We start from the raw sequence: 56,511 nt of genomic DNA, 5'->3' as shown, positions 1-56,511 counted from the left end.
CTCCGCGCCTTTTTGTTGCCGCCGAGGGAATGTATTATACGACATCTGATGGTCAACAGGTTTTGGACGGAACTGCGGGTTTGTGGTGTTGTAACGCGGGTCATGCGCGGCCTAAAATAACTGAAGCGGTTCAAAAGCAAGTCGCCGAAATGGACTATGCTCCGGCTTTCCAGATGGGCCACCCGAAAGCGTTTGAATTGGCGAGTACTCTTCGGGATATGGCGCCTGACGGACTCAATCACGTCTTTTACACCAATTCCGGTTCGGAGTCGGTTGAGACTGCACTCAAAATTGCGCTGGCCTATCAGCGCACCATTGGGCAAGGCACACGTACACGGTTGGTGGGGCGCGAAAAAGGCTATCACGGGGTGAACTTCGGTGGGATATCCGTCGGCGGACTTGTGAACAATCGCCGGATGTTTGGCACCCTTTTGAATGGTGTTTTGCACCTTCCACATACTCATTTGCCCGAGAAGAATGCTTGGACCAAGGGCCAGCCAGAGCATGGCGTTGAGCTTGCGGATGACCTTGAACGGATGATCGCATTGCATGGTGCAGACACAATTGCAGCTGTCATTGTTGAGCCTATGTCAGGGTCGGCGGGTGTGTATATGCCGCCCAAGGGATACCTCGAGCGGCTGCGCGCACTTACAAAAAAACACGGTATCCTCCTGATTTTCGACGAAGTTATCACGGGATTTGGGCGCCTTGGCTCAAGTTTTGGCGCGGAGCATTTTGGTGTTACACCCGATTTGATTACCTGTGCTAAGGGATTGACGAATGGTGTGATTCCGATGGGCGCCGTTCTGGCTACTTCTGAAATTCACGACGCGTTCATGACCGGTCCCGAGCATGTGATTGAGCTTTTCCATGGCTATACCTATTCGGGAAATCCGGTGGCCTGTGCTGCGGGTTTGGCGACGCTTGAAACCTATCGCGAGGAAGAACTGTTCAAACGGGCTGCGGATATGGCTCCCTATTGGGAGGAAGCATTGCACAGTCTGAAGGGGTTGCCGCATGTGATTGATATTCGCAACATGGGCTTGATTGGCGCGGTGGAATTGGAGCCAATTCCGGGCGAGCCGACCAAGCGCGCGTTTGATGCTTTCTTGAAGGCTTATGATAAGGGAGTTCTCGTTCGGACCACGGGTGACATCATCGCTTTGAGCCCACCGCTGATTATTGAAAAAGAACATATTGATAAACTTATCGGGACGTTATCGGACGTTCTTAAGTCTTTGGATTAAGGAGCATCCCATGGCAGCACCAGGTGAAAACCTCAAAATTAACGGCGAACGTCTTTGGGAAAGTCTCATGGATATGGCAAAAATCGGACCGGGTATTGCTGGCGGAAATAATCGTCAGACCCTAACGGATGAGGACGGTGAAGGGCGCGCGTTGTTCCAGAAATGGTGCTTGGATGCTGGCTGTACGATGGGCCTTGATCAGATGGGAAATATGTTTGCGCAGCGGGACGGGACGGATCCCGATGCGCTGCCGGTTTATGTCGGCAGTCACTTGGATACGCAGCCGACAGGTGGAAAATACGATGGGGTTCTTGGCGTTCTTGGCGGGTTGGAACTCCTGCGCACGATGAATGATTTGGGGATCAAAACCAAACACCCAATCGTGGTTACCAACTGGACCAACGAAGAGGGCACGCGTTATGCGCCCGCCATGTTATCGAGCGGAGTTTTCGCGGGAATGCACACTCAAGAGTGGGCGTACGAGCGCGAAGATGCGGAGGGAAAAACGTTCGGCGACGAGTTGAAGCGGATCGGATGGCGCGGTGACGAAGACGTCGGCGCGCGGAAAATGCATGCGTTCTTTGAGTTGCACATTGAGCAGGGGCCAATCCTTGAGACCGAAGGAAAAACCATTGGCGTCGTGACCCACGGACAGGGACTCTCTTGGACAGAAGTTACCATCACGGGCAAAGATTCTCACACGGGATCGACTCCGATGCCGATGCGCCGCGATGCAGGGTTGGGTTTGGCGCATGTTCTTGAATTGGTGAACCAAATTGCGATGTCGCATGCCCCCCATGCGGTTGGCGCGGCGGGCCACATTGATGTCTATCCAAATTCGCGCAACGTGATTCCGGGAAAAGTGGTTTTCACCGTCGATTTCCGCTCGCCCGACCTCGCAGTCATCCAAGATATGGAAGCGCGTCTGCGCGAAGGGGCGCAAGCAATTTGTGACGAAATGGGCCTTGGGGTTTCGTTTGAAAAAACGGGTGGATTTGATCCTGTTACTTTTGATGAAACCTGCGTAACGGCCGTTCGCAATGCCGCCGAGCGCTTGGGGTATTCACATCGCGACCTGATCTCTGGTGCAGGGCATGACGCCTGTTGGATCAACAGAATGGCACCGACCGCGATGGTTATGTGCCCCTGTGTTGATGGCCTTTCTCACAATGAGGCCGAAGAAATATCTCAAGAATGGGCGACCGCAGGCACAGATGTTCTGCTGCACGCCGTTTTGGAAACAGCTGAGATTGTTGAGTAATCTGCTCGTCTCGCTGTCATTGGAAGGAAAAATGCTATGACCAAAGTCATCAAAAACGGAACCGTTTGCACTGCGGATCGCACGTGGAAGGCGGATGTTCTGATTGAGGGCGAGACCATCAAACAGATCGGCGAAAACCTCTCGGGCGACACATATATTGATGCGGAAGGGGCCTATGTGATCCCCGGCGGGATTGATCCGCATACCCATCTTGAGATGCCCTTTATGGGCACGACGGCGGCGGAGACTTTTGAGAGTGGAACATGGGCCGCGGCGGCCGGTGGCACCACGATGTTGGTTGATTTCTGCTTGCCCGGCCCTGATGGCTCGATAAAAAACGCGATCAACGAGTGGCACCGCAAATCCGCACCGCAAATTTGTTCCGACATCGGCTATCATATGGCGATCACGGGCTGGAATGAAGACATCCACCGCGAGATGAAAGACGCGGTCGATATGGGCGTTAACTCGTTCAAGCATTTCATGGCCTATAAGGGCGCATTGATGGTGGAGGACGACGAAATGTTCGCATCTTTCCAGCGCTGCAAGGAGCTTGGTGCGCTGCCGATGGTGCATGCCGAGAACGGTGACATCGTTGATATCCTTCAGAAAAAATACTTAGCCGAAGGCATCACAGGCCCAGAAGGGCACGCCTATTCGCGTCCGCCAGAACTTGAGGGCGAAGCGGCAAATCGTGCGATTACGATTGCCGATGCCGCGGGAACGCCGCTCTATATTGTCCATGTTTCTTGTGAGCAGGCGCATGAGGCCATTCGTCGGGCGCGTCAAAAAGGCATGCGGATTTACGGCGAGCCGTTGATTCAATTCCTGACATTGGACGAAAGCGAGTATTTCAAAGGCGATTGGATGCATTCGGCGCGGCGCGTAATGAGCCCGCCGTTCCGTAATAAAGAGCATCAAGCCAGCCTTTGGGCGGGTCTTCAGAGCGGGTCATTGCAAGTGGTCGCGACGGACCATGCCGCCTTTAATTCAGAGCAAAAACTGATGGGGAAAGATAACTTTTGCCTCATTCCGAACGGCTCAAATGGGGTGGAAGAACGGCTTGCTGTTCTCTGGACAGAGGGCGTTGAAACGGGCCGCTTGACCCCCAATGAATTTGTGGCCGTAACCTCAACAAACATTGCCAAAATCCTAAATATATATCCGAAAAAAGGGGCGATAATGGAAGGGGCCGATGCAGATATCGTTGTTTGGGACCCAAAAATTTCAAAAACAATCAGCCAAGCCAATCACCATTCTGTCTTGGATTACAACGTGTTTGAAGGGTTCGATGTTAAAGCTCAAAGTCGTTATACCTTGAGCCGTGGCGAAGTTATTTGGGCATGGGGGCAGAATAGCCAGCCTCAACCTGGGCGCGGGCGCTTTGTACCAAGGCCGGCCTTCTCGAGCGCTTCAAAAGCCTTGAGTAAGTGGAAAGAACTCAACTCTCCACGCACAATTAAAAGGGATCCAATGAACATTCCTGCGGGAATCTAAATCAACGTGCCGGCAGTGTCGGCACGTACAAAAATGACCGGAAAACCGGCAATCTCAAGGGGGACGGCGTGAGCCAAGCAACTGTAATAGAAGCTAAAAATCTGGACCTGACATTTCAAACAAACGATGGTCCAGTCCACGCGCTAAAGGATATTAGCCTTAAGATCAACCAAGGCGATTTTGTTAGCTTCATCGGACCGTCGGGGTGCGGAAAAACTACGTTTTTACGTACGATTGCTGCTCTTGAGACGCCGTCGGCTGGGGAATTGACCGTCAAAGGAATGAGTGCGGAGGAAGCACGTCAGAAGCGCGCCTACGGGTTTGTTTTTCAGGCGGCGGGCCTTTATCCGTGGCGCACGATTGCGGGGAATATCCGACTGCCCCTTGAAATCATGGGGTTTTCTAAGTCTGAGCAAAATGAGAAGGTCGAGAAAGTACTCGAACTTGTTGAGTTGGCGAATTTTGGCAATAAATTTCCGTGGCAGTTATCAGGTGGTATGCAACAGCGCGCGAGTATCGCGAGGGCCCTTGCGTTTGACGCCGATATTTTGCTGATGGATGAACCCTTTGGTGCTTTAGACGAGATCGTGCGAGATCATTTGAATGAACAGTTGCTAAAGCTCTGGGCGCGAACCAACAAAACAATTGGCTTTGTTACGCACTCGATTCCGGAAGCCGTGTATCTGAGCACCAAGATCGTCGTTATGAGTCCGCGGCCCGGACGCATTGCTGACGTCATTGAAAGTACGCTGCCCAAAGAACGGCCGCTGGACATTCGTGAAAGTCCCGAGTTTATCGAAATTGCACATCGGGTGCGGGAAGGCTTACGTGCAGGTCATAGCGATGATTGATGTGGGCTTGTTATTTTCGAACATCGACTGGCAAAACAGTGCGATATTGGAAGGGAAATTCTCTTATGCGTAGCATTTTTCCAATATTGACGGTTGTTACGGCAATCATTGTTGTTTGGTATTTTGGAACTTACCAAATGAACAAAACCTGGACGCAAGACCAAGCGCGGCGTGCAAATGTTGAGCTTACGCTGAACGAAATCGTCGCGGATACAATGGCCCAAGACCGGCCCAAGCTCCCGGCTCCCCATCAAGTGTCGCAAGAAATTTGGAAAACTACGGGCGCCATGGTGCTTGAGGGCAAGGGGCTGTCTAAACGGAGCTTGATTTATCACGGGTGGATTACCTTGAGTTCAACGTTGGTTGGTTTCGCCATCGGTACCATCGGTGGAATTCTATTGGCCGTGGGCATCGTCTACAACAAGGCGATGGATATGAGCGTTATGCCGTGGGCGATCGCTAGCCAAACTATTCCGATCCTTGCCATCGCGCCGATGATCGTGGTCGTTATGAACTCTATCGGAGTGCAGGGACTGTTGCCCAAGGCCATTATTGCAGCCTATTTGTCGTTTTTTCCGGTCGTTGTTGGCATGGTGAAGGGACTGCGTGCACCCAATAATATGCAACTCGATCTAATGAAAACCTACAATGCCAGTGGGGCTGAGACGTTTTGGAAATTGCGTCTCCCAAATTCGATGCCCTACTTTTTTACAAGTCTAAAAATCGGGATTGCTGCGGCGCTGATCGGTGCGATTGTAGCGGAACTTTCATCCAGCCCGTTGCGTGGTTTTGGCGGCCGAATGTTGACGGGGAGTTATTACGGGCAGACCATCCAAATTTGGAGCGCCCTGTTCTCCGCGGCGGTTATGGCGGCCTGTCTCGTTGGATTCATTGGGTTTTTACAACGCGTCACGTTGCGTAGAATGGGGATGACACAATGATTTGGATCGTTTCTGTACTGCTTTTTTGGGCTGCGGCCATGGGTGTGAATATTAAAATCGCCAATAGCGTTTTGGCGAAAACGCGTGCGGGAAAACTTTTTGTGCCGACACTGTTTGGCGTCACAATTCTGGTTGTTTGGGAAGGGCTTGTGCGGGGCATAGAAGTGCCTGCCGTAATTTTGCCGCCGCCAAGCGCCATCGCGGTACGGCTGAGTGAAAGTCTACCAATTCTTTGGACGGATTTTGTTCAAACCTTTGTAAAGGGCGCTTTGACGGGGTATATCATCGGTTGTGGGTCCGCGTTTCTGATCGCAATTGCGATTGATCGCTCTCCGTTTTTGCAACGCGGCTTGCTTCCTGTGGGTAATTTTGTCGCGGCCTTGCCGATAATTGGTACTGCGCCTATCCTCGTGATGTGGTTCGGGTTTGATTGGCATTCTAAAGCCGCCGTTGTTGTTGCGATGGTGTTTTTCCCGATGCTGGTTAATACGGTTCAAGGGCTAAAAGAAACAGATGCAATGCAACGCGATTTGATGCAAAGTTACGCAGCAAGTTATTGGCAAAGCTTGTTTAAACTGCGCCTTCCTGTTGCGATGCCGTTTGTTTTTAATGGGCTTAAAATTGCGACAACACTGGCGCTTATTGGGGCAATCGTTGCTGAATTCTTCGGTTCTCCGACGCGTGGGATGGGGTTTCGCATTTCAACGGAGGTCGGGCGTTTAGGGCTTGATATGGTGTGGGCAGAAATTACGATTGCGGCAATTTCGGGATCGTTGTTTTATGGAATTGTGGCGTTCGTTGAGAAAAAGGTAACCTTTTGGCATCCGTCTCAGCGGCGTCGGTGATAATTAAAAAAACTAATCAACATGGGAGACTACCAATGAAAAAACTACTGACAAGCGCTCTAGCTTTGGGCTTTGCTGCGGGTGCGGCGAATGCTGCTGATGATCTTACTTTGCAACTTAAATGGGTAACGCAGGCTCAATTCGCGGGCTATTACGTGGCTCTTGATCAAGGATTTTACGACGAAGAAGACCTGAACGTTACGATCAAACCCGGCGGCCCCGATGTGGCGCCAGCACAGGTTATCGCGGGTGGTGGTGCCGATGTTGTTGTGGATTGGATGCCTTCTGCTTTGGCCGCGCGCGAGGCGGGACTTCCGCTCGTGAACATTGCACAACCGTTCAAAAGCTCCGGCATGATGCTTACGTGTCTCAAGGAAAGCGGCATTGTTGCTCCCGCTACGGATTTCGCCGGAAAAACACTTGGTGTTTGGTTCTATGGCAACGAGTATCCTTTCCTGAGCTGGATGAGCACCCTTGGCTACACCACAGAGGGTGGCGACGGTGTAACTGTTCTAAAGCAAGGGTTTAACGTTGATCCATTGTTGCAGGGGCAGGCCGATTGTGTGTCGACAATGACCTATAACGAGTACTGGCAGGTGATTGACGCAGGGCTTACTCCTGATGATTTGGTGACGTTCAAGTATGAGGACGAAGGCGTTTCGACACTTGAAGATGGTCTTTACGTTCTAGAGGACAAGCTTGCTGATCCTGCGGAAGTCGACAAGCTTGAACGCTTTGTGCGTGCTTCAATGAAGGGCTGGAAATGGGCAGAAGAAAACCCAGACGAAGCTGCGTCAATTGTTTTGGACAATGACGAAACAGGTGCGCAAACAGAGAAGCACCAAGAGCGCATGATGCGCGAAATTGCTAAGCTTACAGCGGGATCAAACGGCGCGCTCGACATCGCGGATTATGATCGTACGGTTGCGACTCTCTTGGGCGGTGGCTCTGATCCTGTCATCTCCAAAATGCCTGAAGGGGCCTATACATTGGCCATCACAGACGCCGCATTGAAATAGGCGACTGATTTTACTTTCGAGGGCGTCTCCTTTGGGGGCGCCCTTTTTTGTCGCACGCTTGCCAGTCTTTGATACTTCCGAAGCACAACAAAAAAGGGCCACCCCGACAAGGAGTGGCCTTAACTCTCACGATTTTAGCTGAATTACTTTAGCTGAATTACTTTAGCTCGATACGGGTCGAGATAAGCTCATCTACAACACCTGGGTCCGCCAGAGTCGACGTATCGCCCAAGGAGCCATAGTCATCTTCGGCAATTTTGCGCAAAATACGGCGCATGATTTTTCCAGAACGCGTTTTTGGCAATCCCGGGGCCCATTGGATGATATCGGGTTTGGCAATCGGGCCAATTTCCGTACGGACCCATTTCTCAAGATCTTTGCGGAGTTCATCCGTTGGCTCAATACCGTTCATCAAGGTGACATAGGCGTAAATGCCTTGGCCTTTAATGGGGTGCGGGAAGCCAACAACCGCCGCTTCGGCGACATGGGCATGGGCCACCAATGCACTTTCGACTTCGGCAGTACCCATGCGGTGGCCAGAAACGTTGATCACATCATCCACGCGACCAGTGATCCAGTAATACCCATCCGCATCGCGGCGACAGCCATCGCCCGCAAAATAATACCCTTTGTAATCGGAAAAATAGGTCTTCTCGAACCGCTCGTGGTCGCCGAAAACGGTCCGCATTTGGCCGGGCCAGCTTGTTTTGAAACACAGAACACCTTCGGCCTCGGTCTCATGGATTTCTTCGCCCGAGGTCGCGTCAAGTACGACAGGAGCGATGCCAAAGAAAGGCAGGGTTGCGGAGCCAGGTTTCGTAGCAGTTGCGCCGGGGAGGGGGGTCAGAAGGTGACCGCCGGTTTCGGTTTGCCACCATGTGTCAACGATGGGGCATTTGCCTTTTCCGACCACGTCGTTGTACCAATTCCACGCTTCTGGATTGATGGGCTCGCCCACGGTTCCAAGTAGTTTGAGGCTGGAAAGGTCATGTTTTTCAACGGGTCCGTTTCCGTGCGCCATGAGGGCGCGAATGGCTGTTGGGGCTGTATAGAATTGGTTGACTTTGTGTTTCTCGCAAACCGCCCAGAAGCGCCCCGCGTCGGGGTATGTCGGCACACCCTCAAACATTATAGTCGTCGCGCCATTGGCGAGAGGGCCGTAGATAATATAGCTGTGACCCGTAACCCAACCCACATCGGCCGTACACCAAAAGACGTCGCCGTCATGGTAATCGAAGGTGTACTGGTGCGTCATCGCGGCGTAAACGAGATAGCCGCCGGAGGAGTGGACAACGCCCTTGGGTTGGCCAGTGGAGCCGGACGTGTAGAGCACAAACAGTGGATCTTCGGCATTCATTTCTTCGGGGGCGCAGTCGGTGCTAGCTGCGGCCATTTCCGCTTTGACGTCGATGTCGCGCCCTTCAGTCCAAGTGGTTTGGCCGCCCGTGTGTTTTACCACCAAGCATTTTACTTTGTCGTTACAGTGCAAAAGTGCCGCGTCTGCGTTTGATTTGAGGGCTGTATTGCGTCCGCCGCGCGGGGCTTCGTCGGCTGTAATGACGAGTTTCGCCGCGCTGCCGTTAATGCGATTGGCAAGCGCATCCGGTGAAAATCCAGCAAAAACAATAGAGTGCACCGCGCCGATGCGCGCGCAGGCCAACATCGCGTAGGCGGCCTCTGGGATCATGGGCATATAAAGGACAACGCGGTCGCCCTTGGTTACGCCTTGAGATTTAAAGACATTCGCAAGCCGACAGACGTTTTCATGCAGCTGTTTATAGGTGATGTGTTGCGCGGGGGTGTCGGGGCTATCAGGTTCAAAAATGATCGCCGTTTGGTCGCCGCGCGTTGCAAGATGGCGATCGATACAATTGGCAGCCACATTGAGGGTTCCGTCGGCGTACCAATTGATGTTCACACTTCCGAGTTCGAAATTCGAGTTTGAAACTTCGGTATAGGGCTTGATCCAGTCAATCCGCTTGCCGTGCTCGCCCCAAAACGCATCGGGGTCCGCGATCGACGCGGCATACATTTTTTCGTAAGTGGCTTTATCTGCGTGAGCCTCTGCAGAAAATGCGGCGCTGGGTGCGTAGGTTTTATCACTCATTTGAAGTCTCTCCTCCCGATGTGCGCAGCGTGAGGAGACTGGGCACAAATTCCTTGGTCGATGTTTACCACTTTTTGCGCAAAGCGCGAGGGGTGGTCCCGCATTTTTCTGCGGGGCCGTTTGAAACTGCGCCGTGCTTTAAATAGCGAGGTATTCCGCGCGCAATTTGTCGTCGTTAAGGACCTCGTCAGCAAGGCCGTCAAAAACGACGGTCCCGGTATCCAAAATGACCGCACGATCTGCAAGTTTTAGCGCACGAATGGCATTTTGCTCAACGATCACGGTGGTGATGCCTTGCGCTTTGATGATGTTGAGGGTTTTCTCAATCTCGTCAACGATGACAGGCGCAAGCCCTTCATAGGGCTCATCTAGCAACAAAACCCTAATATCGCGGGCAAGGGCGCGGGCGATGGCGAGCATTTGTTGCTCACCGCCCGAAAGCGTGACGCCTTCCTGCTTGCGACGTTCGCCAAGGCGCGGGAACAACTCATAGAGGCGCTCAAGCGACCAGCCAATAGGCTCGGCAATCTGCGCAAGTTGCAGGTTCTCTTCAACCGTAAGACCCTGAATAATTCGGCGATCCTCGGGAACTAGGGCCAAGCCTGCACGCGACGCTTCATGCGCCTTCATTTTATGCAAATTTTGATGATCGAGCCAGATTTCACCATGGGTAAGCATCGGATCATCGAGACGTGCCAGAGCCCGTAAGGTTGAGGTTTTACCCGCACCATTGCGGCCGAGAAGGGCAAGGATTTCGCCTTCATGCACGTTAAAACTCACCCCTTGGACGATGTAGCTCTCGCCATAGTAAGCATGTAAATCCCAGACGGAGAAAAAGGCCGGAGCCGTGGCGGCGTGGTTTGCGTTTTTCGCGAGAGCCATGTGGGCCTCCTATTCCTGAGTTTCGCCGAGGTAAGCTTCTTTTACCTTGGGGTGACCCTTGATGTTTTCGGGGGTGTCTTCGACCAATGGAGTGCCTTGGGCGAGAACGGTGATGCGTTCCGCGAGCGAGAAGACCACATGCATGTCGTGCTCAATGATGGCCATAGTAATGTCGCGGCTATCTTTGATTTCCTTGAGCAGGTCGATGGTATTATTGGTATCGGCGCGCGCCATGCCAGCCGTTGGTTCGTCTAACAGCAACAGGCGCGGTTCTTGGACCAAGCACATGGCCATCTCAAGGCGTCGCTTATCCCCGCGAGAGAGGGAGCTTGCTGTCATGTGCAGTTTGTCTTGCATATTCACATCGAGCAACATTTTTTCTGCTTGCTCGTTGATGTCCACTTCGTTTTCAACGGTTTCCAAGGCGTGCAAGCGGTAGGACCCGTCACGTTTTGCAAAGCAGGGGATCAGAACGTTTTCTAAAACCGTGAGATCGGCAAAAATCTCGGGTGTTTGAAACACACGGGAAATGCCCATCTGATTGATTTCATGCGGCTTACGCCCCAAAACAGATTGGCCGTCGAACATCACTGAACCCGTATCGGGAATGAGTTTGCCAACCAAAACGTTGAGGAGGGTGGATTTACCGGCCCCGTTTGGGCCGATAATTGCATGAACGGTGTTTTCAGCAATGCTGAGGTTGACGTCTCCGAGTGCCTGGAGCCCCCCAAACCGCTTGCCGACGTTTTTTACTTCTAGAATACCCATGTTCGTATCCTTTCTTATTCGGCCACGTGAGGAGTGGGTTTCGGGGCATGCGTTTTGTTAGAGTTTGGATCCCCCCCGCCACTGCGCTTGTTTTTAATCCATTTCGTGATGCGTTGTCCGCCTTCCATCAGCCCTCCTGGCAGGAAGATCACGACGAGCATAAAGAGCGCGCCAAGGGTCAGGTGCCAGCCTTTGCCAACGAAGGGGTGGATCAGCGTCACAAGGAGGTTTTCCAGACCATCAGGTAGGAAATTAAACCAACCGTGCAAAACCGTATCGTTGATTTTTGAGAAGATGTTCTCGAAATACTTGATGAAGCCAGCCCCAAGGACAGGGCCCATCAATGTACCTGCACCGCCGAGAATGGTCATGATGACAACCTCGCCAGAAGCGGTCCATTGCATTCGTTCGGCGCCCGCGAGGGGATCCATCGAGGCCAGTAAACCACCCGCCAAACCTGCGTACATACCCGAGATCACGAAAGCGGCCAAAGTGTAGGGACGCGCATTCAAACCAGTATAGCTCATGCGTGTTTGGTTGGTTTTAACCGCGCGCAACATCAGCCCAAAAGGGGAGCGGAAGATGCGCAGGCTGATGTAGAAGGCAATCACTGCAATCACGCCACAGAAGTAGTAGCCAACGTTGAAGGTGAATACGTGTCCAAGGACTTCCCATTTGGCGGAACTGTTCATCGAAAGGCCAAAGAGGTTGGTGTTTGGAAGCGAACCCGAAGTGTTTTTCGCCATAAGGATGCGCGGATCATCTAGGGCCAATTGCAAGCCGGTTTCCCCGTTTGTGATGGGGGTAAGTACCGAATAGGCGAGGTTGAAGCTCATCTGTGCCAAGGCAAGGGTGAGGATTGAGAAGTAGATCCCAGACCGGCGCAGAGACACATATCCGATCACAAGAGCAAAGAGGCCCGAAACAACAATCGCCAAGATAATTCCGGGAATGACGTTTACGGTGAGGAGTTTCATCATCCAGACCGCGGAGTAGGAGCCCACGCCCAGAAAGGCCGCGTGCCCAAAGGAGAGGTATCCCGTAAGACCAAAGAGGATGTTAAACCCGATCGCGAAAATACCATAGATCGCAAAGCGTTGCATGAGATCAGGGTAGCCCGCGTTGAATTGCGCCAAGCCGGAATTTTCGGCGAAAGGTTGCGTGAGAAACGGCGTCAACATGGTCAAAGCGATCACGAGCAGCAGAAATTTGGTGTCTTTTTTGTTGAGACCTAGCATGATTATTCCTCCATCACACCTTTGCGGCCCATAAGTCCGCGAGGACGGGTGAGCAGAATGATAATTGCAACCAGATAGATGATGATCTGGTCAATTCCAGGGATGATGTCTTTGATCCAATTCATGGAAGCAAAGCTCTCAAGTATCCCTAGCATGAAGCCCGCAAGCACGGCGCCCGGAAGGCTGCCCATACCGCCAACAACCACAACAACAAAGCTTAGTACGAGGAAGTCCATCCCCATATGGTAGTTGGGCGAGTTGATCGGCGTATACATCGCCCCAGCAACCCCCGCGACGGCGGCCGCAATCCCGAACATAAAGGTAAAGCGTTTGTCGATGTCGATGCCAAGGAGCCCGACGGTTTCGCGGTCGGCCATACCGGCACGCACAACCATCCCAAAGGTGGTGAATTGCAAAAAGCTAAAGACCGCACCAATCACCACGAGGGAGAAGCTAAAGTAAACCATGCGCCAGTAGGGGTAGATGATTTTATTTGCGTCCATACCAAAGGCGAGGCCAAAGTCAAACGAGCCTCTGAAGACATCCGGGGCCGGTGTAGGAATGGGGTTTGCGCCGTAGATCGCCTTGATGATTTCCTGAAGGACAATCGCCAACCCGAAGGTCACAAGGATTTGGTCCGCGTGGGGGCGTTTGTAGAAATGTTTGATTAACCCGCGCTCCATAACGAAGCCGACAAGGATCATGAAAGGTATAGCAAGGAGGAGGGAAAGTGGGACCGCCCAGTCGATGATGGCTGCACCCGTTTCGGGGCCAAACCATGCTTCAACATAGGGGGTCTTGATCTCAGCGGGATTGCCGAGGAAATCAACTTTCGTCTCGTCCAACTTGACGGATGACAAACTTAGGAGTCTGCTAAAGGTGACGGCACAAAATGAGCCAAGCATGAACAGCGCACCGTGGGCAAAATTGACCACCCCCAACGTGCCGAAAATTAGAGTTAGGCCCAAAGCGATCAGCGCATACGCAGACCCTTTGTCCAACCCATTCAGAATTTGAAGAAGGAGCGTGTCCATTATCCCCACCCGATTTTTTTATGATTTGGGGCGCCTACATTTGTAGGGCCAAGGGGGTTGGGCGCAACGCATGCGCCCAACCATTGTCGATCAAGCCTTAAGCGCCTGGGTTACATTGACCCAAAGCACCACCCGCAAACATGGGGTTGTCTGGGGCGTAAGTCACTTGGCTTACTGGGGTAACTTCAACGATTTCAAGAAGGTCAAACTCGTTTTCTGGGTTCTCTTTACCCTTCACAACAAGCACGTCTTTGAAGCACTGGTGATCTTCGGCACGGTAAAGTGTTGGACCGTTGCCAAGACCATCAAACTCAAAGCCTTCAAGCGCTTCAACGATACCACATGGGTTAAACGTACCCGCGCGTTGTGCCGCATCCGCATAAAGAAGTGTCTGACAGTAAACCGTGTGTGCGGCCTGACTTGGTGGGAAGCCATATTTCGCGCCAAAGGAGCGCACGAAGGCTTGCGACGCTTCGTCCTGAAGGGACCAGTGCCAGTTTGTCGATCCAAAGATACCTTTAACGTTTTCGCCCGCACCACGCGCCATGAGGCGGGAGTAAAGAGGCACAACAATTTCAAAGTTCTTGCCGTTGACTTGCTTTTCACGCAGGCCAAACTGAACCGCGTTGGTTAGCGAGTTCACCATGTTTCCGCCGTAGTGGTTCAGAACCAAAACATCTGCGCCGGAGTTCAACACAGGTGCGATATACGAGCTGAAGTCTGTAGAGGCGAGCGGTGTGCGCACCTTGTTCACAGTGGTCCAGCCCATGGCTTCTGTGGCTGCGGCGATGGACTCTTCTTGTGTCCAGCCCCATGAGTAATCCGCCGTCAAGTGATAGGCGACGCGGTCGTTACCATAGAGTTTCTCAAGCACAGGCGCCAAAGCAGCGGCAGACATGTAAGCGTTGAAGAAGTGACGGAAACCATTGGCTTTTTTGTCTTTACCAGTGGTGTCGTTGGAGTGTGTCAGGCCGGCCATGAAGATCACGCCTGCTTCTTGACAGAGACCTTGAACCGCAATCGCAACACCCGAAGATGAGCCGCCTGTGATCATCACAGCGCCGTCTTTTTCGATCATGGATTTAGCAGAAGCCCGCGCTGCATCGGATTTAGTTTGTGTATCGCCGGTTACGAATTTGACTTCGTTACCCAGAATACCCGTGCCATCCAATGTCTTGGAGCTAAAGGTGTTCATCATGCCGCCGTCGCCGCCACCGTTCAGGTGCTCAACTGCGAGTTGGTAGGCACGAAGTTCGTCAGCACCCTCGTCGGCATAAGCGCCAGTTTGGGGTACGTTAAAACCAAGCGTTACGCCACTGCCGTCAGGGGCATTGGTATAGGCCGCTGCGGACGACGCTGTGAAAATCGTGGGAACAGCAAGACCAGCGCCAGCGATGGCACTGGTTTTAAGTAAACCACGACGAGTGAGTAAATTGGACATTCATATCCTCCCGATTGAATTAAGTAACATATGCCTCCTCCGCATATGCCACTCGCCCTTTACAGAACATGAACAGTATTCGTCCGGGTTCGAAAATTTCGCAACAATAGCTTTTAAACAAAGATTATTTTTGTAAAGATATAGACATTAAAAGTGATTGATGTGTAAAGTTATTAACGCGCACGCGCAGAAAATGCTGCATTTGTTGAGGTTTCCGCGGGAGGAAGCATGACGTCACACCAATTGACAGGCCATAGAATACGAGATCGAAGGGTCGCAGTCGGGCGAAGACAGGGGGAATTGGCCAGGCAGGTCGGAATTTCACCGTCCTACCTCAACTTGATCGAACACAATCGCCGCAGAATCGGCGGGAAACTGTTGATGGACATCGCACGGGCCTTGGCGGTTGACGCGTCGGCCCTTTCTGAGGGCACAGAAGCCACCCTTTTGGCCCGCCTTCTTTCGGCCGCGGCCAGCCAAATGGCGAGTGCCGCCGAGATCGACCAAATAGAGGGGTTTGCCGCGCGGTTTCCGGGGTGGGCGGCGCTGCTGGCCAGTCAAACACAACGGGTTTCTGCGTTGGAGCGCCAAGTCGAGGCCCTGACGGATCGGCTTGCACATGATCCTATTCTCTCGGGGGCGCTGCATGAGGTTCTCTCAACCGTGACGGCGATCCGCTCTACTGCGGCTATTCTGGCCGATCCGCAAGACATGGAGCAGGCGTGGCGCACACGTTTTCAGCGCAACCTCTATGAGGATTCGGTACGCTTGGCCGAGTCTTCGCAGGCTTTAGTGACGTATCTCGATCGCGATGAGGCGGCTTCCTCACTGGCGGGGACTCCTATCGACGTTTTGGAGGCATACTTACGAGAGCATAGTTTTCATCTTCCTGCGCTAGAGGTTGGCGATGCGGATATTCCCAATCTTGTCATTGCAGCAGGAATTGAAGGCGATGCCGCTCAAGAGGCGGCGCGCCAGTATTTCACGCGCTATGTGCAAGATGCTGCGGCAATGCCATTGGGAGCGTTTCAGCAGGAGGCCATCCGCGCACAATACGACCCCGCAAAGCTAGCCCGCGCTTTTTCCACCAGCATTCCCGCCACCATGCGGCGCCTCGTGACCCTCCCTGTCGAAACGGAAAACGCCGCCATTGGCCTTGCAATTTGTGACGGCACGGGGGCTTTGGTGCTGAGGCACGCAATCGGCGGATTTCCTTTACCAAGGTTTGGGGGGGCGTATCCAGAATGGCCACTGTATCAAGCTCTGAGCCGTCCAAATTTACCCGTGCGGCGCCATATTCAACAGGGGCAGGGCAGTTCTGCGCGCCAGTTCCTCGTCTATGCAATCTGTCAGTCGGTCGCGCCTCTTTCGTTTGATGTGCCACCGCAACTAGAGGCAACTATGTTAATTTTACCCGCAGCGCTTGTGCCAGATATTATTGGGGCCACGCCCGATCTTTTCCTGTCAAACACGCCTGTAACCCGGATCTAGCCGGTTTTGCGATTGCGTCGCATCAAAGTTGCTTTTGACATGAGGTAAGAGTATCGAAATAATCAGGGCACGTAAAATGGGAGGTGGAGGCCTCCTGACAGGGGGTTTCGAACTGGCTGTCGAATGGGGAGGGATAGATGGGCAAACATGTCCTATTGATTGAAGATGAACCGAATATTGTCGAGGCGATCCGTTTTATTCTGGCGCGTGATGGCTGGCGGGTGGATACCCATGCGGATGGACGCTCGGCTGTGAATGCGGTTCTTGATGTCGCACCCGATGTGGTGATTTTGGACGTTATGCTGCCTCATAAAAGCGGGTTTGACATCCTGAAGGAGCTGCGCGAAATCGAAGCGACCGCGACGTTGCCCGTGTTGATGCTTACAGCGCGCGGCCAAACCAAAGACCGCGCATTGGCCGAGAGTTACGGGGTGAGCCATTTTATGACCAAGCCCTTCTCCAACGCCGAAGTCCTTGAAATCATGCAAACACTTTGCCCCGCATGAACGAACCATCGCGCCCCCTCTTTGTGGCGCATGCCACCTATCGGGCGCGCCGAACTATGGACGCAGCCCGACTTTTGCCACTGTTGGGCGTCATTCTTCTTGTCGGCGTTCTGACCTTGATCCGCAGTAATGCCTCCGATGACGGGATCTCTGGGTCGGTGTTGTTTATGTTTGGGGTGTGGGTCGTTTTGATTGCGCTGGCGGCGCTTTTGGCTCGGCCGTTGCATCGTATCGGGCGCAAAGAGTATAAAGCGTCCAAGTCGGACCACGAGGCCTAGAGATGGTCCCGTTTAATGCGCTAATTGCCGTCTGCCTTACCTATGTTGTCGCCCTGTTTCTCATCGCCTTTTTCGCCGAAAAACGCGCAGCGGCAGGGAAGCTTGGCTGGCTGCAATCCCCGCTGGTCTATACGCTATCCCTATCGATTTATTGCACCGCTTGGACCTTCTATGGTGCCGTTGGATATGCGGCGCGCTCAGGGCTTGAGTTCGCGACAATTTACATCGGCCCCACGATTGTGATGATCGGGTGGTGGTGGTTTGTCCGAAAACTGGTGCGAGTTGGGAAAATGCAGCGGATCACCTCCATTGCCGATCTTATTTCCTCGCGTTTTGGGAAGTCGACGTCGCTTGGTGTTATCGTCACTTTGATGGCGGTCGTTGGGTCTACGCCATATATTGCCTTGCAGCTTCAATCGGTTACGCTCTCATTTTCGGTTTTTGCGACACATAGCGGCCAAGGTGCCAGCATGGATTTGAACGCCACCGCACTTTGGGTGGCGATCGGGCTTGCGGTCTTTACGGTGTTATTTGGAACCCGCAATCTGGACGCCAACGAGCGCCATCACGGCGTGGTGACGGCCATCGCAGTTGAAGCGGTTGTAAAACTTGTCGCGCTCTTGTCCGTCGGTATATTTGTGGTCTGGGGCGTGGCGGATGGTATGGGGGATACGCTGGCGCGGATCGACGCGTCGCCGCTCTCGGACATCCCCCCCAACACCAGCCGCTGGATCAGTTTGACGTTCCTTTCGGCGGCCGCGTTCATCTGTTTGCCGCGCATGTTTCAAGTCATGGTGGTGGAAAATTCCGACGAACGCCACGTGGCCACAGCGAGTTGGGCTTTCCCGCTGTATTTGTTTTTGATGTGCCTCTTCGTGCTGCCAATCGCTGTGGTTGGCCTGGAACTTTTGCCCAATAATAACCCCGATCTATTCGTTCTCAGCCTGCCGCTATCGATGAACCAAAATGGCCTTGCGATGTTGTCCTTCCTTGGCGGTTTTTCCTCCGCCACATCGATGGTTGTTGTTGCGGCCATTGCCCTGTCGACGATGGTGTCAAACCACATTGTAATGCCGCTTTGGCTCTCAAAAAACCAAAGTGGTGCGACGGTTTCGGGCGACGTGCGGCGTGTTATTCTTCTTGCGCGTCGCACATCGATCGCGGGTATTTTAGGGCTTGGCTATATATATTATCGTTTCTCTGGTGGCGGCGCGGCACTCGCGGCCATTGGGTTGATCAGTTTCGCGGGGGTTGCGCAGTTTTTGCCCGCCCTCGTCGGTGGTATGTTTTGGCGCGGAGCAACATGGATCGGGGCCATCGCGGGTCTGTTGACGGGGTTTGCGATCTGGGCCTATGCGTTGTTTTTACCCAGCCTTGGTGCCAATGGTCTTATGAGTGCCTCTGTGATGGAGTTTGGCCCTTTTGGGATGAGTTGGCTTGCGCCGCAATCTTTGTTCGGTATCAAAGGCTTGGATCCCGTTGTTCACGCGATAGTCTGGTCCACATTCCTGAATACTTTGGCGTTTTGTACGGTATCTTTACTGAGTTTCCCCTCTCCATTGGAACGCCTGCAAGGAGCTCAAATCGTCAACGCATTTGAGCATTCGACGACCGCGCAAGAGTGGAGGGGGCATGGCGGCGAAGCAGAAGATCTTCTGGTGATGTCCCAACGTATTCTGGGGGCGGATCAGGCGCAGAAAGTGTTTCTTCAGGCCGCAAAATCACAGGGAAAACAGGGGTATCTGCCCGATACTTCGCCAGATTTCCTCAGTCGAATTGAGCGCGAATTGGCTGGATCGGTTGGCGCTGCAACCGCGCATGCAATGGTTGGGCAGATCGTCGGCGGGGCCGCAGTTTCGGTTGAGGATTTGATGGCGGTGGCCGACGAAACGGCCCAGATGTTAGAGTACTCAAGCCAGCTTGAGAACAAAACCGCAGAGCTTGGGCGCACGGCACTTCAATTGCGCGAAGTGAATGAAAAACTGACCGAATTGTCGATCCAAAAAGACGCCTTTTTAAGTCAGATCAGCCATGAGTTGCGCACTCCGATGACCAGTATTCGCGCCTTCTCAGAGATTCTGCGCGAGGAGGGAAAAATGACGGATTCCGAGCGTAAAAAATATTCGAGCATTATCCATGACGAGACCCAACGCTTGACGCGGCTTTTGGACGATTTACTCGATATTTCGGTGCTGGAAAACGGGCAAGTGAGCTTGAATGCACAGGATGCCACGTTGGGCGTGTTGCTTGATCACGCAGTTTCGGCGAGTATTTCGCATGATGCCCATCCGATCACCGTGATACGGGATGCGGGGCGCGAAATGGTTCCGCTTCATACTGATAGTGATCGATTAACTCAGGTCTTTATCAATCTGATTTCAAACGCACAAAAATACTGTGACGCCGAAACACCTGTGCTGCGTATTCACGTGCGAACACCAACACCGGATGGGTGGATTGAGATTATTTTCGGCGACAATGGATCAGGAATTTCGAACAAAAACCAAGGTTTGATTTTTGAGAAATTTTCTCGCCTCGGGGATCAGGCCGCAGCAGGAGGGGCCGGGCTTGGCCTTGCGATTTGCCGTGAGATTATGATCAATCTTGGCGGCGAAGTGAGCTATTTACCAGGGCAGAGTGGCGCGGCGTTCCGCGTTTCATTCCCGAGTAAATTGCCTGACCGCAAAGTAACCCATGCGATGTTGGACCTTCCAAGCGAGGAAATCGCGCTCTAAGGGTTAATTTTTGCGAAGTCGTGGCCACTAGTAACGAATTCTCAACCATGTTTGCCCAAAAACAGAGGGTATGCCATTGGGAATTCAAGGAATATGACTGCCGACGCGGTTCAATCAGTACTAAAACGCTTGATGGAGCGGGTCGGGGAGAGCCCCGACCTGTCGTTGATGACGCCCTGCAAAGCGATGCGCAATGCTCTTCCAAAGGCGGCGGATCATGCACTGGACCTACCGTTGATCGTGTCGGATGTTTCCCTGAAAAGTCACACTCGCGAAATGTTGCTCAGTAAACTTGAGGACAACCGCCTGTACATGCTCATACAATCTACGGACGATCGTCTCGGCATTGCGATTCCGGATGCGGCCCTATTGGCGAGTCTGATTGAGATTCAAACAATAGGGGATGTCTCACCGAATCCGCCGATTGCGCGGCGCCCCACCCGTACGGATGCGTCCTTGGTAGAGCCATTTCTAGATGCCGTTCTTGCCGAATTCGTGCATCAGCTTGCGGGCAAGGAGGAACTTCCGCGGTTTCTTGGGTTTTCCTATTCCCGTGTTATCGAAGATCAGCGCCATCTGCCCCTCGTTTTGCCAGAAGACGATTATGCGTGTTTTGAGATTGCAGTGGGGTTGGGCAAGGTGGCCAAGCCCGCTTCCTTGATCCTCGCCTATCCGAGCTTGCGGGTGGATACGAAAGCATCCGAGGATGTCGGTCCCTCCAAAAAATGGACGACAAAACTCGAAGCAGGGGTGATGGGAGCCGAGGTGGAGATTGACGTGACCCTGCATACGTTCACCATGCCGTTGGACGAAGTCCCCAATCTTGTCGTTGGGTATGAAATTATACTGCCGCGTATGTCCGTGAACACCCTTAAAGTAAAAGGGAGCGATGGAAGCGTCGTCGCTCAGGGATCGTTGGGCCAGTCCAACGGTTTTCGCGCGGTAAAAATTTCGGGTGGTGAGGGTGCTAAGACGGCGCAGTCAAAGTCCTCGATGGCACAAATGAATGGAAGTCCGCTTGAGGCCATGGGACCCGTCGATGGGCCAATACCTGTCACCGCGACGGATGCCGTTTTGCCAATGGACACCGGAGTTCCGAAAGATTTTTCCGATATGAGTCCACCGGATGAAGTGGACGAGCCTGACGACGGATTGGGCGATTTTCCGGCAATGGACGATTTTCCATCCATGGGTGACTTGCCACCGATGGACAATTTACCACCGATGGGCGATTTGCCAGACCTTGATTTCGAGATGGACGTGAGCCCAATTCAAATCGACTAGGAAAGTCCTATTTTTCGGCGAGAATGTCGAGTTGGTTGCGCATGGCTTCAAGCTGATAGCCTGCCGCCTCGCCTGCCGCAATGATTTGGCTTGTGGATATTTTTCCGGCACTTCCCAAGGCCCAAACGACAGTTGAGCGATTTCCCGAAGCGCAATATGCAAAACACTTGCCAGTCGCGGTTTCGATCTCACGGGCCTGAATATCGAGAATATCTTGGGTCAATTGCCCATGGACGACGGGGTTGATCACAAATTTCAGCCCCGCAGCTTCCACTGCGGCCTTGATTTCCGCCGCCTGTAGGGCTGGTGGAACTTCAGAATCCGGTCGGTTGCAAATGACCGTGGTAAAACCAGCATCCACCAAGGCCTGAACATCGTTTGGCTCAATCTGGGCAGAAACGGCATAGGTATCTGTAATCGTTTTAATATCCATGCCGTCTCTTACCACGTGATTTAGGCGGATTCTAGCCGAGATTTTAGCCTTGGCGCGAAAATCATTCCAAGCGTCATGAAGGCAACAAATGTGAGGCCTCCCACACCGCCAAAGCTCAAAGATGCAATTGCGGGACCAGGGCAAAGGCCAGCCAACCCCCAACCGGCCCCAAACAAAACCGATCCAACCACAAGGCCGCGACCAAGGCGTGGTTCTGGTGGTGCAGGGAATGTGCCACCTAATTTTGGCGTGCGCCCTTTGGAATAAGCCCATGCTACCGCCATTGGGAGGATAGCGCCGCCCATGACGAAGGCGAGCGTCGGATCCCATGATCCAAAAACGTCGAGCCAGCCAATAACGCGCTGGGTGTCCGTCATCCCAGAAATCAGCAACCCTGTGCCAAACAGGCTTCCGGCGAGAAGAGCATAAAAGTTGCGCATTAGATCACTCCCAAGATGTGACGGAACAGAACGACTGTCAGGCCGCCCGCTAGGATATAAAAAACGGTTGCAACGATGCCGCGCAACGAAAGACGCGAGATACCGCAAACGCCGTGGCCCGACGTGCATCCGTTAGCGATGCGTGTGCCAATTCCAACCAAAAGGCCCGCGGCGGCTACGATAAACAGGTTGGAGGTAACGTTGGTTTGGGAGGGGTAAACCGTGGCGGCCAAAATCGCGGGTACGATGAAAAGTCCTGCCAAAAACGAGCCGCGTTCCATGTTGCGACCCGACCCATCAATGAGACCACCGATGACACCGCTTGCGCCCATAATGCGACCGTTCATCAACAAATATACTGCTCCAGCACACCCTATGATGAGCCCGCCTATGAGGCCCATAATCCAACTTTGTTCCATTCTTCGACACCTTTTCCTGTGATTCCCCGCTGGGATGAAAAGATATATAGGCAAACTTTGATATATCTCAAGGCCGAAGCGAAAAAGCACTGTATACTGACAGCATTGACGTGGGGCTATTTTGGCGAATCGCGTTAAATATGGAGGAAGTATGGCTTTTGAGACCTTAAAAACGGCAATTCTGCTTTTGTTGGACGAAATTGAAAAAGCGCCAGAGGATGTGCATATATTGCAGGAATCTTTGCGGGAAAAACTGTCTGAGATGCGCGCGCTTGGTTTGCCAGTTCCCGAGGATTTGGAAGCCTTTGAACGCGCCCTAGAAGACGAGAGCGCGGAAGACTATTTCAACAATCTTCCCGTCTAAGGCGCTGACTTAGCTTAAAAAAATTCCGGCTACGACCATCATAAGGCCGAGGATTGACGTAAACAGGGCCCCCATATTCCAAGCGACAAGACCACGCAAACGCACGCGCATCTCTTCATCGCTTAGGCCCTGTTTGCGCGCGCGCAGCGCGGAAACAATACAATAGATCAAGCCAATCAGGCCGATCAAGGATAGCACCGCGCCAGCGATAATCAGGATGTCCATTCATTTTCTCCAAGAACAAGTGTTTTGCCGCCTAAAGGATGTCAGCTTTCAGAGCAAGCCCCTTGCGGCTCTGGATTGTGTTGAGTAGCTATGGCGCAGCAAAAAACAAAACAAACCGACGAGGGTTTTCTGATGAACGATTTTTCCAGCGATGCAACTTATCGCGTGACCGCCGACGAGCTGCGTCAATTTATTGAGCGCATAGAGCGTTTGGACGCCGAGAAAAAAGACCTCGCGGAGCAGCAAAAAGAAGTCATGTCCGAAGCAAAGGGCCGTGGATACGATACTAAAGTCCTTCGTAAAATCATTGCCCTGCGTAAGCGTGATGCGAATGATTTGGCGGAAGAAGAAGCTGTGATGGAGATGTACAAAGAAGCTTTGGGGATGACTTAAAAGCGTTTGCATGTACCGCCATCGGTAGCTTTTTAAGTACCTCAACTACCGTGGAGGTACTGCAGTCAAGCTTACCGCAAAAAAATGCGGAAGCTGGCCCGACGCGACGTTGCCCCCAAATATGTCGCTGGGCTAGCGTATCTGAAGGAACACTGCGCAAAAATCAATATCTCGATACCCGAAGTTTCGTGCTATATTGGCTTAAGAAGTAGAATAAACGAGCCCCAAAAAGAGTTGCTGAAGCTAAGTCCCTGAAAGCCTCAAAAGCTGAAGTTTTAACGGACAAAATTCAATTGAAGAGCACTTAGGTTTTAGAGCATCACTCTGAGTATGAACAACTTTTTGAACAAAATGAAAAATTGGGAAAGCAAGAAACGATAGCGACTATACCTCTTGCTTAAAAGTCCGCGGGCCTTCGCGGCCTCGTGCGCAAAACAGATGATCACTTGTGGAATTATGGGTTTTTGCGAGGTGGGAACGGCTGGCGGCTGTCGCCTGCATTCGACATCAATCCGGAGCATCGGCCGGGTGGTCAATTACAGGCACCGATTTCGGAGATTCATAGGGCAGAATATTCTATTCGCTCGGTTCTGGATACGGCCCCGTATTTTGATCTGACGACGGGCGAGGCGCGCGAGATGATTGGGGATATGGCGCGGTATATTGCCGGCTACTGGCGTTGAATTTGCAGTGAATTACAAGTGACTCGCAGCGGTTGGACCGACGATTGAAAACCATGATATCTCATAGGCTGCGCGTCTTTGAGCATGGTAGGAAACTAAACTGAGGCAGCCATCAAAATCTGCATCATCCGGAGTGGTGCTCAGGCAAACTCGCCCAATCGATTTAATGAACGGGATGTTCAAAATGGCGACTATGCATTCGGCAATGAAAAGTCTGATATGAATGCTTATCGACACCTTGAGTTCCCAAATAGATCGATCTTTCGCTTGCCACTATCCAGAGGCCGCGACTGGCCGCAAGGCTAAATTGATTAATGCGATTTTGTCGGGCGCGTTTGGCCGCGCTTATTGCACAATTCGGTGGGAACACCGGACGCTTACGACGACGTCGGGGCTCTTGCAACTCTCCCACGGCAAGCGGTTAAAAAGCGCGTTGACGATAAAAAATTAAGAAAACAAGCGACAATGAATGTGCTTTTGCAATAAATATTGTGAACTATTCATCGGAGTCATCACTGTCTTCAAGGGCCGTTCTGCGTCGGAAAAACATAAGTAAAAGCGGCACGCTTGTTAGCAGGCCCAGTCCAAGAATCACGCCCATGATCCACTTTGAATTGCCCTCCATGGCCTTTGCTCCGATAAAGACTAAGGCGAAGCTTGCAGGCAGGATACCGGCGAAGGTTGCGAGCAAAAATCGCCAGAGATGCAAGCGGCTGAGGCCTGCGGCGTAGCTCATTATATCAAAAGAGACGAACGGCAGTAATCGGCTGAAGAATACCGCAAATGTCAGCGCGTTTTGGGAACCCAAAAGACCCCTACCGGCCTTCTCACCAAGGAACCGCTCGACGGCTTCCTGGCCAAGATAGCGTGCAATAAGAAACGCGAGAACGGCCCCCGTTTCCGCCCCAATTGCTACATAGATCATACCCGCCATCTTGCCGTAAGCGGCCCCCGCGGCAACGGCGATTGGCGCGCTAGGAATTGGGCTGGCGACAACCGCGAGGGTCATCAGCGCAATGATGGCGAGCGGGCCCAGCACCCCCAGATTTTCGATCCATGCGGTCGTTTTCTCGGCGTCAAACATGGCAGGCATCCCAAAAAACCACAGCAAGACCGCGACGAGCACCAAAACGGTGAATATCGCGACGGCGAGGTGTTTTGTTTTGAGGGTCTTGAAGCTGAGCATGCAACGTTTCTAAAAAGGGGCTAGGAGCGACGGCGATAAACCACGTCCTTTATCCAACTGTGAATTGGCCCATCATTCCGCCGTCTTCATGTTCGAGGATGTGGCAATGATACATAAAAGGGGCTTGTTTGGAGGCCGGGTGATCAAATTTGATTAAGAGATCTGCAGACCCGTGTACCAAAACGGTGTCTTTCCATCCAGTGTTTTGTGCTTGAGGCGGCTGGCCGTTTTCCGACAGGACTTGAAACATTGCTCCGTGAACGTGAAACGGGTGCATCATCATGTCGGCTGAAATTGTCCAACGCTCCATTGCGCCAAGGTCGACGTTGAAATCAATGTGTTTCATATCAAAGGGGGCTCCGTTGATGGAAAAACGTTGGTCCGATGGGCGAAACATCATGCCCATGCCCATCGACATATCGAGGGAAAAACGACGCCATTTTGCGTTGGAGGCATCGGCGGTTGGGCGGCTACCACCAAGGGCCGTGGGGAGGCGCGTTATCCGCGCGGGGAGGGACGCCTCGACGCTGAAAGGAAGTACAGGGAAGCCGCCGGCTCGTTGATTGCCGCCGCCCATCATGCCAGCGTTCGGATTTTGCGCTGAAACGAGGGTCACCGCGCGTTCGTCGGAAAAATCTACCAACACTTCATACCGTTCCCCCGGTGCAATCCTGAGGCTCGTGAGGGCGATGGGTTGATCTAGGAGCCCACTATCTGTCGCAACGAGATGCATCGGCCGATTGTCGGATAAGGCCAGCGTATAAATCCGCGCGTTCGATCCGTTCAAAAGTCGCAGGCGCACCACTCCGCGCGGCACAACCGCAGTCGCGCCGATTTGTCCGTTGATCAACATCGTATCCCCAAGAAAACCGGTCATCTGTTCGGCCATCCCGATGGACAAATCCATTTGCCCATTGCGCGTAAACCGGCGATCCTGAATTACGAGAGTCAGGTCATCCACCCCGTAAGTTGACGGGAGTTCCCGCGCGTCATCTTGGCCGTCTGAGATCTGCAACACGCCTGCCAATCCCATCTGAACCTGTTTGGCCGTCGCACCATGAATGTGAGAGTGATACCAAGCCGTGGCGGTGGGTTGGGTCAAGGTGATTTCTGGTGTCCACGTTGCCTGCGGTGCGATGGGTTGATGAGGCCCCCCATCGACGCTACCGGGCACGAGAAGCCCATGCCAATGCACAGAAATCGCCTCATCCAAGCTGTTCTTAACTTCAGCGACCGTTGTTTGCCCTGTCGCCATGCGCAGGGTCGGCCCAAGGAAGGGTTGGTTAAATCCCCATGTGTCAGCGCGGGACGAACCTTTAAACAAAGTCCGCCCCTTTTGCGCCTCCAACCGAACCCGTCTTGTCGTCGTTGCATCCACAAGTGGAGCCATGACCAGACGCTTGGGAGCTTCCTGACTAATGGATAAGTTCGGAAAGCCCACAACTGCGGTGCTTGCTGCGATACCGCCTAGAAGGGTTCGACGTTTCAATTTGTATCTCCGTTTAGTGTTTTAGAGCAGATCGTCGGGAAGGACGGCCTGCGCCTCTTCAATCGTCAAAATTGGCAGACCCGTATTGATCCATCCGGCGCCGACACTTGACCCAAGCATCCCTTCGGAGACATCAATGAAATTTTCGTATCCAGCCGCTTTCAGGTTCTTATAAACGGCCCCTGAGCGTCCCCCCGTCGCACAGATCAGCGCAACGGGCCGGTCTTGGGCAAGCGTTCGCGCCGCCATAAGTCGCTCCGAAAACCCTTCCTCATGCAGGCTCACAGGCCACGCACCCTGTGCCACGCCTGTCTCGGCCCATTCCTGAGGCGAGCGGATATCCAACAGAAGAATTTCATTCAGTTGCAGGGCCTCATAGGCCTCAGTCACCGACCAAACCTCACGGTTTTGGGCGAAAGTAATCGGGGCGAAAGTCGTTGCGGGGAGAGCTGCGATGAGGCCGAGAATTGTCCTACGGTTCAGTTGCATAAAGGGGTTTCCTTTCGATTGTGCTGAGCGTGGTCGCCTAGTTGTCGGACGGACCAGACTCTTCTCCCATACCACCGTTTCCTCGCATCGGCATGTCCATTCGGTCGGCAGGCGCGGTCATTTCGCCCATTGTTACCATGCCATCCCCATCTGCATCGAGGTCTTGAAACCTATCAACCATTTGCGCGCGAACCATTTTGCTGTGAAGCGCCTCAAATTCGTCGATTGAAAGAGTCCCGTCGTCATTCGCATCCGAATTTGCGTGCATCGATTGCAACATTCCATGCGCTTCTTCGTCTGAAACAGTTCCGTCGCCATCGGCGTCTGCCTCAATGCCCTCCATCATCACGCCCTGCATCAACGCCATCAAATTCTGGTTCATCATACGTGAGTGCATTTGCATCATCATGCCCATGCTTCCCGCCATGTCTTCATGATGGCCACCCCCCATCATTCCCATGTTTCCATTCCCGCCCATCATACCATTGAACGCTTGTGGTGCGCCTTTGGGTTTTTCGCCGTCATGATGTCCTGCATCCGCAAAGGCGGTGGTGCTGACTGCGGTGAATAGGACAAAAGATATTGCTGTTTTGAGGGTATTTGACATTGTTGTCTCTCCAAAATTATTTCCGCTTTACACTGACAAGAAATGACAGAAACCAAAGCCAGCGCACGCTTGGATTTGTATCCATCTGTCGCAATGGAGGATGGCTGATACAATTGGCGACAAAAATGAGCCTGACCCACCGGATATATTTGATTTAGAAAGAGAACATGATGAACCCGCCACATATTCTCGTCGTAGACGACCACCTGCAAATCCGTGAAAGCATGACCCGTTTTTTGATAAAAAATGGTCTGCGGGCCACTCCAGCCAAGGATGCAAAGGACATGGATTCCAAGCTGGCGATGGGGCATTTTGACCTAATCGTCTTGGATGTCATGATGCCTGGAGAAAGCGGTCTATCGGTCTGTCAGCGCCTTTCTGGAGAACAAAAAATACCCATCATTTTGTTGACGGCATTGGGCGACGATACGGACCGTATTGTCGGCCTCGAAATCGGCGCTGACGACTATATTTCTAAGCCGTTTAACCCGCGCGAACTTCTGGCACGTATTAAAGCAGTGCTGCGTCGTGCGGCACAACCCGAGAGGGTGATTGGTGATTTTGCGAGTAAGAAAATACGTTTTGCACACTTAGTTCTGGATGCCGACCGGCAGGTTTTGTTGAGCGAAGGTCAGGAAGAAATTGCCCTAACAAGCGCGGATTTCAAATTGCTGGTCGTGCTGCTCGAACGCCCCCGTGTCGTTCTGAGCAGGGATCAGCTTTTGGACTTGGCGGCAGGCCGGTCTGGAGGGCCCCTTGATCGTACAATTGACAACCAAATCAGTCGATTGCGGCGCAAAATTGAAATAGACGTCCTGCGCCCTAAAATCATCAGGACCATTCGCAATGGTGGATACTGCCTGTCGGTTGATGTTGAGGTTTTTGGCGGATGATGGGGCTTTTACGTACGTTGCGTGTGCAGCTCGTTCTTCTGGTCATGGCAGCCTTGTTGGTAGCCCAATTTATTAGCCTTTGGTTGTTTGCTGACGAACGCAGCCTCGCGGTTCGCGCTGCATTGGGGTTTGAGGCTGCCGGTCGTGCGGCGAATGTTGCGCGCCTAATTGAAGAGGCTCCTCCAGAGCTTCACGTCTCGATTTTGCGCGCGTCCAACTCCCCCTTGGTGCGGTTTGAATTGGCGTCTCGGCCCATTGTTCAACACGCGGACCATTCTGACAGTGGCATGGTTGAGGGACGCATTCGGGCGTTGTTAGACGACAGTTTTAGTCGCGATATTCGCGTCGAACTGCACGAAATAGAGGGGCAGATTTTGCCTCTCCCACACCTTTCGCAGGAAATGGCCCAAATGCATGTTGCCATGATGCGCGGCGAGTTGTCGGCGGTTGAAATGAACCTGTCCATTGGCATTACGGGCGGGGATTGGCTTAATGTGAGCACGCGTTTTGAACGGCCACCCATTCAATGGCCGATCTATTCCATGCTCACTTTCGCCCTCTCTGCCGCCGCAATTTTGGGGGTCGTTTTTTGGTTTTTGATGACCCGTCTTACAGGCCCGTTGCGGGGTTTGGTACAGGCGGCGGATCGTCTGGGTCGCGGTGAGGATGTCTCTGATTTACCTATGGTTGGACCCGCCGAGGTGCGCGACCTTACCTCTACTTTTAATCGGATGCAGGATCGCCTCACGCGGTTTGTAGCCGACCGCACGCGGTTGTTGGCAGCCCTTGGGCACGATCTCCGCTCACCGCTTACGGCCCTGCGTGTCCGCGCCGAAATGGTGGATGATGAGGAAACGCGTGACAGTTTGGTTGCCTCGGTCGAAGAAATGCAGTCGATGGTCGAGGCAACCCTAACCTTTGCACGCGGGTTGACGGGGGGGGAGGGGCCAGAAGTCGTTGATCTGAAAGCCTTCCTTCAATCCCTTCAAACAGACATGCACACGCCATTCGAGCTTGCAGACGGCCCAACAATCGACGTGCGCCTGCGCCCCAATGCAATGCGCCGCGCTCTTAGAAACGTCATTGAAAACGCCGTGCGCTATGGGGGAAATACACGGGTGTATCACACGGTTTCAAAAGACGAATTTGTCATAATCGTGGAGGATGACGGCCCTGGAATCCCTGCCACGGAACTTGAGCGTGTGTTCGATCCTTTTTTCCGGCTTGAGCAGTCACGGTCGTTAGAAACCGGCGGGCATGGCCTCGGACTGTCGATTGCGCGCACAATCATTGGCGCACACGGTGGCGATATATCTCTGTTAAACCGCGAAGAGAGCGGGTTGCGCGCCACAATCACCATCCCGCTCGCCAATAGCACCGCAGCATAAGGCAAGATAGACCGATAAATTTAACGATTTTTACCTCCCTTTCCCTTTAAGAGGAAAGGCACATAGAGTCACCCAAGTGACTGTAATATATTATGATTTCTCTAGACGTTGACGCCTTGATGCGCAGTTTTGTAATCAGTGATTTCACGGTTTTAAACGTGGCCGAGAATTCTCACCCGCTCAAGCCGCTGCTTTTTAAAATTGCGGGGGCACGGGGGCGTCACGCAGGGTCACTATTGCTATGGGTCCTGATCCCCCCCGTTTTTGGCGCCGGCGTTTCGCTCTTTGGCTGCAACGTCCCAGAGCGGCTAAAAGCGCGGACACTGGTGGTGCAGGCGTGGATCGGTACGGGATTCTTCTCGTTTATGTTACTGACTTCAAACCCATTCCACCGCCTCTGGATGGTAATGACCTCAACCCGTTGCTTCAAGATGGGGCCACACGCATCCGCCCCCTTGACGTATCTTTTGTGGGGTCTGCGCGCGCAATTTGCCATGCGCCGCGCATGAAATGACCTTCGCCCATACGGGGCGCGCGATTGCGATGTTTGGCTTCATTGGGTATGGCGCGTGGAAAATATAAGAAATCGTCTTTGTCACCCCTGAAACGATTATTGCTATTGCGGGATTTGGCGTGACATTTGAGGGTATGGAAGGGGTCCGTGGCCCAATTACGCCGCGGATCGCGGTGCTCTTGTGGTGGAACGTAGTGGCAAACCAATCACCTATTGGATATCCTGCGGGGCAAAGTACCAAGACAGAAAGCGCAATCCGCTCGAAACTTGCGGGCGACCTTTGTACCTCAATATAGTCCCTGGTAGCGTAAAGCCCTTCCAATCGCAACAGTCCTCGCAGAGTAACTGTGAAACGATTGATTGCCTTCACGGTAATTTTTATTGCGCTTGTCGTTGGTGGGTTCTGAACCCAGACCGTGATCCAAATGAGGTACCTTCCGTGCTCATTTCTCAACCTGTGCTGGATTTCGATTTGCCGCCAATTGAAGGCATCGATGTGCCCGGATTGGCGCGTGATTTGAACTTGCTCGTGCGGGAAAGGCTGGTTGCCGGCGATAGCAACGCCCTAGCCATCGCCTTCATTCAGGTGCGGTATGGCGATTACGGCTCACCCGACCATTTTTGCTTTTGATGGCGGTGGCAATTAGGGTGCTCACCTTCCGACGAACGTCTCGTCAGGCCACACTAAAGGGACTGAGCGACGCAGAAGAACAAGAAATTGATACCTTCATCAATGAACAAAAAGCAGGACCGCACACATGATTTGGGCTTTGGTGGTATTGTTGCATTTTCCTACTAGGGCCTCAAAGGGTCGCCAGAGTTTTCCAACCTCGTTTTCGCCAACCGTCAGACAGAAGGCCAAGAAGAAGAGCGTGTTGTTGAGCTAACGGATAAGCTTTTTGCCGGTTTGCTCGCGGCCCCTGAAGGCGGTGCGTCGCAGGGCTGGATGCTAATGGCGCAAACCTACTACCGGATGGAGCGCTATGAGGAGGCCATGTCGCGGAGCAGGGCATCGTGTCTCCTCAGGCGGTCATTGAGATTGATAGGGCCGTTACCTTGGATCCAAGCAATCCGGCAGCCACGTGTTTGGGTGACGAATCTGATGATCTTGAAGGGGGGTGCGCTTTGCGAAAACCTACACCGTTCTAGATGAGCATGGGCAAGCCATTGAGCGATGCGCGTTTAGCGAATTTGGTATGGTGCGTGTTTTGTTAGCGGTTGCTTTATTTCTGGAAGCGTGAGGTCTGTGAGTGCAAATCCTTGGCGTCCGTTTTCGCAAGTGAATATGTTCTTTAGGGCTTCAGGTGTACCGGAATATTGGCTGCCGGTGAGGGCCCACATCATTACGCCTTCGTTTTGTTTTCTTGGAGCCGTGGCACTTTTTTATTGATGACTTCATGCATCAATATATGCGCGCCAACACACAGTATAATCGGAGAAAAAGCGGTTAGATTTGAGCCAATACTCGTCAGTTTTTACCTGTTAAGAACTATCCTCCAATTGGGATTAGCATGACGCGCAACAGGCAATCATTGCTAAGTGGACGAATTCTAAAGGTTGATTTTTTAGTACGCTGATTTTCGGCTTTAGAAACCTTTAGTTTATGTGAGGCTTCCAATAAACGCGTCTATCCTCCTTCAAAGTCAAGGATACATTTGGATACAAATTTGGTGCTTCCAAAACGTTGAAGCATCCCGTGAAAACTGCATAAACTAGGTCAACGTACCAGCCATTGCGCAAACATTTGAGGATGAAATGGGGAAACAAAAGTGAACAGAACTCAAAAGCACAGAGTGTTTGCCTGTGGGATCACTTTTCTAGCTATGCCTTCTGTTTTTCGGACACTCCCTATGATTTGGCAAAATTATCAGATTCAAGGCACTCGGGTGAAATCGATTTGAGTGTAGTCTTTAGAAAATTCAAAAAGGTACGATTATGATTAAATCGGGATATCTGATCGGTGGGGTCCTCTTGTTGGGCGGAGCCCTTGTTGGCTGGAAGGCTATGCAGCCTGCCACCGCCCCACAAGGCCATTCAATGGCACCTCCGAACACCAGTGCAATCGCTGAAGGATCGCCGATTGTCGAAGTGCAATTGCCAACCGAACTGTCGGAAAATGCGTCAATCGGTAAACAGGTTTTCGACGCCAAATGCTCAGAATGCCATGGTGTGAACGCTGCAGGGCAAAATGGCGTTGCGCCGCCGTTGGTCCATATAATTTATGAACCGGGACATCATTCCGACGAGGCATTTTTGAATGCGGCCCAAAATGGCGTGGGATCACATCATTGGGATTTTGGCAACATGCCCCCAGTGAAAGGTTTAACACGCGCGGAAATCCTCTATGTTGCAACTTATGTTCGTGAACTGCAGCGTGAGAACGGGATTAATTGATGGTGTCAAAGGGCTCTCTGGTTTTGTTTGGGATCGTCAAAGTGGTGACGCTTGTCGCCATCCTTGTGTTTACGGTTTTCCCCCGAGACTTGAGTGCTCATGAGGATCCAAGGGATGTGGCTTCTGTTTCAATTTCACACGAGTCCCCTGATCCATCGCATGCACACAAGGAGTTGGAAGCACAATCAGGCCATTGCCATCCCGGAATAGACTGCTTTGTTCCAGCCGTATTTTTCCTAAATACTGAAATTTTGATTACTCTACGACAGATGCAAACCAACTCTTTTTTTGTTCACTCCTATGGCGAAAGCTGGTTGCTTTTGCATGAAAGTCCCCCTCCGCGATACTGGTCTTGAAATAAACTTGTTCCAAAAAACCTTCACGGAGAAAACAGATGAAAACAACACCTATATTAGCATCCATAGTCGTAGGATTTACTGCCGTTGCCGCCTTTGCGCATGGCGGCGCGATGGGGATCGTAAAAGAGCGTATGGATGCCATGGATGCGATGGGCAAGGCTGTCAAATCCGTCGCCCCTATGATGCAGGGTACAACTGACTACAACACAGAGACAGTAAAGCAAGCGGCGGCGCTTTTCTTGGAGCATTCTGGCGAAGCAATGACTTCGTTGTTTCCGGAGGGTTCGGGGGCAGCACCGTCGGAGGCCAAGGCAACCGTATGGTCAGATTGGGACGAATTCTCCGAACTTGCCGAGCGGCTTGGCGTGGCAGCTGAAGGATTGGCCAAGGCTGCGGACAATGGACTTATGATGGGTGGCAATACAAGTAAATCCGCCAGCGATATGATGGGCGGCGGGGGAATGATGGGGGCTGCGCCTGCAACCAATATGACCGTTGCACAGATCGCGGCGATGCCCACCGATCAAGCCTTCACGATTGTGTCTCAAGTATGCACTGCGTGCCATACGAAATATCGTGCCGAAAGTAAGTAAATGAGATGGGTATTCAAGTTGGCTCTAGGGTCTGCGGCTCTTGGAGTCGTGGTCATTGGGGCGCTCGTTGTCTGGCCGATTGGTAACAGTCCTGCGCAAATTTCTCTTGAGGGTGATGTCGGCCGAGGTGCCTATCTTGCGCGTGCAAGTGGCTGTATTGCCTGCCACACCGATTTCGAAGCGGGTGGAGCGCCTTTGGCGGGGGGAGTCGAGTTGAAGACTCCCTTTGGCACGTTGTATTCCCCTAACCTAACCGGTGATCCTGTTCACGGGATTGGCGATTGGACCATTCAAGAATTTGCGGTGGCCGTTCGCCAAGGAATTTCTCCTGAGGGGGAGGCTTATTATCCAGCCTTCACCTATCCATTCTATGCGAATTTCACCGATCAGGATATCGCTGACCTTTGGGCAGCTTACCAAACAGTGGCCCCCGTTGCGGAACCTTCAAAGCCCCACGAAATGGCGTTTCCGTTTGACCAACGTTGGGGCCTTAAACTATGGCGCGCGGCATTCCTCAAACCACCTCGCACCAAGCCAAATCCAGACAATGATGCACTGTGGAATCGGGGGCGGCTTCTTGTCGGGGGTGCCACGCATTGTGCCGCCTGTCATACCGCGCGAAACTTTGCCGGAGCGCGAAAAACCGACACCGAGCACTTCAAGGGCAACGCCACTTTGCCAGGTGGCGGAAAAGCCCCGGCAATTGACTACGAAACCCTGCAAATGCGGGGCTGGACGGTGGATAACCTTTCCTATGCATTGAGCACAGGTGTGAAGCCCGACGGGGACGCCTTTGGTGATTCCATGGGGGAAGTTGTTTTGTATGGCACGAGCTTCTTGAGCCCTGAGGATCATCGCGCAATGGCCATCTACTTGTTGGATGATCATAGCGGCGGGTAATTGATTGCGCATCACGTATTGGAAGTTGGGAGGGGACGAACCCCTCTCCTATGAAGGAACAGAAATGACACAAACACGACGTGATGTTTTGCAAATGGGTTCCGCGTTTGGCGTTGCGGCAATGGTGCCGACAATTGGCCGCGCGCAAACCGCAGATATGCAAAGGATTGTCGCACGCCCTGCCAGCGTTCAACTAGCGCCGCCCGAATACCCCAAGACCGATATTTGGGGGTATGACGGCAAGCTGCCTGGCCCTGAAATACGTGTGCCACAAGGCGGGCCCGTCGCGCGGCGATTTGTGAATGAACTGCCGCAAGCAAGTTCGATGCATTGGCACGGCCTGCGCATAGAAAATGCTATGGATGGCGTTGCGGGCCTCACCCAAGAAGCGGTGCCAAAGGGCGAAACGTTCGACTACGAGTTTGTTGCGCCAGATGCGGGCACCTATTGGTATCACGCGCACAATCGGTCAACCGAGCAGGTTGCGCGCGGCCTTTATGGCGCGTTGATCGTCGAAGAACCAACCCCTGCCGACGTGGATCGCGATGAGGTGCTGATCCTTGATGATTGGCTGCTTGATCCGGAAACTGGCCAACTGGACCCCGATTTTGACGCCCCCCATAATAGTAGCCACGCAGGACGCCGCGGTAATTTTATTGCGACGAACGGAAGCTTTGACACAACGTGGGAGGTGCCCGCAAATACACGGCTGCGCTTGCGTCTCATCAACGCCGCAAATGCACGGGTTTTTCAGCTAGGCCTGTCTGGCCTTGATGGCTGGGTGATGGCGCTGGACGGTATGCCCCTCGAAACCCCGGAGCCGATTCCGGAGATGATTTTAATGGCCCCTGGTCAACGCGTTGATCTATTTGTCGATGTGACCGCCCCTATGGGTGAAACCGCGCATCTGGTGCGCATTGAAGAGGATCAAGGCTATTCTCAAGCGGCGTTTAGCGTGGTTGACGCCCTCGACTCTTCCAAAGAACAACGAGGGGCACCTGTGCCCTTGCCCCCCAACCCGAATATGGACGTGCCAAATCTGGAAACCGCGCGTCGCATCACTCTTGATATGGAAGGTGGCGCGATGGGGCGTCTGGAGACGGCCGTTTTGGACGGCGAGCGCATGGATTTCCGCGAGCTTGTGGCGGCCAATCAGTTCTGGTCTTTTAACGGTGTGGTGGGCATGACGCAGACGCCTCTTGCAAGCCTTGCGCGGGGCGAAACGGCAAGAATGCGCATCGCCAACAACACCGTGTTCCCCCATGCAATGCATCTTCATGGCATGCATTTTCGCGAGATTGCCGAAGACGGTACAATAGGCCCTCTCAGGGATACGCTTTTGATCTTTGGGGATGAATCACGAGAGATCGCCTTTGTTGCGGACAACCCGGGGAAGTGGCTTTTCCACTGTCATATGCTGTCGCATGCCGCGTCTGGCATGATGACGTGGATTGAGGTGGCGTGATGCAAAACCATTTTCGCGTTCTCAAAATCAAATTTCCCCCAACAGGAGACTTAGTATGAGCATCAGGAATTTAACCACGTCGGTGGCGCTGTGTCTTGCGGTCCCTTTTGCAGCGTATGCAGATGGGGTGAGCGACGAGCGGATAAAGGAACTTGCCCTAGAGGCCATTCTTGAAAACCCGCAAATAGTCATGGAAGCGGTTGCGATCCTCGAAAAACAGCGCTTGGAAGGCGAGTCATTGGCCGTGGCTGATGTGCTCACAAGTCAGCGAGCTCTATTGGAACAAGACCCAAATGCACCGGTTTTAGGTAATCCGGACGGCGATGTGACCGTTGTTGAGTTCTTTGACTACAATTGCCCCTATTGTCGAAGTGCGATGGGTGAAGTTCAAGCCATGCTCAAAAAAGATCCAAATGTGCGCTTGGTGTATCGGGAGTGGCCCATTCTTGGCGAGGGTTCGGTATTTGCGTCCAAAGCGGCGCTTGCCGCGCGCAATCAAGGAAAATATGAAGAGTTTCATTGGGCGCTCATGGGTATGAAGGGGCGCGCCGATGAGAAGAGCGTTCTCGCAATCGCTAAGGATATCGGTCTTGATGTGGACGTGCTTCGGCAGGATATGGACTCCCCAGAAGTGGCTGAACATATCGCCAGTTCCATGAGCCTTAGTCAAACCCTAGGGTTCAACGGAACCCCTTCCTTTGTGATCGGCAACCAACTCGTCCCCGGGTTTGTCGAACAGGCGCAGCTTTCAGAATATGTTGACGCCGTGCGAGAGGGGCAGGAATAATTGGGCTCCTCTGCGTTGTAAACTCGTAGCGAGTTTGCGCGAACAATTAAAAAGTGTGAGGATTTCGGTGAACGGGAAAAGGAATGGATTTATGAAAAAGGGCAACAAAATTGCCATCCTCGTTGCCGGATTGGGAGGCATTTCTGTGATCGCATTTGCGGCAGTTTCTTTGAAATCCGGTGGTGGAGAAACGAACTTATTGAAGCAACCTTCAAGTTCAGATTTAAGCGCTGGCTCCGCTTTGTACGTTGAAAACTGCGCGTCTTGTCATGGTAAAGATCTTGAGGGTGAACCCGACTGGCGAAGCTCGCGCGAAGACGGCACGTTTCCTGCCCCACCGCATAACGAAGAAGGTCACACATGGCATCACAGTGACGCGATGCTGTTCGACTATACAAAACTAGGAGGGAAGGCAGCATTGGAGGCAATGGGCGCGACAGATTTCACAAGTGGTATGCCGAGTTTCGAGAGCCAACTCAGTGACGAAGATATTTGGGATATCCTCGCTTTCATAAAATCAACGTGGTCTGAACGCGCTCGGCATTCGCAGGCAGAGCGGTCGGAAAGCGACTCCTAATGCGTTATCCTCACCTTTGCAAAATAGCGCAGGTGAGGATTAATTCTAAGTTGCCGAGTGACTACTATAACCTGCTGTCTTGAGAATTTCTTTAAATGCTTCATTGTCTAGACAGCTATCCACAGAAACAACGTGCTCTTTAAGGTCAAAGGTCAGGGCCGCTGTGGAATCTGCGGCGACTACGGCTTTTTCAATCGTGGCGGTGCAGTGACCGCAGCTCATGTCGGGTACTTTAAATTTTCTCATTTTGGAGTCCCTTTATTGTGTTTGAACGTGAGTAGGGGTTCCCAAGGGGGAAGCTCAAGCCCTGAAATTAGCATAACTAGAATACAGTCTCTACTTTCACCCGGGCTCCCAATTTGTGTTGATCTATTTAGAGCCCAAGGAGGCTTTAGACCACTAATAAAAATTCAAAAAGGCATTTCATATGAAACAAGGCATCCATACCAAAAAAACACTACCCGCTGAGAAGGGAAGCAAGGATAAGGCCGCTTCGGATTCTGGCGGAACAGTCTATACCTGTCCGATGCATCCAGAAGTTAGGCGAACAGAGCCTGGAAATTGCCCTGAATGCGATATGAATTTGGTGCCCGCAGGCAGCGGCGAAGTCGGTGAACATGATCATCATAGTCGTACGGACCACAGTATCGTAGGAGGCGCAAAGGGAAAGCAGGGCGACTATGACACGGTGCCTGCGGGGTTTGAGGGGGCAGTCTATACCTGTCCGATGCATGCTGGGGTGCGTCAGATTAAATCTGGTTCTTGTCCGATTTGCGGTATGGGTCTTGAGCTTGAATCCGCAGCTATGGCCGACGACGGTCCGAACCCTGAGTTGATCGACTTCACACGCAGGTTATGGGTTGGTGCGGTGCTGACAATACCGTTGCTGATCCTGACCATGTCGCCGTTTGTTGGTGCTGGTTGGATTCGGGAGATATTCGGCGAACGCGCCACTTTGTGGATCGAATTCGTTCTGGCTACACCAGTGATCCTCTGGTCTGGCTGGCCGTTCTTCACCCGTGGATGGACCTCATTTCGGACAATGAAACTGAACATGTTCAGTCTTATCGCAATGGGCATTTCGGCGGCCTATGGTTTCAGTGTAGTTGCCGTTTTGGCACCGAGCATTTTCCCCGACGGGTTTCGCAGTGCGGATGGTCATGTCGGTGTGTATTTCGAGGCAGCGGCCGTCATTGTAACGCTCGTGTTACTGGGTCAAGTGATGGAACTGCGCGCCCGTGAAGGCACGGGAAAGGCGATACGAGCGCTGCTTGATATGGCTGCCAAAACTGCCCGCGTGATCCGTGCGGATGGCAGTGAGGAAGAAGTGGCTTTGGAGGACGTGCTTGTCGGTGACCACCTGCGGGTCGTTCCCGGCGACAAGGTACCAGTGGATGGCACTGTCATCGAAGGGCATTCGTCAATTGATGAAAGTATGATTTCTGGGGAGCCGGTTCCGGTTGAGAAAGTCGCGGGCGACACGGTCACAGGTGCCACAATCAACGGCACTGGATCGCTGGTGATCGCGGCGACGCGTGTGGGTGCGGATACCATGCTAAGTCAGATCGTCGAGATGGTGGCAAGCGCCCAACGCTCGCGCGCACCAATTCAGAAATATGCGGATACGGTTGCCGGATACTTCGTCCCAGCGGTGATCCTCGTTGCGGTCCTCGCCTTTTTCGGCTGGGCACTTTGGGGCCCAGACCCAGCCCTTTCCTACGGGTTGATCTCGGCTGTGGCCGTGTTGATCATCGCCTGTCCCTGTGCCCTTGGCCTCGCGACGCCCATGTCCATCATGACCGCCACGGGGCGCGGCGCACAGGCGGGCGTACTGATTAAAAACGCCGAGGCGCTGGAGCGGTTCGAAAAGGTCGACACGCTCATTGTGGACAAAACCGGCACCCTAACAGAGGGCAAACCACGTCTTGTCGCAGTCCTGCCAGAACCGGGGCATGACGAGGCCGAGGTATTGCGACTCGCGGCGTCGCTGGAACGTGGCTCGGAACACCCTTTGGCCGAGGCAATTGTGCGTGGCGCGGAAGAACGCGGCGTTGCAATGGTTAAAGCTGAGGACTTCGAAGCAATCACGGGCAAAGGCGTCAAAGGCGTGGTTGACGGCAAGGCGGTGGCGCTTGGAAACCTTGCCCTGATCACCGACATGGGGCTGAAAGCCGACGCCTTGATTGCCAAGGCGGACGCACGTCGCGACGAGGGTGAAACCGTAATGTTCGTCGTTTTGGGCAATGAAATTGCAGGGTTGGTCAGTGTGGCAGATCCGGTCAAGGAATCGACACCTGCTGCGTTGAAAGCCCTTCATGAATTGGGTTTTCGGATCATCATGGCCACTGGAGACAACGAACGTACGGCAAAAGCTGTCGCTGCCCGTTTGGGCATCGACGAAATTCGCGCGGATGTCTTGCCCGAGGATAAGGCGCGGATAATTCGCGAGCTACAAGCCGAAGGCCGCAAGGTTGCGATGGCGGGTGATGGCGTGAATGATGCGCCCGCATTGGCGCAGGCCGACGTTGGTATTGCGATGGGGACGGGGGCCGATGTGGCAATCGAAAGTGCGGGCTTCACGCTGGTCAAAGGTAACCTTGACGGTATCGTGCGCGCGCGTCGCCTGTCGCATGCAACGATGCGCAACATTCGCCAAAACCTGTTCTTTGCATTGATCTACAACGCGGCGGGTGTGCCGGTAGCGGCGGGTATCTTGTTCCCCTTCCTAGGAATTTTGATCAGTCCGATGTTTGCCGCCTTTGCAATGTCAGCCTCGTCTATCTCCGTAGTCGCGAATGCGCTTCGACTGCGCCGGTTAAAATTCTGATGGAAACCAACCGATGAACCGCATGATCTACATCTTTGCTACGGCCTTTGCCCTAATCGGCGTAGCCGAAATCTTCTATTTCTTTTTCTGGGGGGTTTATCTGTTCCCGGGGGGGAGTCTGGCCGCTAAGGCCGTCTGGGTCGCCTCTTGCGGGATCGCGATGGGGGCGGTCATTGGCGCGGCAACTTTGTTGTTGGTCGAGGGCCGCACATCGGGCAGGGCTGCAATACTGACGGGGGCGGCCATAGTAACCACTGTTGGCAGTTATTGCGCATGGCTTTGTAGCCGCGTCGATGCGAAATTCGAGTATTTCGGTGGGCCGGAAAACGGGACACTCTTCATCTTGTCGGGCGTCATACCAGCCATCGCTGGTGGCCTGCTTTATGGCTGGTGGCTCTATGGCAGGGAGCAAGGGATTGGTCATACGCTTTGAACGATCCCCAACCCCCTCTTGAGGCTGGTTTTGTCCTGTGGTGGCGCACATGGAGGACGATGGGACGCATGATTAAGGCGATAGATGCATCAGAGATGGGGCTTCTTAGCGTGTCGCTAACGACAAAAACTTAGAAAGGAGAAAGTGAATGAATGGTTTTGGAATGGGCTTTGGCGGCCTGTGGATGATCTTAGTACTGGTTCTTGCCGTCTTGGCGATAGCCGCTCTGCTCAAATATCTGCGCAAGTAAAACAAATTGCCGCAGCTTCTGGCGGGTATTGGAAACTCCAGCCTTACCCAAAAGTCTAAGTGCGATCAGGGCGGTCTTCGATGCGGCCACCGGTTCTGTCGCCACGTGTAATAATCAACGTGATTGTCGTTGTAAAATTGATTTGGCGGGACCAAGCAAGCAAACCAAAATAGAGGCAAATGTATGACACATTCACACGGCGATGACGATTTCAAAAAGGGCTCCATCAGCTTGGGTGGGGCGGTTGGCATGGGGACGGGCGTTATGATCGGGGCAGGCATTTTTGCGCTGACTGGCCAAATCGCCCAGCTGGCGGGACCGTATTTTGCCCTGTCTTTCGTGCTCGGTGCAATCGTTACGTCCTTCAGCGCTTACAGTTACATCAAGATGTCTAACGCTTGGCCGTCCTCTGGAGGGATAGCAATGATCTTGCAAAAGGCCTATGGCCCCGGTGCCATTGCCGCCGCTGCCGCGCTTTTGATGGCCCTATCGATGGTGATCTCCGAAAGCCTTGTGGCACGGACATTCGCCACATATGTCTTGCGGCCCTTCGACATCGCAGGCGGCCCGCTGGTGCCGTTATTGGCGGTCGGGGTGATCCTGTTCGCATTTCTTGTTAACATTTCGGGCAACCGGACAGTCGGCCTCCTTTCGATAGTTATGGCCGTCATTAAAATCGGCGGGATTGCGCTGTTTGGAATAGTTGCCTTGTGGTCTGGTGGCTTCAGTTTTCCAGAAACGAGCAGCAATGCAGGAGGGTTTAGTGCCACCGGATTTGTCGCTTCCGTAGCGCTGTCGATCCTCGCGTTTAAGGGGTTTACCACGATCACCAATAGCGGTTCAGAAATCACCAACCCCCATCGCAATGTGGGGCGCACTATCATGATCTCGATTGCGATCTGTGTTGTGATCTACCTTTTGGTTGCCTTTGCCGTTGGGTCAAACCTTACCATTGAACAGATCGTCGCAGCAAAAGACTATTCTCTCGCCGAAGCCGCCTCACCTGCATTGGGGCAATTGGGGTTCTATTTTACGGTTGTTTTGGCGGCGGTGGCCACAGCATCTGGCGTAATGGCGAGCGTTTTTGCGGTTTCGCGGATGTTGGCAATGCTGACGGACATGAAGATGATACCACATAGCCACTTCGGAATGTCCGGCTCTATCCAAAGCCATACGTTGGTCTACACTGTGGTCCTCGCTTCTACGCTGGCGGTGTTTTTTGATCTGGGCCGGATTGCTTCACTTGGAGCATTTTTCTACCTCGTCATGGACATGTTGGTGCATTGGGGTGTGTTCCGAAGCGTGCGAAAAGAAATTGGTGCGAGCGCGGTAATCTTGTTATGTGCACTTTCGTTTGACGCCATTGTTCTTGTCGCGTTCACAATGATGAAGTTGGCGTCGGATCCATTGATCGTGCTTTTTGCCGCAATCGGGATCACTACAGTCTTTGTCTTTGAGCGCATCTATCTGTCACGTTGGACCGCTCCACAAGCCGAAGGCGGACACTAGCGTGCACCCTAGATAAACCGGTTGGCACGCCGTGGTTCGCCCTTGCTGATTAGGAGCCTTAACTCCATTTCCGCGCGGGAACTGCTCAAATCTTAAGACAGACGGGCAACTACAATCCGATGAATCGCACACTCGGCATTCGTTTGATCGTTTGCACATCATTTTCATAAATTGCTGTGAGTTCTTCGACATAAGCGTCATCCCACCCAGGCAGGTCGATTTCGGTTTCTATTTCATCGGGTTTCGCGAATTTATCTAGGAAGGCGGCGATAATGCGACCCTTTTGCACATCGTTTTGGGGGGGATGCGCCTCGAGATACCCCAAGAACCGCTTCATCCCTTCGGGCGACATGATTTCTTCAACAAGGTCGTATTCGCCGTCAAAGGAATAGCCGTCCTCAATCCCTGACAGCGCCGAGAGAATGTGGGACCAAATTAGGGGGGTGTCTTCGTTGCACCAAACCGTCACCGGCGCGTGGGGGTAGGTGTCGGTAATCGCTTGAATGACGGTCGACCATCGCAGGGCCTTTGGGTCGCTCCCCGCAAGGTAATCGAGGTAGTCCATTTTCGGGGTGCGCAAACAGAGTTCGGGAATAAGTACGGCCGGATTGCAAATTCCTAAATGGAATTCCAGATCATAGCCGTGAAACAAGTTGCTATAGCTTGTAATTTTGTCTGTTATTTGCGGATAGAAATTCGGGCCATCAAACACGCGCGGCGCGACGCAAATGAAGTTTTCGTTGGACAAAACCAGACGGTCAGCATGATCTACTTCGAGAATGGTATCCAAAAGGGCTTCTTGGGTTTCGACACTGGCACGTGCCCCCCCAAGGGCCGCGATGGTTTTGCGAATAAGGTTGCGATAGCGTCCCGGTCCAGGAACCACAACTCCACGTCCAGATAAATGCCCTTTGTTCTTAAGTAAGCCTTTAAGAAGTTTGTCATTATCGGTTGAGTGTGCTCCCAAATGGAAAGCAATCTGCATGCGTTTCGCCCCTATGCGTCTTGGGGCCGCGTTGCGCGGCACCTGTGAAGGTAATATACGTGGTTTTCTGGACAGGCAAACCGCTTTCCTTTAGCAGTTCCGCGATGAGAGAAAAAATGAACCCCACCATAATTGACAAACCCCTATTTTCGCGCTGTTTAGCACGGTTGCGACCAAATGTTTGGTCGCTGGGGGCCGTGCTCATTGCGGCCCTTGTGTTGGCCCCGATTGTGTCTGTTATCTGGATAGCCTTTCATCCGGTTGAAAACATTTGGCCGCATCTTTTGGCCACGACTTTACCGCGTTATTTTGCCAATACCCTGATTTTAATGTTGTCCGTCGGCACGCTAAGTGCGGGAGTTGGTATGGGGGCTGCATGGCTTACCACTATGTATATTTTCCCTGGGGTGCGGTGGTTTCAATGGCTTCTGCTGCTGCCCTTGGCGATCCCTGCTTATTTGGGCGCCTATGGTTTGGTTGATTTCTTAGAGTATGCGGGGCCCGTGCAAACGGGATTGCGCAATATCATGGGCTATAGCAATCGTCTGGATTACTGGTTTCCGGAAATTCGGTCGATGTATATGGCCGTTATTGTCCTTACGGCAGCCCTATGCCCCTATGTTTTCCTCCTGTCACGGGCTGCATTGCGCGAACAATCTGGCGGCAGTTACGAGGTGGCGCGGGCATTGGGGGCAGGGCCGTTTAAACGGTTTTGGCGCGTTGGTGTTCCGTTGGCGCGTCCTGCTATTGCGGCAGGTGTGGCTATTGTAATGATGGAAACCGCTAGCGATTTTGGCACGGTCGAGTTTTTTGCCGTCCAAACCCTGACGACCGGGATTTTCAATACGTGGCTTGAGAGCAATAACGCTGGTGGCGCGGCCCAGATCGCGGGCGTTGTGCTGTTACTTGTTCTCGTATTGGTTGCGCTTGAACGGGTAGGGCGCAAGAACAGCCGGTACCACAATACCGCCCGCCAATCCCGTGCAATTATTGCCATTCCGCTGACGGGCGTGCGGGCATGGATCGCCAGTTTCCTGTGTTTCATTCCCTTCGCCGTTGGGTTTCTTTTGCCCGCTAGTGTGCTCACCTATCATGCGCTCACAAATCTTGAGGCGTGGCAGAACCGCGGCTTGATCGAAGCTCTGGGGAATACATTGCTCGTGGGGATTTCCGCAGCCTTTCTCACCGTTTCTGCAGCGCTATTCCTCGTTTATGGCGTGCGGTTGACAGGGCAAAAACTCCCCCGCTTGCTCCTGCCCGTCACAACCTTGGGATATGCCGCACCAGGAGCTGTTTTGGCCGTCGGCGTGCTAATCCCGATGGCGGCGATGGACCACTTCATTGCCGATTGGGCTGAGGCCGTTTTCGACCGGAATATCGGTCTGTTGATGACAGGTACCGGATTTGCGATCATTTTCGCCTATTGTGTCCGGTTTTTCGCAATTGCACAGGGAGCCATAGACGCCGCTATCGGCCGTGTCGCCCCCAGTTTGCCCCTTGCGGCCCGCTCTCTCGGCAAAACCGCAGGCGGTACTCTATGGCACGTTTATTTCCCCCTTATTCGCGGCTCTGTCGGAACAGCCCTCCTGTTGGTTTTCGTCGATTGCGTCAAAGAACTCCCCGCCACGCTCCTCTTGCGCCCCTTTAATTTCAACACCCTCGCAACTCGCGTTTACGACCAAGCAAGCCTTGAGAATCTGTCTGACGCAGCCCCCGCCGCAATTCTGGTCATCCTCGTCGGATTGACCGCCGTCCTCCTCCTTGCGCGCACACACAGACAGAGCCATTGAGAGATGAATATGATGAATTTCAGCAAGAAATCCCGTTCCAGCAAAACTTTCTTCATTTTCGCAAAAATCCTCCTTGCATCCCCCATCCGAGGTTGCTAAATCACCGCCACAGTGCCCCTATAGCTCAGCTGGTAGAGCAACTGATTTGTAATCAGTAGGTCCGCGGTTCGAGTCCGTGTGGGGGCACCATTTTATTTCCTTATATTTTAATTGCTTAGCAAAGTGTTTTGCGCTCATCTCTAGTGCTGTTATGTGAAGGTGCTTGATTGTGGGGGACATCTGGGGGACTTTTTGCAGGTTTTTAGAGCGCTTTGACGTAAATTGTCCTTCTGGTTCAATGCCGGCCCTATTAACAACAACTGTAGCTCGCCATAAATATTTGCAGTGCGTAACAAGGATAATTGCAGCAGGTGATTTTCGGGCCATAGCTGCCGTCCCTCAGCCTCGCAGATGCTGCGGCGCAGCTTTCGCATTGCGGCCATTGGTGCATCGCGCAGCATTTCAACTCAACTACTATAGTCTTTCGGCGACCATCGCTTCCGTTGTGATTTTACCACTCCAGCGATTTGGTCGCCATTTTTATCGCCTTACGTCACTTTTTACCTGTGATTGATATTGCAGGTTTCCCGTTCTGGGAACCCGCAGTTGCAGAGACTTTCTGCTTCTCTTTTTTGGGTTTTTTGGTCTCTTTTTTGCTGTTTTTACCTTTGGCCATCGTCTGCCCTTTCAATGTGCAGCAATCCGACGCCGTAATGGCTTGGGTTTTACTGCGGTCGTTCACTAATTGTCTGTTTGAGGCACTCGGTTGTGCCTTATGTGATTGCCTACGTTGCGGTTATCGCATTCTTTATTTCGCTCTCCAAGCTGCGGTGCCGATTGTGGCGTGCAACTGCAATTGTAGCAACAAGTTTGAGTTTCTATCGGCCCTAAACGGACCTTGGTGCACTTAGCGGAGAACGGCAGGAATGAGCCCAAATTATTGACGGAAGCATTACCGATGAATGTCGACAATCACCAAATAGCCAAAAACCTTTTACAAAGGCTTCGATTTGGTAATTAAATTTTGCGCGTTAAAGGGTGTGTTTTGTGCGCGTGCCGCCAACGAGAGTTTTTGGAACTGAGAGACCAAATTTCAGGTTTTAATCAGAACCATTTCATCCTACCAATTGGCAGACGGGAAATTGAATAAGGTCTGACACAGCGGATGAGACAATTACTGAAAATATTGGTGCCTATTTTGACGATTTTGGCTGCCCCTGTTGCAAGTCAAGAAATCCTATACGAGCTTGTCGACACTGGTATTCTTACCGATCCTGAACGTGGTCAAGGTATTGAAATGCGGGTGAAACCTAGTGGGGTACCAAATGACGGATTTTTTGGTGAAAGTAATCAACTCGCTCTGCCGACGGTCTGTAAGCATTACGCGCCGTCTGTCATCCCATTCATAGCTGATAAATTTGGGCTGACTGAACCCGAGTTTATTGCCGTTAGATTAGTTTCAGGCAGCTCAATATTCGGCAAATACATTTTGGAATTCTACGCTATCCAGAACGGTACATGTGGTGACGAATTGTGATTTTTAGTTTATACAAATCCTGTCCATTGTCACCGCACTAACTGTTCCAAAAATCTCCATTTTCTGAGCGGGTTCCCGAATGCCGACATGCGTGGGCTAGAGGCCAATGTCTGAAAAGTCCGCAGAACAGACCTTGGTGCTGAACGCAGCGAACGGCAGTTCTCCGCCCTTATTACCGAAATATGCGTGATGCAGCAATTAGGCCAACTCACTCGCCCATCAATGTCGTGAACGGCCCAGAGCCGACCTTAGTGGCTTTTGCAGCTAACGGCAGCAACGAGCCCATTTTACCGAAATGCCACTTCGCAGCGAAGGTCTGCTCCTACTAAAAAATGGTTCGGACGATGATCTCTCTCACTTTCTCCGACGTGCAAGTTCGCGATAAAGCGCGGGGGGCGAGACACCAATCTGATCGGCAACCCTTATCCATTCACCCATCGGTGGCTCATCGTATAACTCCAGCCATGCGTCCAGTCTGTCGGACACTCGGCGCAGGCGCAAAATCTCAATGCGCGCTCGCTGGGACTGGACCTCTTTGGCATGAGTTTCGATCAGGCTCAAAGCAGCGGTTGGCCGTTCGCGCAGCGCAGACCGAAAGGCGGCACGTGGCATGATCGCGATCTTGGCATTCGTGCGTGCGACCGCATCGCAATGATAGGTCGTGGCGAATAATGATGCTTCTGCCAGTGCCATTCCGACGGTGGCAACGCTTAGCGTAAGTGCTGTTCCATCCGTGAGGGGACGTTCAAGTGCTATGGTGCCGGATCGAATAAGATACATCGAATGAACGTGATCTTCCCTGCGGAAGACGACACCCCCCTGCACAAAGGTCTTCGTCGGCGCGTCATCAAATATATGCTGCCAATCTAACATGATACAAATCATACGGTATGGCCGCAGTGTCCGCTAGGGTGTTCTGGATAAATATCATAAATGTAAGGAAACAGAATGAAAACGAAGATGATCGTGATCGTGACGGCGCTGCTCGGTGGAACGGCTTTCGCGAATGCCCAGACAACACACTCCAACCAAGGGGACAGCATGGATCACGCGACACATGCTCAAGACCAGCCGCTTCAAAACACGATCCTGACCGAACCGGGACAGGGGGCTTTCGCCGCCCTGTCCGAAGTTGTGCGCGTGCTGGAAGCCGATCCTGACACTAATTGGGGCCAGGTCGATCTGGCAGGCCTGCAGACTCATCTGGTCGATATGGACCGCCTAGTCTCGGACACTAATGTGGAAGAGACAGAACTGCCGGACGGCCTTTCTTCCATGGCGACGGGAGATACAGACACAATCGCCACTCTCCGCCGCATGGTTCCCGCACACGCGGCCCAACTGGCGGAGGACGACCGTTGGACCGTCGAGGCAATCGATGCGGAAAACGGCGTGGAGCTTCGCGTGACGAGCGGTGATCCTGCTGTGGTGGCGCGAATAAGAGGACTGGGGTTCTTCGGACTTATGGCAAGCCAGGACCATCACCGCGAACATCATATGATGATGGCGCGTGGAGAAGACGCCCACGCACACTGACGCGATGCGACATGTTCGGCCCAAAGTCCCGCTTTATGTTGTAGCGAAAGGGATATGAGGTCGATGATAAGCTGCCGTTCGCTTCGTCGAGTTGGACGGCAGCTTCGTCCGCAGAGCCGCCGCTCGCCCTCCGATTTGACGTTGATTTCGTGTGCAAACGCAGCGAAAGTCAGCAAGGAGCCCATTCTAACGGATGCTGCGGAAACGACCAATGGCAGTGAACCACAAGAAGCTGACATTTAAAGTTGGAACTGTTACGCAGATATACAGGCAAAAACCCCAATGTAGAAAGCTTCTTAAATGACCTCAGAATTCCAACATTGGATTGACCAAAATCTCCCAAGCCAAGACGGCAAGACAATCCTGATTACAGGGGGAAATTCTGGAATAGGCTACTACGCTGCCTTGGCTCTGGCGAAAGCCGGTGCACACGTCGTTCTAGCAGGTCGAAACCCCGATAAGATCGAGCAAGCCATCAAAAGCATCGAAGCTGAAGGGGTGGCTGGACATGTTGAGGCCGGAATTGTCGATCTGGCAAGTTTGGCGTCCGTAAAGCAGTTCTCAGAACAATTTAGAATATCCCATCCAAGGCTGGATGTTCTTATCAACAATGCTGGCGTGATGATGCCGCCTGCGGGCAAGACTGAAGACGGTTTCGAGAGCCAGTTCGGGGTCAACTTCTTGGGTCATTTTGCGCTGACCGGGCTCCTTTTTGATCGTTTGCAATCTACGGCTGGTTCAAGGGTTGTGACGCTCAGCAGCATTGCACACAGGGGCGCGCAGATTGATTTTGACAACTTGCGGCTGGAAAAAACCTACGATCAAAAGCGCGAGTACTACCAAAGTAAATTGGCTGACCTTCTGTTCACCTTGGAACTTGCGCGCCGCATTGATGCAAAAGAGGCGTCCGTGCTATCCGTCGCCTGTCATCCAGGGTTCACAAAAACGGAACTGCAACGACATGTTGATCCTGCAATGCTTGCGAAAATGACTTTCATGGAGGCTTGGCAGGGTTCGCTACCGACATTGCTCGCCGCGACAGGGGCGAATGTTATGCAAGGGGACTACTATGGGCCAGATGGTCCGGGTGAATTGGGCGGTTTGCCTGCGATTGGCGAGATCGATGCCTCCGCGCGGGATGCTGGCGTTGCGAAGCGGCTGTGGGAGGTTGGGCAGGACGTGACGGGCATTGCCTTTCCTTAAGAGCCGCCAGAACATCGGCCGAGAGTATAACATTTTTTGATGAGGCAAGGTTTATGCGAGATCAGAAATTTGAACCGCCGCGCGTGTCTCGGCGCAGAGTGCTATCAACTGCGTTTGCAGGCGTTTGCGGTATTGCAACCTATGCTACGGTCTTGCCCACGCCGGCCAAAGCCGCAGGAAACGAAAGTGCTCAGATGAACCCAACCGATCTTATCACTGCTCTGCGATCAATTGGAACGCCTGGTTGTCTGGCTGCCGCTGATAGGTTGGAAGCAGCAATCGGATCACAGGCCGGATTTGATCTGCATCTGCGGCGCGCAGGATTAAACCAAGCAGATGCACAGGTTTTAGCGGACGGAATGTTGCGAGCTAATGCTGGAAATGCGCTTTCCCTTAGGTCCTTCAGCGCAAGCTATAACCCTGAATTGGGAGACGTTGGTGCTGCCACATTAGCCAACGCCTTCCCGGCGACCATGACAGAATTGGGACTTGTAGGATGCTCTGTTGGAGATGGAGGTGCCCGCCCGATCTTGGAATGGGCTCGCAATGCGCCTAATCTCAAGATGATTTGCGTGGAGGGAAACAATTTTTCGGCTGGTATGAAAATCCAGTTCCGAGATTTGGCGTCTCTTGGCGGCAATATGCTGGTGGTGGCCTGATCTTACCCAGCCTTTGAAGATCAGACAGAAAATGAGATCATAATTGTCGATAAATGTATTAAGCCTCCATTGGCTCAGCTGCAGCGAATTCGCACTTCGTCCGCATACCCGACCTCGGTTCATTTTGCAGCTAAAGTCCGGAAAGAGCCCATTTTGCAAAATGCTGCACGTTGTACCAATGTCGGCTACGTGATCTGCAATGCTACCAAAGGCCGCTTTGCATTCGGAATGAAAAACTGAGGCAGTACAGAGAGGACAAGCCGATGTATTCTCAGATGTGTATCTCGGATGGCCTACGCAGCGGCCAGTAGCGCCCGTCCGATTTTTTCGACATGCACATAGTCCGTACCGCAACATCCGCCAAACACATTCATATTCGGGTGGGCGGCCCGGATTTCAACGTACTGGCTCGCCAATTCATCAGGATTGCCTTCGTCGAGATGGCCCAATTGGCACAAGGTCCCATGGTCCAACGACGACGCGTTGGCCCGAAGTCCACGGATGCGGTTTGCCCAAGGCTCACTGGCAAGTGCGGGGCCAAAATCGACGGGGTGCGCGCAATTGATCATGTAGTAGGCCGGTGCGCTTGAGGTCGCGGCGTCGACTATTTCAATCGCTTGTTTCAATGTTTCACCGCTCCGAAGTTTGCGGTTTTTCTCAATCGTAAAAGCAAGAACCGACGGTATGCCTGCCTCGGCTGCCGCTTTTGCGATGCCAATTGCCTCCGCCGTCGTGTTCAAGGTCAGGGCTGTGACGATATCAACACCTGCGACTTTGAACGTAGCGATCTGCTCTCTGTGGTAGGCTTCGGCCCTTTTGGCTGATAGTTCTTGGTTTGTTTTATAGGCGTCCCCCTTCGGTCCAATGCACCCACTGATAACGGTGTTTTCCGCTGTCAAACCAGCCTCTGCGGCGCATTCGCGGTAAAGTTCAAAACATTTATGGTTCATTTCAGCGAGACCTTGGGGGGAGTAACCAAGCAAAGCACCCCAATCCCGACTTGCCCGATAGGTCAGGCTGTCAAAGATGAAAGGCGTTCCGAGTTTCACGGCGACATTGGCAAAGGCGGTGTAATATTCTCGCAATGCGGCCGCTGAGCGCTTGTCGTTTAGAAGATGAAAGGCGCTAAATTCCGGAAGTTCAAAGCCGCGCTTATACATAAGCCAAGTCTCGGTTCCGCCATCGGTCAAGAAAATGTCGTCTGTGTGATGGGGGAGTCGGGGTGATATTTGTGTCATGTTGTCCTCCTGTCGCGTCAAAATGGGACTGTATCCACAGCATAGGTTTTGGCGGCCACATCTGACAAACGATCATAAATTGACATATAGCCTAGGTTTTCTAAGGTATAAGTCATGACCCGACGCTTGCCATCACTTAACCAACTGCGCGCCTTTGAGGCCGCTGCCCGCCATGAGAGCATCAAAATGGGGGCGGAAGAGTTGTGTGTGACGCCCGCTGCCGTTGGGCATCAAATCAAAGGTTTGGAGCTTGAGTTGAACACAGCTTTGTTCCGGCGCAAGACCCGAAAGATTGAATTGACAGAAGAAGGTCGCGCGCTGTCGGAGCATTTGGGAAGGGCATTAGATGCAATCGAACATGCCGTCGCAAAGGCTCGCAAGCCTGACCTAACAGGAATATTGAAAATCACAATTGCCCCGTTTTTCGGGAATCGTTGGTTGCTACCGCGCCTGCCTGATTTTCACAGACAACACCCTAGCATCGAGATCATACCATCGCTTTCGTTCGATTATGTTGACCTTCGCAACTCCGGTTTTGACGCCGCCGTTCGATATGGCGCAGGCGATTGGGACGGAATGTCCAGCGTGCTCATCTGCAACGATGTTGTCAGTCCGGTTTGTGCACCGCAATTGATAGACGGGTGTCAGATGCCCCTGTCAGCAGGTGATATTTTAGCCTTACCACTGGCCTGTGGTCGGCGATGGCGCGAAGATTGGTCTGCTTGGGCCAAGGCGTCAGGGTCGAAAATTGCCAATCCTGAGAGAGTTATCGTGTACGAAAGCCGCGCATTCATGTTTGACGCGGCCCTGTCGGGGCAAGCCGTGATCCTTGCGGATTTGAAAATGACCGCAGCGGATGTGGCTGCCGGTAGCCTCGTTCGATTAAGCCCGATTGAGGTTGACCGTCCGCAAGGTCTCTATGTGGTGTCCGAGGCAACGCCGAACGTAAATCCGAGACTGCAAGTGTTCACAAACTGGTTGGAGCTACAGGCTCGCGGGTGACCTGTTACGAGCCAAATTTACCGCGAAGGGAATACACGGAGTTTCCTTGTCTACACGCCAAAACAGCCCTTGGCGCGGTTGCAGCGAATTCACACTTTGTCCCGCTTAGCAGACCTAGCGACCTAATAATGCTGCGGCAACGTGTCAATGACCGCTTCGGTGGACTGCACCGCAGCATTTGAAAATGTTCTGAGCGGCAGGTTTGGGCCGTTCGCGTCGATCTACAATGTGGGCGGGAACCGGACTTTCGCTGCGCCCGCAAACTAAATTGGGCAACTTGAAGAAAGCGGACACCCGGGGCTGCGACCCAGTTTTTTTCGATGTGCAAACGCAGCGAAGGTCGGCAGTGAGCCCTTTGTGGTTCGTCATTTCAGGGTTCTTTTCAACTTGAAAACATGACAAAGACAGCAAGACTGAGCATCGCCAACGTAACTGGGGCCCATAGTTTCCGCTCTGGCGCAGATGGGGTTATCAAGTTCATGATGACCGAGACGACGGTAATTCCCAATGTGAGCCAACCCAACCAGATAGGCCAGTTTGGCCAAGACCCTGCGGCCGAATGAATCGACAAACCCATAAAGATCATAAGTATGATTGAGAAACCCGCACCAACGCGGTTTCGCGTAGGGAGTTTTTTAGGGTGGTAGCCACCTTGGGTAAGCCTTCCCCAAGGTGCACCTGCAATAATGCAGACCTGAAATCCAACTATGCCTAGGCAAATAGCAAGATAGATTATGGCTGATATTTGGTTCAATGTTTCTCTTTCGAATTGGCTTAACAGCCGTGTGAACTCGATCATCTACTTGTGGCGCGAGGTTTGTGTCAACGGCAACTAAGTCCCGCATACCCGACCTCGGTTCATTTTGCAGCTAAAGTCCGGATAGAGCCCTTCTCTATAGTTGCTGCATGAAACACCAAAGTCGGCTTTGATGGCCTGGCGCACCAAAATTTCTACAAAGACTTATCTGAATGTTCAGGTAAAAGAGGCCGAGGGTTATCGCGAGCTGAGTGTGAACAATCGCGTCGAGGTCGCCAGAAAATTGGCCGTCGTCTCCCTCCCCCAACTGAGGGGGTATGCAATATGCTGTTTTACAATTACTGTTCCCAACACCAACTTTCATGTGATTTAATTTTAAATTATAATACCTTTCAGGAGAGAAAAATGGAATTTCCCCAGTATTTGAGGTTGATGGAACGTTTACATTTTGAAGCTGCCACTTCAAATTTTCATCCAAATCTATTGCGACGTTTTGGCGGAAGTTTAGCCTTGGCAGGAAATGACATGCCACGCGTTCAAGTCAAACAAGATGCATTTCTCTATTTCGATATGGCTCGACATCCTCAGGAACAATGGAATGTGGCGCGAAATTTATGGGCGCTCCACCGGGATGCCATGCTGCAATCCATCAGAGGAGGTAAAACTCCGGGCCGCGCTGTTTACGACTATATGCGCCGACACAATACTAACCCCCATTTACCTAACCAGCTCCCACAGGCGTTGGCCCGTGTAAGAGGTCCTGACGGCAACCCAACAAGTGCGTGGAAAGCCCCAACCTTGCAGCAATTCGCCCGCACCCAACGCGGCAACCAAGTCATGACAGATACTTTTGGCGCTGTGACAACCCTGATTGCGCTCGCGGTGACGGCCGATGATTGGACACAAGCCACTCCAGAAGAATGGGATAGCGCGCTCAATGCAGGTGCCGTCGCCCAATTGGCTGGTCAGGTCGTGAGCAATTTTCAGGATGGTCGTGCCGCTGCAGGCGCAATGAACATTGTGCGTTAGGGACGGGGTGAATCTATTGGATCAATCGACCTTTTTTAGCTGGAGCGTCAAGATCAGTTCCGACAACCGAAGGAACAAGACAGAGGGTGTCCGCAATCCTAATGGATTTTTTTGCGGCGGTGAGAACTTTCGGCGGAAGAGCGGTCATTGGCGCAAGCGCAACGAAATGGTGCTTTGTCCGCTTAGCAGAACTTAGAGCCTTAATAATGCTGCGACAACGCATCAATGTCCGCTTCGGTGGACTCCGCCGCAGCATTTGAGATTGTCGTGAAGGTCGGCTTCGGGCCGTTCGTGTCATTAAACACTAAGGGCGGATTGCCGATCTTCGCTGCGTATAGAACGAAGGTCGGCAATCCGCTCTTAGCGCCAAATGCTGCACTTTTCACTAAGGTCGGCTTTGGGCCGCGAACGCTGGAAGTTGGACCATCAAAGCACGACATGATTCGCCAAGCATGAGATCCGGTTCAAGCCCGAAACCCAAAGTGATTGTGGTCAACACACAAGAAAAAAAACTAGGATAATAGTCGGTTACCTTCGGTTTTTCCCAAGGCGCAACCTTGCAACATTTTGCATGATGCTCCGTACGGAGATCATATTTAGTTTCTCTGATAGAATGGATCGCAATAACCCGTCGCGTGGCAGCGGCTCAACGAGACGTCTGCTGTGGACAATGCCCGGATAGAGCAGAAAAAGTGGCTGGGGGGCAGATGAAAAATCAGCTTTAGGGCCCATGTAATCGAAGCAAACAGGAACGGGGCTTTCCAGCCAATTTTCGGGGAAAAACTCTTCCGCGTTATCGGTTAGGAACAAACCTGTGCGTTTTTGACCCTGGGTAATTTCAGTCAAACCGTTTCGCCATTTTGTTATTTTCTTTCGATTTCCCTCAAGCCGCGAGCCATCGACGATCCAGAGCATGTTCTTATAAAATGCCTCTCTCGACCGACGTTCTTCTGGTTCCAGATGGGAATGTTGGACCTCTACAGTGAGATCAGCAAGCGTATAGACATCGGCAATGTGTCTTTCGCCTGTCGCTTCATCCGAAAATATCCGCTCTTGCCATCTTAGAGGGAATTCGTTCTTCCAGTTACGATGCCAGTCAGTTTCGGGTTCCCACCAAGGATCTCAGTCCGCTTTGCTTTTGTGAGCCCAATGATGAACTCTGACTTCACCACCGCGAGGTATCATCTCTGATTGACAAAAGGAACACATTCCAACAGCGCCTGGCAATGGCCTACTTCGGTTGCCGTTGATATCTGCAGTAAGCATTTGTGTCCGTCCGGTTCAAATAGGGTTAATTGGGGCCATTACTAACCATAGCAGGCCGATTCCGAAACCGTGAAGTGCCTGCTGCCCTTACGGTAAATGGGCATGGGAACACCCACAGCGAAAGCTCACCCAGTTCGTTAAGACGCCTTCCAGTCTGCAGAAATACAGCACACTTGATAAATGTCTGCTTCGGGAAAGCTGCGTTGCGGCATAAAATAGCATCACCAAGGGCAGCTAAGGGCCGTTCGCGTCGCCTAAATTAGGGCTCAGTTCGAAACCATCGTGCTAACGCCGCATTCGACACTAAGGGCGGTGGCCTCAACTGGTCGACGCAACACTTTAATCTTTAGGAAGAGATGGAGTGTTTGCCATGAAATATCGTCGTAGGATTTATTATTCAACTGAACAGCGTGCTGAGATTTGGGATC

General features: G+C 52.6%; 56 protein-coding genes and 1 tRNA gene (1 of these 57 only partly in view). 37 read left to right on the top strand and 20 right to left on the bottom strand.

Annotation, left to right across the window (positions count from 1 at the left end; genetic code table 11):
• The 7 genes from AB9F29_RS17495 to AB9F29_RS17465 all read left to right on the top strand — a co-directional run.
• Positions 1–1,247, top strand: the 3' portion of a protein-coding gene (locus AB9F29_RS17495) for an aspartate aminotransferase family protein (RefSeq protein WP_335585794.1). The gene continues 34 nt to the left of window position 1, outside the view; only the last 1,247 of its 1,281 coding nucleotides appear in the window; its start codon lies beyond the left edge, outside the window; the stop codon is at positions 1,245–1,247.
• A 10-nt stretch (positions 1,248–1,257) separates the two neighbouring features.
• Positions 1,258–2,508 (top strand): Zn-dependent hydrolase, encoded by a 1,251-nt coding sequence (locus AB9F29_RS17490; protein WP_369756582.1) that lies wholly within the window; start codon positions 1,258–1,260, stop codon positions 2,506–2,508.
• Positions 2,509–2,544: 36 nt separating this feature from the next.
• A complete protein-coding gene (gene hydA, locus AB9F29_RS17485) occupies positions 2,545–4,005 on the top strand; it encodes a dihydropyrimidinase (protein ID WP_335585746.1) in 1,461 nt (486 codons plus the stop codon).
• Positions 4,006–4,073: 68 nt separating this feature from the next.
• Positions 4,074–4,856, top strand: coding sequence for an ABC transporter ATP-binding protein (locus AB9F29_RS17480; RefSeq protein WP_335585745.1), 783 nt, complete (start codon positions 4,074–4,076; stop codon positions 4,854–4,856).
• Between the two features lie 65 nt (positions 4,857–4,921).
• Positions 4,922–5,797, top strand: coding sequence for an ABC transporter permease (locus AB9F29_RS17475; protein WP_369756581.1), 876 nt, complete (start codon positions 4,922–4,924; stop codon positions 5,795–5,797).
• 38 nt (positions 5,798–5,835) lie between these two features.
• Positions 5,836–6,642, top strand: coding sequence for an ABC transporter permease (locus AB9F29_RS17470; protein ID WP_369756617.1), 807 nt, complete (start codon positions 5,836–5,838; stop codon positions 6,640–6,642).
• 35 nt (positions 6,643–6,677) lie between these two features.
• Positions 6,678–7,661 carry an ABC transporter substrate-binding protein gene (locus AB9F29_RS17465; protein ID WP_335585742.1) on the top strand — a complete coding sequence of 328 codons (984 nt, stop codon included), beginning with the start codon at positions 6,678–6,680 and terminating at the stop codon, positions 7,659–7,661.
• Positions 7,662–7,818: 157 nt separating this feature from the next.
• On the opposite strand, the gene acs is transcribed toward AB9F29_RS17465, so the two are convergent.
• The 6 genes from acs to AB9F29_RS17435 all read right to left on the bottom strand — a co-directional run bounded on the left by acs (position 7,819) and on the right by AB9F29_RS17435 (position 15,131).
• Entirely contained in the window at positions 7,819–9,768 is a 1,950-nt protein-coding gene (gene acs, locus AB9F29_RS17460; protein ID WP_335585741.1) for an acetate--CoA ligase, read from the bottom strand.
• A 138-nt stretch (positions 9,769–9,906) separates the two neighbouring features.
• Positions 9,907–10,650, bottom strand: coding sequence for an ABC transporter ATP-binding protein (locus AB9F29_RS17455; protein WP_335585740.1), 744 nt, complete (start codon positions 10,648–10,650; stop codon positions 9,907–9,909).
• 9 nt (positions 10,651–10,659) lie between these two features.
• Positions 10,660–11,418, bottom strand: a complete 759-nt coding sequence (locus tag AB9F29_RS17450) for an ABC transporter ATP-binding protein (RefSeq protein ID WP_039002515.1) — start codon at positions 11,416–11,418, stop codon at positions 10,660–10,662.
• Between the two features lie 14 nt (positions 11,419–11,432).
• On the bottom strand, positions 11,433–12,656 hold the full coding sequence (locus AB9F29_RS17445) for a branched-chain amino acid ABC transporter permease (protein ID WP_369756580.1): 1,224 nt from the start codon (positions 12,654–12,656) through the stop codon (positions 11,433–11,435).
• Positions 12,657–12,658: 2 nt separating this feature from the next.
• Positions 12,659–13,690: a branched-chain amino acid ABC transporter permease gene (locus tag AB9F29_RS17440; protein ID WP_335585738.1), complete on the bottom strand. Its 1,032-nt coding sequence runs from the start codon at positions 13,688–13,690 to the stop codon at positions 12,659–12,661.
• A gap of 97 nt (positions 13,691–13,787) precedes the next feature.
• A complete protein-coding gene (locus tag AB9F29_RS17435; protein ID WP_335585737.1) occupies positions 13,788–15,131 on the bottom strand; it encodes a substrate-binding protein in 1,344 nt (447 codons plus the stop codon).
• A 228-nt stretch (positions 15,132–15,359) separates the two neighbouring features.
• Between AB9F29_RS17435 and AB9F29_RS17430 the strand changes: the two genes are divergently transcribed.
• The 5 genes from AB9F29_RS17430 to AB9F29_RS17410 all read left to right on the top strand — a co-directional run bounded on the left by AB9F29_RS17430 (position 15,360) and on the right by AB9F29_RS17410 (position 21,425).
• Positions 15,360–16,622, top strand: coding sequence for a helix-turn-helix domain-containing protein (locus AB9F29_RS17430; RefSeq protein ID WP_369756579.1), 1,263 nt, complete (start codon positions 15,360–15,362; stop codon positions 16,620–16,622).
• 137 nt (positions 16,623–16,759) lie between these two features.
• Entirely contained in the window at positions 16,760–17,128 is a 369-nt protein-coding gene (locus tag AB9F29_RS17425) for a response regulator transcription factor (RefSeq protein ID WP_039002511.1), read from the top strand.
• Positions 17,125–17,406, top strand: coding sequence for a hypothetical protein (locus AB9F29_RS17420; RefSeq protein ID WP_335585735.1), 282 nt, complete (start codon positions 17,125–17,127; stop codon positions 17,404–17,406). The genes AB9F29_RS17425 and AB9F29_RS17420 overlap by 4 nt, the downstream gene beginning before the upstream one ends.
• A 2-nt stretch (positions 17,407–17,408) precedes the next feature.
• Positions 17,409–20,141: an ATP-binding protein gene (locus tag AB9F29_RS17415; RefSeq protein WP_369756578.1), complete on the top strand. Its 2,733-nt coding sequence runs from the start codon at positions 17,409–17,411 to the stop codon at positions 20,139–20,141.
• Between the two features lie 93 nt (positions 20,142–20,234).
• Positions 20,235–21,425: a FliM/FliN family flagellar motor C-terminal domain-containing protein gene (locus tag AB9F29_RS17410; protein ID WP_369756577.1), complete on the top strand. Its 1,191-nt coding sequence runs from the start codon at positions 20,235–20,237 to the stop codon at positions 21,423–21,425.
• A gap of 7 nt (positions 21,426–21,432) precedes the next feature.
• Here the strand turns inward: AB9F29_RS17410 and AB9F29_RS17405 are convergent, their stop codons facing one another.
• The 3 genes from AB9F29_RS17405 to AB9F29_RS17395 are packed head-to-tail and all read right to left on the bottom strand — an operon-like array spanning position 21,433 to position 22,717.
• The gene (locus AB9F29_RS17405) at positions 21,433–21,858 is read right to left on the bottom strand and encodes a TIGR01244 family sulfur transferase (protein ID WP_369756576.1); all 426 of its coding nucleotides are present in this window, start codon (positions 21,856–21,858) and stop codon (positions 21,433–21,435) included.
• A 20-nt stretch (positions 21,859–21,878) separates the two neighbouring features.
• Complete coding sequence (locus tag AB9F29_RS17400; protein ID WP_335586252.1) at positions 21,879–22,298, bottom strand: DUF6691 family protein; 420 nt, start codon at positions 22,296–22,298, stop codon at positions 21,879–21,881.
• Entirely contained in the window at positions 22,298–22,717 is a 420-nt protein-coding gene (locus AB9F29_RS17395; protein ID WP_335586251.1) for a YeeE/YedE family protein, read from the bottom strand. The genes AB9F29_RS17400 and AB9F29_RS17395 overlap by 1 nt, the downstream gene beginning before the upstream one ends.
• Positions 22,718–22,868: 151 nt before the next feature.
• On the opposite strand from AB9F29_RS17395, the gene AB9F29_RS17390 reads away from it, so the two are divergent.
• The gene (locus AB9F29_RS17390; RefSeq protein WP_039002504.1) at positions 22,869–23,081 is read left to right on the top strand and encodes a hypothetical protein; all 213 of its coding nucleotides are present in this window, start codon (positions 22,869–22,871) and stop codon (positions 23,079–23,081) included.
• A 9-nt stretch (positions 23,082–23,090) separates the two neighbouring features.
• Here AB9F29_RS17390 and AB9F29_RS17385 read toward each other — a convergent pair whose 3' ends face one another.
• Complete coding sequence (locus AB9F29_RS17385; protein WP_039002502.1) at positions 23,091–23,306, bottom strand: hypothetical protein; 216 nt, start codon at positions 23,304–23,306, stop codon at positions 23,091–23,093.
• A 132-nt stretch (positions 23,307–23,438) separates the two neighbouring features.
• Here AB9F29_RS17385 and AB9F29_RS17380 point away from each other — a divergent pair, with 132 nt between their 5' ends.
• Entirely contained in the window at positions 23,439–23,699 is a 261-nt protein-coding gene (locus AB9F29_RS17380; protein ID WP_039002604.1) for a DUF2312 domain-containing protein, read from the top strand.
• Between the two features lie 425 nt (positions 23,700–24,124).
• Positions 24,125–24,382 (top strand): HipA domain-containing protein, encoded by a 258-nt coding sequence (locus AB9F29_RS17375; RefSeq protein ID WP_369756575.1) that lies wholly within the window; start codon positions 24,125–24,127, stop codon positions 24,380–24,382.
• 496 nt (positions 24,383–24,878) lie between these two features.
• On the opposite strand, the gene AB9F29_RS17370 is transcribed toward AB9F29_RS17375, so the two are convergent.
• The 4 genes from AB9F29_RS17370 to AB9F29_RS17355 are packed head-to-tail and all read right to left on the bottom strand — an operon-like array spanning position 24,879 to position 28,153.
• Positions 24,879–25,568: a TVP38/TMEM64 family protein gene (locus AB9F29_RS17370; protein WP_369756574.1), complete on the bottom strand. Its 690-nt coding sequence runs from the start codon at positions 25,566–25,568 to the stop codon at positions 24,879–24,881.
• A gap of 49 nt (positions 25,569–25,617) precedes the next feature.
• The gene (locus AB9F29_RS17365) at positions 25,618–27,057 is read right to left on the bottom strand and encodes a multicopper oxidase domain-containing protein (RefSeq protein ID WP_369756573.1); all 1,440 of its coding nucleotides are present in this window, start codon (positions 27,055–27,057) and stop codon (positions 25,618–25,620) included.
• Positions 27,058–27,078: 21 nt separating this feature from the next.
• A complete protein-coding gene (locus tag AB9F29_RS17360) occupies positions 27,079–27,546 on the bottom strand; it encodes a rhodanese-like domain-containing protein (protein ID WP_369756572.1) in 468 nt (155 codons plus the stop codon).
• Positions 27,547–27,583: 37 nt separating this feature from the next.
• A complete protein-coding gene (locus tag AB9F29_RS17355) occupies positions 27,584–28,153 on the bottom strand; it encodes a calcium-binding protein (protein ID WP_369756571.1) in 570 nt (189 codons plus the stop codon).
• Between the two features lie 167 nt (positions 28,154–28,320).
• Here AB9F29_RS17355 and AB9F29_RS17350 point away from each other — a divergent pair, with 167 nt between their 5' ends.
• The 10 genes from AB9F29_RS17350 (at position 28,321) to AB9F29_RS17305 (ending at position 38,023) form a co-directional block, all read left to right on the top strand.
• Entirely contained in the window at positions 28,321–29,046 is a 726-nt protein-coding gene (locus AB9F29_RS17350; RefSeq protein WP_369756570.1) for a response regulator, read from the top strand.
• A complete protein-coding gene (locus tag AB9F29_RS17345; protein ID WP_335586245.1) occupies positions 29,043–30,434 on the top strand; it encodes an ATP-binding protein in 1,392 nt (463 codons plus the stop codon). Before AB9F29_RS17350 ends, AB9F29_RS17345 begins: the two co-directional genes overlap by 4 nt.
• A gap of 92 nt (positions 30,435–30,526) precedes the next feature.
• Positions 30,527–30,943, top strand: coding sequence for a hypothetical protein (locus tag AB9F29_RS17340; RefSeq protein ID WP_369756569.1), 417 nt, complete (start codon positions 30,527–30,529; stop codon positions 30,941–30,943).
• Between the two features lie 444 nt (positions 30,944–31,387).
• Positions 31,388–31,579 carry a cytochrome c-type biogenesis protein CcmH gene (locus tag AB9F29_RS17335; RefSeq protein WP_369756568.1) on the top strand — a complete coding sequence of 64 codons (192 nt, stop codon included), beginning with the start codon at positions 31,388–31,390 and terminating at the stop codon, positions 31,577–31,579.
• Positions 31,580–32,883: 1,304 nt separating this feature from the next.
• The gene (locus AB9F29_RS17330; protein WP_369756567.1) at positions 32,884–33,342 is read left to right on the top strand and encodes a cytochrome c; all 459 of its coding nucleotides are present in this window, start codon (positions 32,884–32,886) and stop codon (positions 33,340–33,342) included.
• Positions 33,343–33,736: 394 nt separating this feature from the next.
• Positions 33,737–34,294 (top strand): cytochrome c, encoded by a 558-nt coding sequence (locus AB9F29_RS17325; RefSeq protein WP_369756566.1) that lies wholly within the window; start codon positions 33,737–33,739, stop codon positions 34,292–34,294.
• The gene (locus tag AB9F29_RS17320) at positions 34,295–35,194 is read left to right on the top strand and encodes a c-type cytochrome (RefSeq protein ID WP_369756565.1); all 900 of its coding nucleotides are present in this window, start codon (positions 34,295–34,297) and stop codon (positions 35,192–35,194) included.
• Positions 35,195–35,258: 64 nt separating this feature from the next.
• Complete coding sequence (locus tag AB9F29_RS17315; RefSeq protein WP_369756564.1) at positions 35,259–36,659, top strand: multicopper oxidase family protein; 1,401 nt, start codon at positions 35,259–35,261, stop codon at positions 36,657–36,659.
• Between the two features lie 55 nt (positions 36,660–36,714).
• A complete protein-coding gene (locus tag AB9F29_RS17310) occupies positions 36,715–37,446 on the top strand; it encodes a DsbA family protein (protein WP_335586239.1) in 732 nt (243 codons plus the stop codon).
• A 91-nt stretch (positions 37,447–37,537) separates the two neighbouring features.
• Positions 37,538–38,023 carry a cytochrome c gene (locus tag AB9F29_RS17305; protein WP_369756563.1) on the top strand — a complete coding sequence of 162 codons (486 nt, stop codon included), beginning with the start codon at positions 37,538–37,540 and terminating at the stop codon, positions 38,021–38,023.
• A gap of 45 nt (positions 38,024–38,068) precedes the next feature.
• Here AB9F29_RS17305 and AB9F29_RS17300 read toward each other — a convergent pair whose 3' ends face one another.
• Entirely contained in the window at positions 38,069–38,269 is a 201-nt protein-coding gene (locus tag AB9F29_RS17300) for a heavy-metal-associated domain-containing protein (protein WP_369756562.1), read from the bottom strand.
• Between the two features lie 280 nt (positions 38,270–38,549).
• On the opposite strand from AB9F29_RS17300, the gene AB9F29_RS17295 reads away from it, so the two are divergent.
• The 3 genes from AB9F29_RS17295 (at position 38,550) to AB9F29_RS17285 (ending at position 43,042) form a co-directional block, all read left to right on the top strand.
• Complete coding sequence (locus AB9F29_RS17295; RefSeq protein ID WP_369756616.1) at positions 38,550–40,850, top strand: copper-translocating P-type ATPase; 2,301 nt, start codon at positions 38,550–38,552, stop codon at positions 40,848–40,850.
• 13 nt (positions 40,851–40,863) lie between these two features.
• The gene (locus AB9F29_RS17290; RefSeq protein ID WP_369756561.1) at positions 40,864–41,283 is read left to right on the top strand and encodes a hypothetical protein; all 420 of its coding nucleotides are present in this window, start codon (positions 40,864–40,866) and stop codon (positions 41,281–41,283) included.
• Between the two features lie 433 nt (positions 41,284–41,716).
• Positions 41,717–43,042 carry an APC family permease gene (locus AB9F29_RS17285; protein WP_369756560.1) on the top strand — a complete coding sequence of 442 codons (1,326 nt, stop codon included), beginning with the start codon at positions 41,717–41,719 and terminating at the stop codon, positions 43,040–43,042.
• 109 nt (positions 43,043–43,151) lie between these two features.
• Here AB9F29_RS17285 and AB9F29_RS17280 read toward each other — a convergent pair whose 3' ends face one another.
• Complete coding sequence (locus tag AB9F29_RS17280; RefSeq protein WP_369756559.1) at positions 43,152–44,027, bottom strand: hypothetical protein; 876 nt, start codon at positions 44,025–44,027, stop codon at positions 43,152–43,154.
• A gap of 116 nt (positions 44,028–44,143) precedes the next feature.
• Here AB9F29_RS17280 and AB9F29_RS17275 point away from each other — a divergent pair, with 116 nt between their 5' ends.
• Positions 44,144–45,817, top strand: coding sequence for an ABC transporter permease (locus AB9F29_RS17275; protein WP_369756558.1), 1,674 nt, complete (start codon positions 44,144–44,146; stop codon positions 45,815–45,817).
• Positions 45,818–45,930: 113 nt separating this feature from the next.
• Positions 45,931–46,006, top strand: a tRNA-Thr gene (locus AB9F29_RS17270).
• A 403-nt stretch (positions 46,007–46,409) separates the two neighbouring features.
• Here the strand turns inward: AB9F29_RS17270 and AB9F29_RS17265 are convergent.
• Entirely contained in the window at positions 46,410–46,532 is a 123-nt protein-coding gene (locus AB9F29_RS17265; RefSeq protein WP_335585895.1) for a hypothetical protein, read from the bottom strand.
• A 489-nt stretch (positions 46,533–47,021) separates the two neighbouring features.
• On the opposite strand from AB9F29_RS17265, the gene AB9F29_RS17260 reads away from it, so the two are divergent.
• Positions 47,022–47,393, top strand: coding sequence for a hypothetical protein (locus AB9F29_RS17260; protein WP_369756557.1), 372 nt, complete (start codon positions 47,022–47,024; stop codon positions 47,391–47,393).
• 354 nt (positions 47,394–47,747) lie between these two features.
• Here the strand turns inward: AB9F29_RS17260 and AB9F29_RS17255 are convergent, their stop codons facing one another.
• Positions 47,748–48,266, bottom strand: coding sequence for a Crp/Fnr family transcriptional regulator (locus tag AB9F29_RS17255; RefSeq protein ID WP_369756556.1), 519 nt, complete (start codon positions 48,264–48,266; stop codon positions 47,748–47,750).
• A gap of 75 nt (positions 48,267–48,341) precedes the next feature.
• On the opposite strand from AB9F29_RS17255, the gene AB9F29_RS17250 reads away from it, so the two are divergent.
• The 3 genes from AB9F29_RS17250 to AB9F29_RS17240 all read left to right on the top strand — a co-directional run bounded on the left by AB9F29_RS17250 (position 48,342) and on the right by AB9F29_RS17240 (position 50,791).
• Positions 48,342–48,929 (top strand): hypothetical protein, encoded by a 588-nt coding sequence (locus AB9F29_RS17250; protein WP_369756555.1) that lies wholly within the window; start codon positions 48,342–48,344, stop codon positions 48,927–48,929.
• Positions 48,930–49,229: 300 nt separating this feature from the next.
• Positions 49,230–50,132, top strand: a complete 903-nt coding sequence (locus AB9F29_RS17245; protein ID WP_369756554.1) for an oxidoreductase — start codon at positions 49,230–49,232, stop codon at positions 50,130–50,132.
• A 53-nt stretch (positions 50,133–50,185) separates the two neighbouring features.
• Positions 50,186–50,791, top strand: a complete 606-nt coding sequence (locus AB9F29_RS17240) for a hypothetical protein (protein WP_369756553.1) — start codon at positions 50,186–50,188, stop codon at positions 50,789–50,791.
• Between the two features lie 293 nt (positions 50,792–51,084).
• Here AB9F29_RS17240 and AB9F29_RS17235 read toward each other — a convergent pair whose 3' ends face one another.
• Positions 51,085–52,029 carry a homocysteine S-methyltransferase family protein gene (locus AB9F29_RS17235; RefSeq protein ID WP_335586657.1) on the bottom strand — a complete coding sequence of 315 codons (945 nt, stop codon included), beginning with the start codon at positions 52,027–52,029 and terminating at the stop codon, positions 51,085–51,087.
• 114 nt (positions 52,030–52,143) lie between these two features.
• Here AB9F29_RS17235 and AB9F29_RS17230 point away from each other — a divergent pair, with 114 nt between their 5' ends.
• From AB9F29_RS17230 to AB9F29_RS17220, 3 genes are all read left to right on the top strand, one after another.
• Positions 52,144–53,031, top strand: a complete 888-nt coding sequence (locus AB9F29_RS17230) for a LysR substrate-binding domain-containing protein (protein WP_369756551.1) — start codon at positions 52,144–52,146, stop codon at positions 53,029–53,031.
• 395 nt (positions 53,032–53,426) lie between these two features.
• On the top strand, positions 53,427–53,594 hold the full coding sequence (locus AB9F29_RS17225; RefSeq protein ID WP_369756550.1) for a hypothetical protein: 168 nt from the start codon (positions 53,427–53,429) through the stop codon (positions 53,592–53,594).
• 518 nt (positions 53,595–54,112) lie between these two features.
• On the top strand, positions 54,113–54,817 hold the full coding sequence (locus AB9F29_RS17220; RefSeq protein ID WP_369756549.1) for a hypothetical protein: 705 nt from the start codon (positions 54,113–54,115) through the stop codon (positions 54,815–54,817).
• 200 nt (positions 54,818–55,017) lie between these two features.
• Here the strand turns inward: AB9F29_RS17220 and AB9F29_RS17215 are convergent, their stop codons facing one another.
• A complete protein-coding gene (locus AB9F29_RS17215; RefSeq protein ID WP_369756548.1) occupies positions 55,018–55,203 on the bottom strand; it encodes a hypothetical protein in 186 nt (61 codons plus the stop codon).
• Positions 55,204–56,511: the final 1,308 nt, after the last annotated feature.

The organism is Falsihalocynthiibacter sp. S25ZX9 (genome assembly GCF_041205405.1).
GTDB classification, from domain to species: Bacteria; Pseudomonadota; Alphaproteobacteria; order Rhodobacterales; family Rhodobacteraceae; genus Falsihalocynthiibacter; species Falsihalocynthiibacter arcticus.
Note: the sequence above shows the minus strand (reverse complement) of the source record. Positions and strands in the feature narration are given on the sequence as shown.

Excerpts from the sequence above, each read along its gene's own strand:
- AB9F29_RS17490 (WP_369756582.1), top strand. The coding sequence starts at position 1,258 with ATGGCAGCACCAGGTGAAAACCTCAAAATTAACGGCGAACGTCTTTGG.
- hydA (WP_335585746.1), top strand. The coding sequence starts at position 2,545 with ATGACCAAAGTCATCAAAAACGGAACCGTTTGCACTGCGGATCGCACG.
- AB9F29_RS17475 (WP_369756581.1), top strand. The coding sequence starts at position 4,922 with ATGCGTAGCATTTTTCCAATATTGACGGTTGTTACGGCAATCATTGTT.
- AB9F29_RS17470 (WP_369756617.1), top strand. The coding sequence starts at position 5,836 with ATGGGTGTGAATATTAAAATCGCCAATAGCGTTTTGGCGAAAACGCGT.
- AB9F29_RS17465 (WP_335585742.1), top strand. The coding sequence starts at position 6,678 with ATGAAAAAACTACTGACAAGCGCTCTAGCTTTGGGCTTTGCTGCGGGT.
- acs (WP_335585741.1), bottom strand. The coding sequence starts at position 9,768 with ATGAGTGATAAAACCTACGCACCCAGCGCCGCATTTTCTGCAGAGGCT.
- AB9F29_RS17455 (WP_335585740.1), bottom strand. The coding sequence starts at position 10,650 with ATGGCTCTCGCGAAAAACGCAAACCACGCCGCCACGGCTCCGGCCTTT.
- AB9F29_RS17450 (WP_039002515.1), bottom strand. The coding sequence starts at position 11,418 with ATGGGTATTCTAGAAGTAAAAAACGTCGGCAAGCGGTTTGGGGGGCTC.
- AB9F29_RS17445 (WP_369756580.1), bottom strand. The coding sequence starts at position 12,656 with ATGCTAGGTCTCAACAAAAAAGACACCAAATTTCTGCTGCTCGTGATC.
- AB9F29_RS17440 (WP_335585738.1), bottom strand. The coding sequence starts at position 13,690 with ATGGACACGCTCCTTCTTCAAATTCTGAATGGGTTGGACAAAGGGTCT.
- AB9F29_RS17435 (WP_335585737.1), bottom strand. The coding sequence starts at position 15,131 with ATGTCCAATTTACTCACTCGTCGTGGTTTACTTAAAACCAGTGCCATC.
- AB9F29_RS17430 (WP_369756579.1), top strand. The coding sequence starts at position 15,360 with ATGACGTCACACCAATTGACAGGCCATAGAATACGAGATCGAAGGGTC.
- AB9F29_RS17425 (WP_039002511.1), top strand. The coding sequence starts at position 16,760 with ATGGGCAAACATGTCCTATTGATTGAAGATGAACCGAATATTGTCGAG.
- AB9F29_RS17420 (WP_335585735.1), top strand. The coding sequence starts at position 17,125 with ATGAACGAACCATCGCGCCCCCTCTTTGTGGCGCATGCCACCTATCGG.
- AB9F29_RS17415 (WP_369756578.1), top strand. The coding sequence starts at position 17,409 with ATGGTCCCGTTTAATGCGCTAATTGCCGTCTGCCTTACCTATGTTGTC.
- AB9F29_RS17410 (WP_369756577.1), top strand. The coding sequence starts at position 20,235 with ATGACTGCCGACGCGGTTCAATCAGTACTAAAACGCTTGATGGAGCGG.
- AB9F29_RS17405 (WP_369756576.1), bottom strand. The coding sequence starts at position 21,858 with ATGGATATTAAAACGATTACAGATACCTATGCCGTTTCTGCCCAGATT.
- AB9F29_RS17400 (WP_335586252.1), bottom strand. The coding sequence starts at position 22,298 with ATGCGCAACTTTTATGCTCTTCTCGCCGGAAGCCTGTTTGGCACAGGG.
- AB9F29_RS17395 (WP_335586251.1), bottom strand. The coding sequence starts at position 22,717 with ATGGAACAAAGTTGGATTATGGGCCTCATAGGCGGGCTCATCATAGGG.
- AB9F29_RS17390 (WP_039002504.1), top strand. The coding sequence starts at position 22,869 with ATGGCTTTTGAGACCTTAAAAACGGCAATTCTGCTTTTGTTGGACGAA.
- AB9F29_RS17385 (WP_039002502.1), bottom strand. The coding sequence starts at position 23,306 with ATGGACATCCTGATTATCGCTGGCGCGGTGCTATCCTTGATCGGCCTG.
- AB9F29_RS17380 (WP_039002604.1), top strand. The coding sequence starts at position 23,439 with ATGAACGATTTTTCCAGCGATGCAACTTATCGCGTGACCGCCGACGAG.
- AB9F29_RS17370 (WP_369756574.1), bottom strand. The coding sequence starts at position 25,568 with ATGCTCAGCTTCAAGACCCTCAAAACAAAACACCTCGCCGTCGCGATA.
- AB9F29_RS17360 (WP_369756572.1), bottom strand. The coding sequence starts at position 27,546 with ATGCAACTGAACCGTAGGACAATTCTCGGCCTCATCGCAGCTCTCCCC.
- AB9F29_RS17355 (WP_369756571.1), bottom strand. The coding sequence starts at position 28,153 with ATGTCAAATACCCTCAAAACAGCAATATCTTTTGTCCTATTCACCGCA.
- AB9F29_RS17350 (WP_369756570.1), top strand. The coding sequence starts at position 28,321 with ATGATGAACCCGCCACATATTCTCGTCGTAGACGACCACCTGCAAATC.
- AB9F29_RS17345 (WP_335586245.1), top strand. The coding sequence starts at position 29,043 with ATGATGGGGCTTTTACGTACGTTGCGTGTGCAGCTCGTTCTTCTGGTC.
- AB9F29_RS17340 (WP_369756569.1), top strand. The coding sequence starts at position 30,527 with ATGATTTCTCTAGACGTTGACGCCTTGATGCGCAGTTTTGTAATCAGT.
- AB9F29_RS17330 (WP_369756567.1), top strand. The coding sequence starts at position 32,884 with ATGATTAAATCGGGATATCTGATCGGTGGGGTCCTCTTGTTGGGCGGA.
- AB9F29_RS17325 (WP_369756566.1), top strand. The coding sequence starts at position 33,737 with ATGAAAACAACACCTATATTAGCATCCATAGTCGTAGGATTTACTGCC.
- AB9F29_RS17320 (WP_369756565.1), top strand. The coding sequence starts at position 34,295 with ATGAGATGGGTATTCAAGTTGGCTCTAGGGTCTGCGGCTCTTGGAGTC.
- AB9F29_RS17315 (WP_369756564.1), top strand. The coding sequence starts at position 35,259 with ATGACACAAACACGACGTGATGTTTTGCAAATGGGTTCCGCGTTTGGC.
- AB9F29_RS17310 (WP_335586239.1), top strand. The coding sequence starts at position 36,715 with ATGAGCATCAGGAATTTAACCACGTCGGTGGCGCTGTGTCTTGCGGTC.
- AB9F29_RS17305 (WP_369756563.1), top strand. The coding sequence starts at position 37,538 with ATGAAAAAGGGCAACAAAATTGCCATCCTCGTTGCCGGATTGGGAGGC.
- AB9F29_RS17300 (WP_369756562.1), bottom strand. The coding sequence starts at position 38,269 with ATGAGAAAATTTAAAGTACCCGACATGAGCTGCGGTCACTGCACCGCC.
- AB9F29_RS17295 (WP_369756616.1), top strand. The coding sequence starts at position 38,550 with ATGCATCCAGAAGTTAGGCGAACAGAGCCTGGAAATTGCCCTGAATGC.
- AB9F29_RS17290 (WP_369756561.1), top strand. The coding sequence starts at position 40,864 with ATGAACCGCATGATCTACATCTTTGCTACGGCCTTTGCCCTAATCGGC.
- AB9F29_RS17285 (WP_369756560.1), top strand. The coding sequence starts at position 41,717 with ATGACACATTCACACGGCGATGACGATTTCAAAAAGGGCTCCATCAGC.
- AB9F29_RS17280 (WP_369756559.1), bottom strand. The coding sequence starts at position 44,027 with ATGCAGATTGCTTTCCATTTGGGAGCACACTCAACCGATAATGACAAA.
- AB9F29_RS17275 (WP_369756558.1), top strand. The coding sequence starts at position 44,144 with ATGAACCCCACCATAATTGACAAACCCCTATTTTCGCGCTGTTTAGCA.
- AB9F29_RS17265 (WP_335585895.1), bottom strand. The coding sequence starts at position 46,532 with ATGGCCAAAGGTAAAAACAGCAAAAAAGAGACCAAAAAACCCAAAAAA.
- AB9F29_RS17260 (WP_369756557.1), top strand. The coding sequence starts at position 47,022 with ATGAGACAATTACTGAAAATATTGGTGCCTATTTTGACGATTTTGGCT.
- AB9F29_RS17255 (WP_369756556.1), bottom strand. The coding sequence starts at position 48,266 with ATGTTAGATTGGCAGCATATATTTGATGACGCGCCGACGAAGACCTTT.
- AB9F29_RS17250 (WP_369756555.1), top strand. The coding sequence starts at position 48,342 with ATGAAAACGAAGATGATCGTGATCGTGACGGCGCTGCTCGGTGGAACG.
- AB9F29_RS17245 (WP_369756554.1), top strand. The coding sequence starts at position 49,230 with ATGACCTCAGAATTCCAACATTGGATTGACCAAAATCTCCCAAGCCAA.
- AB9F29_RS17240 (WP_369756553.1), top strand. The coding sequence starts at position 50,186 with ATGCGAGATCAGAAATTTGAACCGCCGCGCGTGTCTCGGCGCAGAGTG.
- AB9F29_RS17235 (WP_335586657.1), bottom strand. The coding sequence starts at position 52,029 with ATGACACAAATATCACCCCGACTCCCCCATCACACAGACGACATTTTC.
- AB9F29_RS17230 (WP_369756551.1), top strand. The coding sequence starts at position 52,144 with ATGACCCGACGCTTGCCATCACTTAACCAACTGCGCGCCTTTGAGGCC.
- AB9F29_RS17225 (WP_369756550.1), top strand. The coding sequence starts at position 53,427 with ATGACAAAGACAGCAAGACTGAGCATCGCCAACGTAACTGGGGCCCAT.
- AB9F29_RS17220 (WP_369756549.1), top strand. The coding sequence starts at position 54,113 with ATGCTGTTTTACAATTACTGTTCCCAACACCAACTTTCATGTGATTTA.